The organism is Polynucleobacter difficilis, from assembly GCF_003065365.1.
Classification (GTDB): domain Bacteria; phylum Pseudomonadota; class Gammaproteobacteria; order Burkholderiales; family Burkholderiaceae; genus Polynucleobacter; species Polynucleobacter difficilis.
Genome location: NZ_CP023276.1, coordinates 1885958 through 1943628 on the forward strand (window position 1 = coordinate 1885958; position 57671 = coordinate 1943628).

The 57671-nt window shown below is 50.4% G+C and carries 56 protein-coding genes and 1 riboswitch (2 of these 57 running past the window's edge); of the genes, 21 read left to right on the top strand and 35 right to left on the bottom strand.

Annotated elements, in window-relative coordinates; genetic code table 11:
* Positions 1–1487: the 5' portion of a cryptochrome/photolyase family protein gene (locus AOC34_RS09620; RefSeq protein WP_108469849.1), read on the bottom strand. 97 nt of this gene lie to the left of the window's left edge; only the first 1487 of its 1584 coding nucleotides appear in the window; its start codon is at positions 1485–1487; its stop codon lies beyond the left edge, outside the window.
* A gap of 61 nt (positions 1488–1548) precedes the next feature.
* Here AOC34_RS09620 and AOC34_RS09625 point away from each other — a divergent pair, with 61 nt between their 5' ends.
* Genes AOC34_RS09625 through AOC34_RS09645 form a run of 5 tightly spaced genes read left to right on the top strand, consistent with a single transcriptional unit; the run spans position 1549 to position 6334 of the window.
* Positions 1549–2118 (top strand): glutathione peroxidase, encoded by a 570-nt coding sequence (locus AOC34_RS09625; protein ID WP_108469850.1) that lies wholly within the window; start codon positions 1549–1551, stop codon positions 2116–2118.
* Entirely contained in the window at positions 2118–3512 is a 1395-nt protein-coding gene (locus AOC34_RS09630; protein WP_108469851.1) for an NAD(P)/FAD-dependent oxidoreductase, read from the top strand. The genes AOC34_RS09625 and AOC34_RS09630 overlap by 1 nt, the downstream gene beginning before the upstream one ends.
* Positions 3499–4296, top strand: a complete 798-nt coding sequence (locus tag AOC34_RS09635) for a DUF1365 domain-containing protein (RefSeq protein ID WP_108469852.1) — start codon at positions 3499–3501, stop codon at positions 4294–4296. The genes AOC34_RS09630 and AOC34_RS09635 overlap by 14 nt, the downstream gene beginning before the upstream one ends.
* A complete protein-coding gene (locus tag AOC34_RS09640) occupies positions 4293–5561 on the top strand; it encodes an SAM-dependent methyltransferase (RefSeq protein WP_108469853.1) in 1269 nt (422 codons plus the stop codon). Before AOC34_RS09635 ends, AOC34_RS09640 begins: the two co-directional genes overlap by 4 nt.
* A complete protein-coding gene (locus AOC34_RS09645; RefSeq protein WP_108469854.1) occupies positions 5558–6334 on the top strand; it encodes an SDR family NAD(P)-dependent oxidoreductase in 777 nt (258 codons plus the stop codon). The genes AOC34_RS09640 and AOC34_RS09645 overlap by 4 nt, the downstream gene beginning before the upstream one ends.
* A gap of 23 nt (positions 6335–6357) precedes the next feature.
* Here AOC34_RS09645 and AOC34_RS09650 read toward each other — a convergent pair whose 3' ends face one another.
* Genes AOC34_RS09650 through argS form a run of 3 tightly spaced genes read right to left on the bottom strand, consistent with a single transcriptional unit; the run spans position 6358 to position 9387 of the window.
* A complete protein-coding gene (locus AOC34_RS09650; protein ID WP_108470160.1) occupies positions 6358–7002 on the bottom strand; it encodes a thiol:disulfide interchange protein DsbA/DsbL in 645 nt (214 codons plus the stop codon).
* An 11-nt stretch (positions 7003–7013) separates the two neighbouring features.
* Positions 7014–7643, bottom strand: a complete 630-nt coding sequence (locus AOC34_RS09655; protein WP_108469855.1) for an SPOR domain-containing protein — start codon at positions 7641–7643, stop codon at positions 7014–7016.
* A 10-nt stretch (positions 7644–7653) separates the two neighbouring features.
* Complete coding sequence (gene argS / locus AOC34_RS09660; RefSeq protein ID WP_108469856.1) at positions 7654–9387, bottom strand: arginine--tRNA ligase; 1734 nt, start codon at positions 9385–9387, stop codon at positions 7654–7656.
* Between the two features lie 69 nt (positions 9388–9456).
* Between argS and AOC34_RS09665 the strand changes: the two genes are divergently transcribed.
* Entirely contained in the window at positions 9457–9774 is a 318-nt protein-coding gene (locus tag AOC34_RS09665) for a DUF1840 domain-containing protein (RefSeq protein WP_108469857.1), read from the top strand.
* Positions 9775–9805: 31 nt separating this feature from the next.
* On the opposite strand, the gene metH is transcribed toward AOC34_RS09665, so the two are convergent.
* Complete coding sequence (metH, locus tag AOC34_RS09670) at positions 9806–12547, bottom strand: methionine synthase (protein ID WP_108469858.1); 2742 nt, start codon at positions 12545–12547, stop codon at positions 9806–9808.
* A complete protein-coding gene (locus AOC34_RS09675) occupies positions 12544–13611 on the bottom strand; it encodes a homocysteine S-methyltransferase family protein (protein WP_108469859.1) in 1068 nt (355 codons plus the stop codon). The genes metH and AOC34_RS09675 overlap by 4 nt, the downstream gene beginning before the upstream one ends.
* Positions 13612–13688: 77 nt before the next feature.
* Between AOC34_RS09675 and AOC34_RS09680 the strand changes: the two genes are divergently transcribed.
* Positions 13689–14117: a PhaM family polyhydroxyalkanoate granule multifunctional regulatory protein gene (locus AOC34_RS09680; RefSeq protein ID WP_108469860.1), complete on the top strand. Its 429-nt coding sequence runs from the start codon at positions 13689–13691 to the stop codon at positions 14115–14117.
* Here AOC34_RS09680 and AOC34_RS09685 read toward each other — a convergent pair.
* Positions 14041–15132 (bottom strand): MBL fold metallo-hydrolase, encoded by a 1092-nt coding sequence (locus AOC34_RS09685; RefSeq protein WP_108469861.1) that lies wholly within the window; start codon positions 15130–15132, stop codon positions 14041–14043. The two genes, AOC34_RS09680 and AOC34_RS09685, sit on opposite strands and share 77 nt — an antisense overlap.
* Positions 15133–15163: 31 nt before the next feature.
* Between AOC34_RS09685 and AOC34_RS09690 the strand changes: the two genes are divergently transcribed.
* Positions 15164–15358 (top strand): DUF1289 domain-containing protein, encoded by a 195-nt coding sequence (locus AOC34_RS09690; RefSeq protein WP_234408101.1) that lies wholly within the window; start codon positions 15164–15166, stop codon positions 15356–15358.
* Here the strand turns inward: AOC34_RS09690 and acuI are convergent.
* On the bottom strand, positions 15355–16338 hold the full coding sequence (gene acuI / locus AOC34_RS09695) for an acrylyl-CoA reductase (NADPH) (RefSeq protein WP_108469863.1): 984 nt from the start codon (positions 16336–16338) through the stop codon (positions 15355–15357). The two genes, AOC34_RS09690 and acuI, sit on opposite strands and share 4 nt — an antisense overlap.
* A 94-nt stretch (positions 16339–16432) precedes the next feature.
* On the opposite strand from acuI, the gene AOC34_RS09700 reads away from it, so the two are divergent.
* The 3 genes from AOC34_RS09700 to AOC34_RS09710 are packed head-to-tail and all read left to right on the top strand — an operon-like array spanning position 16433 to position 17887.
* The gene (locus AOC34_RS09700; protein ID WP_108469864.1) at positions 16433–16714 is read left to right on the top strand and encodes a hypothetical protein; all 282 of its coding nucleotides are present in this window, start codon (positions 16433–16435) and stop codon (positions 16712–16714) included.
* A 20-nt stretch (positions 16715–16734) separates the two neighbouring features.
* On the top strand, positions 16735–17238 hold the full coding sequence (locus AOC34_RS09705) for a flavin reductase family protein (RefSeq protein ID WP_108469865.1): 504 nt from the start codon (positions 16735–16737) through the stop codon (positions 17236–17238).
* Between the two features lie 10 nt (positions 17239–17248).
* Positions 17249–17887 carry a glutathione S-transferase family protein gene (locus AOC34_RS09710; protein ID WP_108469866.1) on the top strand — a complete coding sequence of 213 codons (639 nt, stop codon included), beginning with the start codon at positions 17249–17251 and terminating at the stop codon, positions 17885–17887.
* 21 nt (positions 17888–17908) lie between these two features.
* Here the strand turns inward: AOC34_RS09710 and AOC34_RS09715 are convergent, their stop codons facing one another.
* From AOC34_RS09715 to AOC34_RS09750, 8 genes are all read right to left on the bottom strand, one after another.
* Positions 17909–20944: an efflux RND transporter permease subunit gene (locus AOC34_RS09715; RefSeq protein ID WP_108469867.1), complete on the bottom strand. Its 3036-nt coding sequence runs from the start codon at positions 20942–20944 to the stop codon at positions 17909–17911.
* A 21-nt stretch (positions 20945–20965) separates the two neighbouring features.
* Positions 20966–22108 (bottom strand): efflux RND transporter periplasmic adaptor subunit, encoded by a 1143-nt coding sequence (locus AOC34_RS09720; RefSeq protein ID WP_108470161.1) that lies wholly within the window; start codon positions 22106–22108, stop codon positions 20966–20968.
* Between the two features lie 173 nt (positions 22109–22281).
* The gene (locus AOC34_RS09725; protein WP_108469868.1) at positions 22282–23820 is read right to left on the bottom strand and encodes an efflux transporter outer membrane subunit; all 1539 of its coding nucleotides are present in this window, start codon (positions 23818–23820) and stop codon (positions 22282–22284) included.
* Between the two features lie 119 nt (positions 23821–23939).
* The gene (gene glmS / locus AOC34_RS09730; protein WP_108469869.1) at positions 23940–25772 is read right to left on the bottom strand and encodes a glutamine--fructose-6-phosphate transaminase (isomerizing); all 1833 of its coding nucleotides are present in this window, start codon (positions 25770–25772) and stop codon (positions 23940–23942) included.
* Positions 25772–27244 (bottom strand): bifunctional UDP-N-acetylglucosamine diphosphorylase/glucosamine-1-phosphate N-acetyltransferase GlmU, encoded by a 1473-nt coding sequence (gene glmU / locus AOC34_RS09735; protein ID WP_108469870.1) that lies wholly within the window; start codon positions 27242–27244, stop codon positions 25772–25774. The genes glmS and glmU overlap by 1 nt, the downstream gene beginning before the upstream one ends.
* Before the next feature lie 4 nt (positions 27245–27248).
* Positions 27249–28160 carry a tRNA 2-thiocytidine(32) synthetase TtcA gene (gene ttcA, locus AOC34_RS09740; RefSeq protein ID WP_108469871.1) on the bottom strand — a complete coding sequence of 304 codons (912 nt, stop codon included), beginning with the start codon at positions 28158–28160 and terminating at the stop codon, positions 27249–27251.
* A gap of 9 nt (positions 28161–28169) precedes the next feature.
* Positions 28170–28571: a dihydroneopterin aldolase gene (locus AOC34_RS09745; RefSeq protein WP_108469872.1), complete on the bottom strand. Its 402-nt coding sequence runs from the start codon at positions 28569–28571 to the stop codon at positions 28170–28172.
* Positions 28572–28581: 10 nt separating this feature from the next.
* Positions 28582–29403 carry an SDR family oxidoreductase gene (locus AOC34_RS09750; RefSeq protein WP_108469873.1) on the bottom strand — a complete coding sequence of 274 codons (822 nt, stop codon included), beginning with the start codon at positions 29401–29403 and terminating at the stop codon, positions 28582–28584.
* 24 nt (positions 29404–29427) lie between these two features.
* Between AOC34_RS09750 and AOC34_RS09755 the strand changes: the two genes are divergently transcribed.
* Positions 29428–30612, top strand: a complete 1185-nt coding sequence (locus AOC34_RS09755) for a class I SAM-dependent methyltransferase (protein WP_108469874.1) — start codon at positions 29428–29430, stop codon at positions 30610–30612.
* Here the strand turns inward: AOC34_RS09755 and AOC34_RS09760 are convergent.
* From AOC34_RS09760 to AOC34_RS09770, 3 genes are read right to left on the bottom strand one after another with little or no spacing between them, the layout of a single operon-like run.
* Positions 30580–31713, bottom strand: coding sequence for a polynucleotide adenylyltransferase (locus AOC34_RS09760; protein WP_108469875.1), 1134 nt, complete (start codon positions 31711–31713; stop codon positions 30580–30582). The two genes, AOC34_RS09755 and AOC34_RS09760, sit on opposite strands and share 33 nt — an antisense overlap.
* Positions 31710–32621, bottom strand: a complete 912-nt coding sequence (locus AOC34_RS09765) for a complex I NDUFA9 subunit family protein (RefSeq protein WP_108469876.1) — start codon at positions 32619–32621, stop codon at positions 31710–31712. The genes AOC34_RS09760 and AOC34_RS09765 overlap by 4 nt, the downstream gene beginning before the upstream one ends.
* A complete protein-coding gene (locus AOC34_RS09770; protein ID WP_108470162.1) occupies positions 32618–34522 on the bottom strand; it encodes a lytic transglycosylase domain-containing protein in 1905 nt (634 codons plus the stop codon). The genes AOC34_RS09765 and AOC34_RS09770 overlap by 4 nt, the downstream gene beginning before the upstream one ends.
* Before the next feature lie 128 nt (positions 34523–34650).
* On the opposite strand from AOC34_RS09770, the gene AOC34_RS09775 reads away from it, so the two are divergent.
* Positions 34651–35289 carry a 5-formyltetrahydrofolate cyclo-ligase gene (locus AOC34_RS09775; protein WP_108469877.1) on the top strand — a complete coding sequence of 213 codons (639 nt, stop codon included), beginning with the start codon at positions 34651–34653 and terminating at the stop codon, positions 35287–35289.
* On the opposite strand, the gene metF is transcribed toward AOC34_RS09775, so the two are convergent.
* From metF to metK, 3 genes are all read right to left on the bottom strand, one after another.
* A complete protein-coding gene (gene metF, locus AOC34_RS09780; protein ID WP_108469878.1) occupies positions 35286–36119 on the bottom strand; it encodes a methylenetetrahydrofolate reductase [NAD(P)H] in 834 nt (277 codons plus the stop codon). The two genes, AOC34_RS09775 and metF, sit on opposite strands and share 4 nt — an antisense overlap.
* A gap of 29 nt (positions 36120–36148) precedes the next feature.
* Positions 36149–37600 carry an adenosylhomocysteinase gene (gene ahcY / locus AOC34_RS09785; protein WP_108469879.1) on the bottom strand — a complete coding sequence of 484 codons (1452 nt, stop codon included), beginning with the start codon at positions 37598–37600 and terminating at the stop codon, positions 36149–36151.
* A gap of 63 nt (positions 37601–37663) precedes the next feature.
* Positions 37664–37768: riboswitch (S-adenosyl-L-homocysteine riboswitch) on the bottom strand.
* Positions 37769–37835: 67 nt separating this feature from the next.
* The gene (gene metK / locus AOC34_RS09790) at positions 37836–39002 is read right to left on the bottom strand and encodes a methionine adenosyltransferase (RefSeq protein ID WP_108469880.1); all 1167 of its coding nucleotides are present in this window, start codon (positions 39000–39002) and stop codon (positions 37836–37838) included.
* Positions 39003–39201: 199 nt separating this feature from the next.
* Here metK and AOC34_RS09795 point away from each other — a divergent pair, with 199 nt between their 5' ends.
* From AOC34_RS09795 to dapF, 3 genes are all read left to right on the top strand, one after another.
* On the top strand, positions 39202–40059 hold the full coding sequence (locus AOC34_RS09795; RefSeq protein ID WP_108469881.1) for a lysophospholipid acyltransferase family protein: 858 nt from the start codon (positions 39202–39204) through the stop codon (positions 40057–40059).
* 12 nt (positions 40060–40071) lie between these two features.
* Entirely contained in the window at positions 40072–40968 is an 897-nt protein-coding gene (locus AOC34_RS09800; protein WP_108469882.1) for an LpxL/LpxP family acyltransferase, read from the top strand.
* A gap of 64 nt (positions 40969–41032) precedes the next feature.
* Positions 41033–41893 carry a diaminopimelate epimerase gene (gene dapF / locus AOC34_RS09805; protein ID WP_108470163.1) on the top strand — a complete coding sequence of 287 codons (861 nt, stop codon included), beginning with the start codon at positions 41033–41035 and terminating at the stop codon, positions 41891–41893.
* Here dapF and pyrE read toward each other — a convergent pair.
* On the bottom strand, positions 41880–42557 hold the full coding sequence (gene pyrE / locus AOC34_RS09810) for an orotate phosphoribosyltransferase (RefSeq protein ID WP_108469883.1): 678 nt from the start codon (positions 42555–42557) through the stop codon (positions 41880–41882). The two genes, dapF and pyrE, sit on opposite strands and share 14 nt — an antisense overlap.
* A gap of 8 nt (positions 42558–42565) precedes the next feature.
* Between pyrE and AOC34_RS09815 the strand changes: the two genes are divergently transcribed.
* Positions 42566–43348 carry an exodeoxyribonuclease III gene (locus AOC34_RS09815; RefSeq protein WP_108469884.1) on the top strand — a complete coding sequence of 261 codons (783 nt, stop codon included), beginning with the start codon at positions 42566–42568 and terminating at the stop codon, positions 43346–43348.
* On the opposite strand, the gene AOC34_RS09820 is transcribed toward AOC34_RS09815, so the two are convergent.
* The 12 genes from AOC34_RS09820 to gatC all read right to left on the bottom strand — a co-directional run bounded on the left by AOC34_RS09820 (position 43345) and on the right by gatC (position 54700).
* Complete coding sequence (locus AOC34_RS09820; protein ID WP_407675578.1) at positions 43345–44694, bottom strand: AmpG family muropeptide MFS transporter; 1350 nt, start codon at positions 44692–44694, stop codon at positions 43345–43347. The two genes, AOC34_RS09815 and AOC34_RS09820, sit on opposite strands and share 4 nt — an antisense overlap.
* A complete protein-coding gene (gene metW, locus AOC34_RS09825; protein ID WP_108469886.1) occupies positions 44675–45256 on the bottom strand; it encodes a methionine biosynthesis protein MetW in 582 nt (193 codons plus the stop codon). The genes AOC34_RS09820 and metW overlap by 20 nt, the downstream gene beginning before the upstream one ends.
* Positions 45253–46392, bottom strand: a complete 1140-nt coding sequence (gene metX / locus AOC34_RS09830) for a homoserine O-succinyltransferase MetX (RefSeq protein WP_108469887.1) — start codon at positions 46390–46392, stop codon at positions 45253–45255. Before metX ends, metW begins: the two co-directional genes overlap by 4 nt.
* Positions 46389–47039, bottom strand: coding sequence for a nucleoid occlusion factor SlmA (gene slmA / locus AOC34_RS09835; RefSeq protein WP_108469888.1), 651 nt, complete (start codon positions 47037–47039; stop codon positions 46389–46391). The genes metX and slmA overlap by 4 nt, the downstream gene beginning before the upstream one ends.
* 18 nt (positions 47040–47057) lie before the next feature.
* Complete coding sequence (gene argB, locus AOC34_RS09840) at positions 47058–47960, bottom strand: acetylglutamate kinase (protein ID WP_108469889.1); 903 nt, start codon at positions 47958–47960, stop codon at positions 47058–47060.
* Between the two features lie 34 nt (positions 47961–47994).
* Complete coding sequence (gene dksA, locus AOC34_RS09845) at positions 47995–48495, bottom strand: RNA polymerase-binding protein DksA (protein WP_108470164.1); 501 nt, start codon at positions 48493–48495, stop codon at positions 47995–47997.
* Positions 48496–48628: 133 nt separating this feature from the next.
* Positions 48629–49699 (bottom strand): CobW family GTP-binding protein, encoded by a 1071-nt coding sequence (locus AOC34_RS09850; protein WP_199908368.1) that lies wholly within the window; start codon positions 49697–49699, stop codon positions 48629–48631.
* Positions 49700–49806: 107 nt separating this feature from the next.
* Positions 49807–50784 (bottom strand): tyrosine recombinase XerC, encoded by a 978-nt coding sequence (locus AOC34_RS09855; protein ID WP_108469891.1) that lies wholly within the window; start codon positions 50782–50784, stop codon positions 49807–49809.
* Positions 50765–51424, bottom strand: coding sequence for a DUF484 family protein (locus tag AOC34_RS09860; protein ID WP_108469892.1), 660 nt, complete (start codon positions 51422–51424; stop codon positions 50765–50767). The genes AOC34_RS09855 and AOC34_RS09860 overlap by 20 nt, the downstream gene beginning before the upstream one ends.
* An 8-nt stretch (positions 51425–51432) precedes the next feature.
* Positions 51433–52899, bottom strand: coding sequence for an Asp-tRNA(Asn)/Glu-tRNA(Gln) amidotransferase subunit GatB (gene gatB, locus AOC34_RS09865; protein WP_108470165.1), 1467 nt, complete (start codon positions 52897–52899; stop codon positions 51433–51435).
* The gene (gene gatA, locus AOC34_RS09870) at positions 52899–54410 is read right to left on the bottom strand and encodes an Asp-tRNA(Asn)/Glu-tRNA(Gln) amidotransferase subunit GatA (protein ID WP_108469893.1); all 1512 of its coding nucleotides are present in this window, start codon (positions 54408–54410) and stop codon (positions 52899–52901) included. The genes gatB and gatA overlap by 1 nt, the downstream gene beginning before the upstream one ends.
* Positions 54407–54700 (bottom strand): Asp-tRNA(Asn)/Glu-tRNA(Gln) amidotransferase subunit GatC, encoded by a 294-nt coding sequence (gene gatC / locus AOC34_RS09875; RefSeq protein ID WP_108469894.1) that lies wholly within the window; start codon positions 54698–54700, stop codon positions 54407–54409. The genes gatA and gatC overlap by 4 nt, the downstream gene beginning before the upstream one ends.
* Before the next feature lie 61 nt (positions 54701–54761).
* Here gatC and AOC34_RS09880 point away from each other — a divergent pair, with 61 nt between their 5' ends.
* The 4 genes in view from AOC34_RS09880 to mrdA are tightly spaced (at most 23 nt apart) and all read left to right on the top strand, a layout consistent with a single transcriptional unit that may run on beyond the window.
* Positions 54762–55805, top strand: coding sequence for a rod shape-determining protein (locus AOC34_RS09880; protein ID WP_108469895.1), 1044 nt, complete (start codon positions 54762–54764; stop codon positions 55803–55805).
* A 23-nt stretch (positions 55806–55828) separates the two neighbouring features.
* Positions 55829–56740 carry a rod shape-determining protein MreC gene (mreC, locus tag AOC34_RS09885; protein WP_108469896.1) on the top strand — a complete coding sequence of 304 codons (912 nt, stop codon included), beginning with the start codon at positions 55829–55831 and terminating at the stop codon, positions 56738–56740.
* Positions 56737–57261, top strand: coding sequence for a rod shape-determining protein MreD (gene mreD / locus AOC34_RS09890; RefSeq protein WP_108469897.1), 525 nt, complete (start codon positions 56737–56739; stop codon positions 57259–57261). The genes mreC and mreD overlap by 4 nt, the downstream gene beginning before the upstream one ends.
* A gap of 17 nt (positions 57262–57278) precedes the next feature.
* On the top strand, positions 57279–57671 hold the beginning of the coding sequence (gene mrdA, locus AOC34_RS09895; RefSeq protein ID WP_108469898.1) for a penicillin-binding protein 2. The gene runs 1518 nt beyond the window's last position; 393 of the gene's 1911 nt are visible here — the first part of the coding sequence; the start codon lies at positions 57279–57281; its stop codon lies off the right edge, out of view.

Genomic DNA, 57671 nt, shown 5'->3' on the forward strand with positions numbered 1-57671 from the left:
CGCGTGCGTGGATTTTTTTCAAACTCAGACTGGTGATTCATTAAAAAATTCCAATACAAGGTGGTAAACGGACATGCATTCTCACCCACACGTACATCCGGCTTATATGGGCAATGGCTACAGTAATTACTCATGCGCTTAATGTAGGCACCACTGGAAATATACGGCTTACTGGTGAAGCGCCCGCCATTAGCAAATAGAGCCATACCAGCAACGTTGGGTAATTCAGCCCACTCTACGGCATCCACATAGACTGCCAAAAACCAGCTACTCACCGCCTGAGGGGAAAGACCGGCCAAGAGGGAAAAGTTTCCCGTTACCATCAGTCGCTGAATGTGATGGGCATAGCCGTATTCCAGTGTTTGTCCAAGCACATCGGCCATGCACACCATTTTTGTTTTTCCGGTCCAGTACCACGCTGGCAGTTCCCGTTGATAGCCAAAGTAATTGGCAGTGCCCATCTTGGGCATATCGAGCCAATAGACCCCGCGGATAAATTCGCGCCAACCCAGAATTTGCCGAATCAAGCCTTCTGCTGCCTCGAGACTGGCATCGCCTGCACGCCATGCCGCCTCTACGCGCCCAATAACCTCTCGTGGATTAATTAGCTTTAGATTGAGGCTAGAGGATAAGACCGAATGCCAGCCAAACGGGGTATCGGTCCACATCGCATCTTCGTATTGACCAAAATGCACCAGCCGGGCATCAATGAAACGGTCCAAGGCTAACAAGGCTTGCTCGCGGGTAACGGGCCACAAAAAGTGCTGGAGACTGCCAGGGTGGTCTTTAAAGCGCTCCTGCACCAAGGCCAGCACCTCCTTCGTGATGGCATCGGGCTCAAAAAACTCCGGAGGATCAATTAAGCCGGGGCCTTTTTTGGGATAGCTGGAGCGGTTTGCCGCATCGTAATTCCATTGACCGCCCTCCGGCTCACCTGCCTTGTCCAGCAGAACGCCGTGCTTTTTTCGCATCTGGCGATAAAAGAACTCCATCCGCAATTCTTTCTTTGCGCCTGCCCACTGCTTGAACTCCTCTAAATCGCATAGAAAGTGCGTATCGCTTGTAATGTGCAAGGGGACATCCATCGCAGTACATGCCGCTGTAATGTCGCCCCAAACGCGCCATTCACCAGGCTCAACGCAATGGACTGAGGCGGGCTTATATTCCTCGATGGCCTCTTTTAAAGCATCCCCCAGCTCAGTGGCCGGACTGCCCTCCATGGATTGATAGTGAACGCGCGCGCCCAACTTGCTTAAGGCAGCAGCAAAGTGGCGCATCGCGGATAAAAACAGGGCAATGCGTGCCTTGTGGCTCCAAACCCAGGTAGCCTCCCCAGCAGACTCAATCATCAATACCGCGTCCTGCTGCCAATCGGCGTTTTGCAAAACTGGACTATCCAGGTCTAGCTGATCACCCAAAACCAAGATGAGATTACGGGTCGTTTGACTGCCCTTTGCACTTTTAGCCGTTGGGGATTTTTTGCTCATAAAACATCTTAACTGGAATGACTTAGACTGGAGTCCTGTTCTTTTTTTGCTTGATGAATTTATGCGGCATTTCTTCGTTGTAGCAGCCTGTTGGCTGGGGCTCTCTTTGAGTAGCCCCGCATTTGCTCAGACTGCGGCCCCCACCTGTAGCCCCCTACTTTCCCATACTTTTTTGCGCCTGCAAGATGAGGCCCCCCAAAACTTATGCCAGTACCAAGGGAAAGTGATTATGGTGGTCAATACTGCCAGCTACTGTGGCTTTACCGGACAATACGACGACCTTGAAAAAATATACTCCAAGTACCAACAAAAAGGCTTTGTCGTTTTAGGCTTTCCATCGAATGACTTTGGTCAGCAAGAGCCCGGCACGAATAAGCAAATTGCGGACTTTTGTAAAAACACCTATGACGTCAAATTCCCGATGTTTGCCAAATCGAGTGTCTCCGGGAAAAATCCAAATCCCTTATTCAAAATGTTGATTGAAAAAACCGGCACCACACCGAAGTGGAATTTTTATAAATACCTGATTGATCGCAACGGCAATGTAGTGGAGGCCTATGGCAGCCTCTCGAACCCCAGCGGTAAAACCATAACGTCCCACATTGAAAAATTACTGCAAGGAAAGCAGTGATGGCTAAAAAGCGCATTGCCATTATTGGCGCCGGCATCTCAGGCTTAGGCTGTGCTTACCGCCTACGTCAGCATCCTGATTTTGAGATCACGATTTACGAAGCAGGAAATCACATTGGTGGTCACAGCAATACCGTTGATATCAGCGTTGATACACCAAGCGGACCTATTCAGCATGGCGTCGACACTGGGTTCTTGGTCTTTAATCGCCGTACCTATCCTCGCCTCGTTCGCCTATTTGAAGAATTGGCTGTGCCTATTTTTCCTTCAGAGATGTCTTTTTCCGTAAAGCTTGAATCGATTGCTCCACTGGAGTGGGCTGGAAATGATCTCAACTCTTTTTTTGGTCAACGGCGCAATTTACTCCGCCCTTCTTTTTGGAAAATGGCGCGTGACATCATGCGCTTTAACGCGCTTGCTACTGCGCTGGCTTTAAGTCAGGAGTCAAGCGATACGCACTCAAGTAAAGTATTAGCCCAAGAAGAAAGCATTGCCGATTTTCTAGATCGCCATGCCTTTAGTAAACCTTTTCGGGATTGGTATTTCTTGCCCATGATTGGCGCGATTTGGTCATGCTCTGTCGATCAAATGCTGGAGTTTCCGATTCAAACAATGGCGCGTTTTTGCCATAACCATGGGCTCTTAAAAATACAAGATCGACCAAAGTGGCTTACCGTACAAGGCGGCTCACGCGAATACGTGAAACGCTTAGTTAGCGCCCTTGATCAGTGCGGCGTGCACTGGGTGCGCGAAGCAGTAACGTCGGTTAATGTCCCTACTGATAGCAAACAACATGCGATTGAGGTTACTAGCGCCAGTGGGTCTGCGCAGTTTGATGAGATTGTGATGGCTTGCCACAGCGATCAAAGCCTTCAACTGCTGCGTGGTATTAATACAGCGACTCAATCCATTCTGAGCGCAATTCCGTATCAGGCCAACCGGGCCATCTTGCATACCGATGCCTCTTTTTTGCCAGAGCGTAAACGCTGCTGGGCAGCCTGGAATTACACGGCGCAAGCGAAGAGTAATGACGTGGCTGAAGATACAGTTAGCGTTAGTTATCTGATCAATCTCCTTCAGCCCCTTCCTCCAGCACTGAAAGACATTCCGATTATTGTCACCCTCAATCCACTGCGTGAGCCCGACCATAGTAAAGTATTCCAAGAGATTCGGTATGCACACCCTGTATTTGATATGCGCGCTACCGATGCACAAGCGGCTTTGCCCCTGATCCAAGGCAAGTCATCGGTTTGGTATTGTGGCGCATGGACCGGGTATGGATTTCATGAGGATGGTTTGCGCTCAGGCGAGACGGTCGCAGAGGCAATTCTAGAGCGCAGTAAGCAATCCACCAGCCTCCATACTTCTGCAGCAGAGGTCAATGTTGCCAACTGATTTAACGCCGAAACTCAATTTCGGAGTCGTTCAACACCGCCGCTTCCGCCCTGCCAAAAATGCATTCGCGTATTCCGTGTTTACGATCAGCATTCCCATGCGAGAGCGACGGCGCAATCCAGATTTACTTCGCCAGCATGGTCTGGGCGACAATCGATTTCGCTTCTTTTCATTTTTTGATAAAGACCATGGCCGCGGTGACCTAGACAGCCTAGCTTGGGCCGAACAAATCTTAGATTCGTATGGCATTGCGCATCCCGATGGCGAAATCTGGTTACAAACCTTTCCACGGGTTTTGGCGTATGTCTTTAATCCAGTGAGTTTTTGGATTTGCACCAAACCAAACGGGCAAGTGCGCGCTGTCATTGCCGAGGTAAACAATACCTTTGGAGAGCGTCACTGCTACCTGTTAAGTAAGGATTCGGGCGAGCCGCTGCGCTCTGGAGAAACCCTTACAACTAACAAGGTCTTTCATGTATCTCCTTTTTGCGATGTCAGCGGTGAATACCGCTTTCGCTTCCTCTTTCCCCAAGAAAGCCAATCCGGACGGAACACCGTCAACCGCATTGAGCTGCATGAGGATGGGGAGGCCTTGATTCATACCAGCATTAGCGGTGAAGCGCGCCCATTGACACGTGCCTCCCTGTATTTTTCGATATTGCGATATCCTCTTATGAGCATTGGAGTGATCGGACGAATTCATTGGCAAGCACTGAAGCTTTGGGCCAAAGGCGTCCCGTTCCACTCCAAACCCAAACCGCCCGACTTTGAAGTTAGTAGATGAATCGACCTGGACAATCCCTGCTATCGCGCTTAAGTTTTTCACGCTCTGCCGATCGACATTCATCCCACTCGGTTCCGCTGGCGGCACGAACCTTTCTGGCCTTACTGAGCAATGTTAAATCTGGGCATTTGGCACTCACCTTGCCAGACGGCAGAACAGAATATTTTGGTACTACCAGTGATGACTTGCATGCTGATTTGCATATCCTTGATTGGGATGTGTTTAAAGATGTTCTGAAGCATGGGGACATTGGTTTTGCCGAGAGCTATATCCGTGGCCAATGGAATACATCCAACTTAAAAGCCATATTAGAAATAGCGATTCGAAATCGGACCCTCCTTGAAAAAGCAATCTACGGCAGTTGGTTTGGCTCCTTGTTCTACCGCCTCAAACATCGGATGCGCAATAACTCCAAATCAGGTAGTCGCAAAAATATTCATGCGCACTATGACCTAGGCAATCCCTTTTATTCTTTATGGCTTGATCCCAGCATGACCTATTCCAGCGCCTGGTTTAGTGGCGATCTTCAGCTCCCATTGGCTCAGGCCCAATCCAATAAGTACCGCCGTATTTTGTCTTCCATTGATGCCTCTCCGGAAAAACGAATACTGGAGATTGGCTGTGGCTGGGGCGGCTTTATTGAAGAAGCAGCGCTAGCTGGTTGTCATGTAACTGGCCTTACTTTATCCCGAGAGCAACAGAAGTTTGCTGAAGCACGCCTTGCACAGCAAGGCCTTGTTTCTGAAATTCGGTTTCAGGACTACCGCGATTGCAAAGAACAATTTGATGGCATTGCCTCCATCGAAATGTTTGAGGCGGTGGGTGAAAACCATTGGGAACAATATTTCAAGACGATTGCATCCTCGCTCAAGCCCGGTGGAAAAGCCTGCATTCAAACCATTGTGATTGCAGAAGAATTGTTTGAGCGCTATCGCAGTAGTACGGACTTTATTCAGCAATACGTTTTCCCAGGCGGTATGTTGCCATCCAAGTCGGCTTTTAAAGAGTATGCGGCCAGGGCCGGTTTGCGGGTTGATGACGAATTTGCATTTGGAACCGACTATGCAAAAACACTGTGCATTTGGTATGAGTCGTTTAATGGGCAACTGGGCCAAGTTAGCCAACTGGGGTTTGATGAAGCTTTCATTCGGCTTTGGAATTTTTACCTCATGTACTGTGCAGCCGGCTTTTCAGAGCGCAACATCGATGTGGTGCAATTTACCCTGGTTCACGATCACGCTAGCGGAGATAGCTTACGCCCATGAAACAAATTGGTATGCAGGACTTCGCCGGAAAGCGCGTATGGGTGATCGGCGCCAGTAGCGGAATTGGCGAAGCCTGCGCAATCGCGCTATTCGCAGCCGGCGCGTCAGTCGCGCTCTCTGGCCGTCGCCTGCAAAATCTTCAAACAGTCGCGCAGCATGCCAAGCCGAATCAAAGTCTGATATTGCCCTTGGATGTGACTGAGCCCAAGGCAATTCAAGAGGCCTACCAAAAACTCATGCAGGAATGGGGGCAGCTCGATCTGCTGTTGTTTGTTTCTGGGATTTACATACCATTGCGTGCCGATAACTTTGAGATGGAGTCAGCCGAGAAAACCATCAATGCCAATGTATTAGGACCGATGCGTGCGGTTGCTGCGGTCTTGCCTAATATGCTAGAGCGGCACAGCGGCCATATCGCTATTGTAGGAAGCGTGGCCGGCTACAGCGGCCTACCGAAAGCGTTAGCTTATGGCCCGAGTAAAGCAGCCATGATTAACTTTTGCGAAACCCTCTTTTATGATTTGCAGCCTAAAGGCATTGGGGTGCACATGATTTCCCCAGGCTTTGTAAAGACCGAGGCTACTGCGCAAAATGACTTTGAAATGCCCGCCTTAATTAGCTCTGAAGAGGCAGCCAAACATATTTTGGATGGCATACGTGAGGGTGAGTTTGATATCCATTTTCCAAAACGGTTTTCTGGATTCTTGAAGTTTTTGCGTTTACTGCCTTATCCAGTTTACTTTTGGATCTTACGGCGTTTCGTCAAAATTTAAGGCCGCAGGCAGTACTGCCTCACTTACTTGTAATTCTCTTTTCTGACTTTGTCGACCAAGTGATCCATCACTGCGATGGCTTTTGCACGGGTACCGGCAATCGAAGGTGAAGTAATGTACTTTCCTTGAATCGCGACAGTCGGAACGCCGTCAATGCGGTATGCGTCGCCCAGCTGCCGCGCGGCTCTTGCTTTTGAAACAACCGCAAATGAACGGTATGCAGCTAAGAATGCATTGCGATCCACGCCCTGACTTGCAACCCAATCTGCGATGTCATTCTCATTAAGAAGGCGTTTATTTTCCCTGTGCATGGCAAACATCACCTTGGAATTGAGATTGCTCTTGCCTAAAGCCTCAAGCGCATAAAACAATTGGCTGTGGGGCATCAGCTCCTCACGAAAGGCAATCGGCACTTGACGAAATACCACGTCTTTTGCTTGGCGCTTTTCCCATGCCATGATTTCGGGATCAAAATCAAAACAATGCGGGCAGCCGTACCAAAAGAATTCAATGACTTCCACTTTGCCTTTGGTGTCGAGCGGCTGAGCGACCGGCAGGACGCGGTAATCAAATCCAGGCTCTATTTTTGCTGGGCCTTGAGCATGAGAAATGGGTACGAAAAAACTCAGGGCAATTACAGCGCCTAGCCCAAGTTGCAGTAATCGCATAAATGGTTTCATTATTTATTGACCTTAATGACGGCTGGCTTAATGCCCATGCCGGTTAACTTGCTGCGCACGATGCCGCTGTCATCGACATTGGCAAAGGGGCCAATACGAACCCGCCAAACGGCTTTGCCATCGACCAAACCTTCACTAATTTGGGATTGCATTCCTTGCATGGCTAAACTGGCTTTCTGTCCATCCGCTTCGGATTGACTTGCAAAAGCGCCAGTTTGAACAAAAAAGACGACCTCTGTTTTGGCATCTGCCTTTGCACTCGCCGCGGCATCTGCAGCTGCCTTGCCGGTCGCAATATCGGCAATGGGATCAGCGCTACTGCTGGGGACTGCCGGGGATTTGCCCTGCAGCGGCCTATTTAAATCAATTTGCGTTGCTGGCTTTTCTTCTTCACTTACCACCGCTTCCGCTGGTGCGGCTGGTTTAATGGATAAAGGAAGATTGGGGGCCTTCACTCCAGGCCGCTCTTGCGGTGGTGTTTTAGAAATATAGAAAGCCACCGCCAAGGCGAGGCTAAGGCCGATAACCAAACCAATCACTAAGCCCAAGATGGTGCCGCCAAATTCCCTATCGCTTTGAGCAATAGGCTGTGCTGGCGGTACGGAGGGTCGATTGGCTTTTTTCATCATTTCCCTTATCTTACATTTTTCTGGGCGCCGATACACCCAATAAAGCCAAGCCATTTTCAATCACTTGCCGGGTTGCCGACAATAAAGCCAGCCTGGCCAATTTTAACTTTGCATCGTCTACCAAAACCCGGTCTGCATTGTAAAAAGTATGGAAATCCCCCGCCAAATCACGCAGATAAAACGCTACTGCGTGTGGGGATAACTCTGCTGCCGCAGTCGTTAGCATCTCCGGATATTCCGCAAGGCGGCGCAGCAAATGATCAGAGGCCTTGCTATCCAAAAGAGAAAGGTCGGCATTCAGTAGGTCTGCTTCAGTACCGTTCCATTGCTGCAAGATGGAGCAAATACGCGCATGGGCGTATTGCACATAGAACACCGGGTTCTCATCATTCTGTTGCAGTGCCAAATCCACATCAAACACAAATTCCGTATCGGCTTTACGAGAAATTAAGAAGAAGCGCACTGCATCACGCCCCCGCTGCAAGGCCAATTCGCGCTCTTGGGCATTCATCAACTCAGTAACGCCGCCAGACCATTCCACCAAATCGCGCACAGTTACATAAGACCCCGCCCGTTTTGAAATCTTGACCTCTTGCCCATGCCGCATCACCGTCACCATCTTATGCAGAACATAGTCAGGGTAGTCAGTCGGAATAACCCAGCCGCGTTTTTGCGCAACGCCTTGCAAACCAGAGCGCACCCGAGCGATGGTGCCATGGTGATCGCTGCCTTGGACATTGATCACTTTAGTAAAACCACGCTGCCACTTACTTGCATGGTAAGCCACGTCAGGCACAAAGTAGGTGTATGTGCCATCGGACTTGCGCATGACGCGATCCTTATCATCGCCATCCTCTGTGGTTCTGAGCCACAATGCACCATCGGCTTCATATGTTTTACCTACCGACCCCAGGTCAGCAACGATCTGGGCAACACTGCCATCGGTATACAAAGAGGATTCGAGGTAGTAGCAATCAAACTGAACGCCAAACGTACGTAAATCAATATCCTGCTCATTGCGCAGGTAAGCAACCGCAAACTGCTGAATCGCCGCCAAGTCATCCATACCATTGCATTCAGGAGAGGCCTTATATGCCTCTGCAATTTCAGCAATGTAATCGCCGTTGTAAGCCTGCTCTGGCCAACTTGCATCGCCAGGCTTGAGTCCGCTCAAACGTGCATGCACAGATGCCGCTAAATTCGTAATCTGCACTCCAGCATCGTTGTAATAAAACTCGCGGTGCACGGCAACCCCTTGGGTACTCAGCAGATTGGCGATGGCATCGCCGAGCGCTGCTTGCCGGCCATGGCCAACGTGCAAGGGGCCGGTTGGATTGGCAGAAACAAACTCCACCATTGCCCGTGATGCTCCATCGATGGCACGCTTACCGAATGTTTTTTTCTGATCAAGTACTGCTGTTACTACTTCGGTTTTGGCTTTATTACTTAAGCGGAAATTGATGAATCCAGGCCCTGCAATCTCACTCGATGCAATCAATTCGGCATAACTGGGATCCGAACCCAAAGAATCGACAATGGCTTGGGCCAGCTCACGGGGATTCATCTTCCATGCTTTGGCGATTTGCAATGCAATGTTGCAAGCGACATCGCCATGGTCCACCGATTTTGGACGCTCTAGCCTTGGCTCTATTGGCGAATCTACTGCAATACCGCGACCATCGGCAACGGCCTTTAAGGCAGCGCCTAAAGATGCAATTAATTGGTTTTTATGATTTAACAGCATAGAAGGTGAGTTTATCAGGCGTAGTGGCCGATTATGAATAGGGGCTTCTTAAAGGTGGTAAGCTAAATTATGATCTATCAATTTCACTCTAAAGCAGGTCCCGATGTCATCATGCTCTCGGATTTGAGCCAACGCATTTTTGACATCCTTGAGCATCCCCTAGAGAAACGGGGCATTTTGGTCGCAGAGCTTTTGCCCGAGTTTATTGCTCGCCTTGAATCCGCCATTACGGCTGATGCAGCCTCCAACAGTAGCGCGCCCGATACACCCTCAGACTCCGACCAAGAAAAACCGACTGCCGATCGTCTAGGGCAGCGCGCCTTCCCCTTTCTGGAGCTCCTCAAACAAGCTAGGGCTGCAAATGAGCCCATTGTGTGGGGCGTCTAACGACAAGCCTTTGCTGAGCAAAGGAAGGGGATTACTCCAACGAGCTCGATAGGGACCGGCGCACCGTTTCAATCGATTCATCGCGGCGCTTGGCCAAATCCTCGACTTGATCGGCCGCCACTTTACCCACGTTGAAATACTGCGCATTGGGGTGTGCCAAATAAAATCCGCTCACACTGGACGCAGGGTCCATTGCAAAGGACTCGGTTAGGGTCATACCAATGTCTTCAGCGCCAACGATGCGCAACATATCGCGCTTGACCTCATGGGCCGGGCAGGCTGGATAACCGGGCGCTGGTCGAATCCCGCGATATTGCTCATCGATCATGGCCTCATTCGTCAAAGCCTCGTCGCTCGCATAACCCCACAAATCAGTACGCACGCGGTGATGCATGAGTTCAGCAAATGCTTCCGCTAAACGATCTGCTAAGGCCTTGAGCATAATGGCGTTGTAGTCGTCGTTTTTTGCCTGAAATTCAGCGACTTTCTTTTCAACGCCGTGTCCGGTAGTGACGGCAAAACAGCCGACGTAATCTGCCACTCCAGAATCCCGGGGAGCAACGTAGTCTGCAAGGCAGCGATTGGGGCGCTTTACTCCGTCGACAACTGGCCGCTCTGACTGCTGGCGTAGGTTATGCCAGACAAATAGGGGATGCTCACGCGTTTCATCGCTATACAAAACAATGTCATCGCCAAGGGCGTTAGCAGGATAAAACGCAACTACGCCATCCGCCTGAAGCCACTGTCCTTTGACGATTTTCTCCAATAGGGCCTGAGCATCAGCGAATACTTTTTTCGCCTCAACGCCAACTACCTCATCCTCGAGGATGGCTGGGAACTTGCCCGCCAAATCCCAGGTTTGAAAAAACGGGGTCCAGTCAATGAACTTGGCAATTTCACTGAGGGCAAAGTTTTTGAAGATGCGGCGGCCAATGAATTTCGGCTTCTCGGGTGTATAGCTGCTCCAATCGATTTTCTCTCGATTTTGGCGTGCCGCTTCCAGCGAAATCGTTGGCACTACTTTGCGATTAGCATGCTGTACGCGTATGCGCTCATAGTCATCGCGCAAATCTTGAATAAATTTGCTGGCGCTTTCATCCGATAGCAAGCTGGATGCAACTGAGACGGAACGGGATGCATCAGGAACATACACCACCGGACCGTCATAATGCGGCGCAATCTTAACTGCAGTATGAACACGGGACGTAGTCGCCCCACCAATCATCAAAGGCAATTGCTGGTCACGGAAATAGGGATCGCGCTGCATTTCTTGGGCAACGTAGGTCATCTCTTCGAGCGACGGGGTAATTAAGCCAGATAGCCCGACAATATCGGCCTTCTCTTCTTTAGCTACCTTCAGAATCTCCGCGCAAGGCACCATCACGCCCATATTGACTACTTCAAAGTTATTGCATTGGAGAACAACGGTCACAATGTTTTTGCCAATGTCGTGCACGTCGCCTTTAACGGTTGCCATCACAATCTTACCCTTGGCTTTGGCTTCGCCTCCTGCGGCAACGTGCAAGCGTTTTTCTTCTTCAATATAGGGAATGAGGTGCGCTACTGCCTGCTTCATTACGCGCGCACTTTTTACGACCTGCGGCAAAAACATTTTGCCTTCACCAAACAAATCGCCGACCACGTTCATGCCATCCATGAGGGGGCCCTCAATCACTTCAATCGGACGGCCACCGGAACCCATGATGTCCGCGCGCAACTCTTCGGTGTCGTCCAAAATAAAGTTGGTAATGCCGTGCACCAAGGCGTGCGTTAAGCGATCCCGCACCGGCGCTTCACGCCATACGAGATTCTCGACTTGCTTGATGCCATCGCCTTTAAATTGATCTGCGATTGCCAATAAACGCTCGGTTGGAGTTTGGCCATCCTTTTCTCTAAAGCGATTAAGCACGATGTCTTCCACCCGCTCACGCAACTCTGGGTCTAAATCCGCATAGACCCCAAGCTGGCCAGCGTTGACGATGCCCATGTCCATGCCGGCCTGAATCGCGTGATACAAAAAGACCGTATGAATGGCTTCACGTACACGGTCGTTGCCGCGGAATGAGAAGCTCACATTGGAAACGCCGCCACTGACTTTCGCGCCCGGTAGATTTTCTTTAATCCAACGCGTTGCATTAATAAAATCGACCGCGTAGTTATCGTGCTCTTCAATCCCGGTTGCAATTGCAAAAATATTGGGGTCAAAAATAATGTCTTCTGGAGGGAATCCAATTTCCTCAACCAAGATTTGATACGAGCGCTGGCAAATTTCTGTTTTACGTTGATACGTATCAGCCTGCCCTTTTTCATCAAACGCCATGACTACCGTGGCAGCCCCATAACGACGAATCAGCTTGGCTTGATGGCGAAATGCATCTTCACCTTCTTTTAAAGAAATCGAATTGACGATGGGCTTGCCTTGGACGCACTTCAATCCCGCTTCGATGATGCTCCACTTGGAGGAGTCGATCATGATGGGCACGCGAGCAATATCCGGCTCAGACGCAATCAGATTCAGAAAGCGCACCATGGCTGCCTCCGAATCGAGCATGGCCTCATCCATATTGATATCAATAATCTGCGCGCCACTTTCAACCTGCTGCCGTGCTACGGCCAAGGCTTCATCAAATTGATTATTCAAAATCATGCGCGAGAAGGCTTTTGATCCCGTCACATTGGTGCGCTCACCAATATTGACGAAGCCAACCACTGGACTGACGTTGTACGACTCGAGGCCAGACAAACGCATTGGGGCAATCACGCGCTTGCTCATTCGGCCACCTCTGCTTGGGGCTCACGGTAAAAGACCCTGGGCCTCCGCTTCGCAACTGCATTGGCAATCGCACGGATGTGATCTGGAGTGGTTCCGCAGCAGCCACCCACCAAATTGACTAAGCCGTCTTTAGCAAAGCCGTCGACCAGCGCAGAAGTAATTTCTGGCGTCTCATCAAAGCCGGTATCGCTCATGGGGTTTGGCAGACCTGCATTGGGATAACACGAGACCGCGGTATTGCAGATGCGGGCCAGCTCAGCAATGTAGGGGCGCATTAAAGCTGCTCCGAGCGCGCAATTTAAACCAAATGTGAGTGGCTTGATGTGGCGCAAGCTATTCCAAAACGCTTCGACGGTTTGCCCAGACAAAATGCGTCCCGATGCATCGGTCACTGTTCCAGAAACCATGACCGGTAACTTCACACCAGTGTCCTCAAAAAATTCATCGAGGGCAAACATCGCTGCTTTGGCATTTAGGGTATCAAAAATGGTTTCGACTAAAAAAAGATCGACGCCACCGGCATACAAGCCTTCAATTTGCTCGCGGTAGGTATCGCGCAAGGCATCAAAGCTAATGTTGCGCGCGCCTGGATCGTTGACGTCTGGCGAGATGCTGGCAGTCTTTGGCGTAGGCCCAATTGCGCCAGCCACAAAACGGGGCTTTTCAGATGTGCTGAATTTGGCACAAGCATCATGCGCTAAACGTGCAGCCGCCTCATTCATCTCGCGCGCCAAACCTGGCATTTTGTAGTCCTCTTGCGCCACCGAAGTCGCACCAAAGGTATTGGTTTCTATGATGTCCGCGCCGGCATCCAAATAGTCCTCATGGATTTTTTGGATGATGTGGGGCTGCGTCAACACTAAAAGCTCATTGTTCCCCTTTAGATCGCCGGGATGATCGGCAAAGCGGGTATTGCCTGGCAGACCACGGTAATCGGCTTCGCTTAACTTGTATTGCTGAATCATGGTTCCCATGGCGCCGTCCAAGATCAGGATGCGGTCGTTTAGCAGCGCTGGTAATTCGCCGCCCCGGGTAAATACCAAATTGGAACCGTTTGATTGCATTGTTTAAATAGAGGGGTTAATCTTAATAAGCCACTATTCTAATGACTTTATCGGCATCAAGCCGACTTGGAGGCCGTATGTTTGGAACCATTCCTGAATTCAATCAAAGCATGGAAATGCTCAAGACCATGTGGGGTCAAGGGGTTGCTGCTGGACAAAATGCCGGGCAATTTCCGTTTGCAGCCGACCCATCAAAAGGCCCTGCTGGATTTGCTGGCTTTCCAGGGGTGGATATTGATGAACTTGAAAAGCGGATTAAGGACTTAAAAAGCGTTGAAAACTGGCTCTCAATGAACCACAACATCCTCAAAACGACGATTCAGGGTCTCGAGGTACAGCATGCAACCCTCTTGGCACTAAAGTCCTTTGGAGAGGCCATGACGCCCAAGTCCGACGAAAGCACTGACTCTAGTAAAAAAAGTAGTGCCGCTAAACCGCGCAAAACATCCACACCCCGTCGGAAGAAAGCTCGCGGCGCAACTTTCCTTGACGCCACAGGTGATTGAGGTGCGCAATCGCCTCGCCCATTGCAAAACTCATTTGGTGGGTATCTAGACTACGCTTAAATAGCACTGGAACAATATCGCGGGCGTGGTGCGGAACGCTGCATGCACCCAAGGTATCAGCCAGGCGGTCGACATGGTGATCTTGTAGCTGCTTAATGCGGTAGTGCAAGCCCTTAAAGGGCTTGCCATGCGAAGGCAGTACTACGGTATCTTTTGGCAGCGCTGTGTACTTCAATAATGAATCCAAATACAGACCGAGCGGATCAGCATCCGGCTCAGCATCGTAGACGCTCACATTGGTCGAGATGCGCGGCAGCACCATGTCCCCTGAAATGAAACAGCCTAATGCCGCACAGTAAAGACTGGCATGTTCGGGCGCATGGCCATAGCCCATGATGACCTGCCATTGATGCCCGCCCATCTCAATCTGCTCGCCCTGCATGATGCGGCGGTAGCGCTTTGGCATACCAGGCACCATGCGCCTGTAGTAGTCTGCTCGGCCACGAAGCTTCTCTAAATCCTCGCTGCTGGAAAGGCCATGCCGTTGAAAATGATCTGCAGCACCGCCGCTTCCAGGAGTAGCGCCAATGGCAGCCCCACCTTGATCATGACTGAGCCACTGTGCAGTGAGGTAATCGGACATCGACATCCACAAAGGCACTTGCCAGCGCTCACAAAGCCATTGCGCTAGGCCAACGTGATCGGGGTGCATGTGGGTCACAATCACCCGTAACACCGGCAACCCATCCAACTGGGTTCGCTCAATTTCTTCCCAAATAGCGCGGGTCTCGTCATTCGCAATACCGCAGTCAATAATGGTCCAGCCCTCCCTGCCATTGAAGTCATCCCGAATTAACCAGAGATTGATATGATCCAAAGCGAAGGGAAGGGGCATTCTGATCCAGCGCACTCCCGGCAGAAGTTCCAATAAAACGGCCTTCTCAGGCAACTGATCGCCCCAGGGGTATTGAATTGAATTAAGATCAGTTGCGTTAGTAGTGGGTGGCGTTTTCATCGCTTACTTGGTTTTATAAAAGGATAGTTCCGTGGCTAAATCGCCTTGCGTCAATTGGTGTGAAATGCATCCGCAAACCGGTTATTGCCTGGGTTGCTTTCGCACGCTGGATGAAATCGCACGCTGGTCCTCTTTATCCGACGACGAACAATGTGCGATTAATCTTCAGCTCCCGCTACGTAAAACATCGCAAGGCAATGATCCATCGTCAAGCCTATTGGCTTAACGATTCACGTCCACAATCACCCGACCACGCACATTGCCTTTCATTAAGGCGTCGGCATACTGAATTGCTTCTCCCAAACTAATTTCATGGGAAATGGCATCCAATGTTTTGAGATCCACCAAGGCGCTTAGCTGTTCATACGCCGCAATGCGCTTGGCTTTGGGCACGGTCACGCTATTGATGCCATATAGGGTAACGCCACGCAAGATGAAGGGTGCTACGGTGCCTGGAAAATCCATGCCTTGCGCAAGGCCACAGGCGGCTACTGCGCCTTCGCTCTTCGTTGCTGCGCAAGCATTGACTAAAGTATGACTACCCACGCTATCCACCACGGCAGCCCAGCGCTCGCGCGCCAATGGTTTACCTGGCTCCGATAAGCTACTCCGATCAATGACTTCAGCTGCGCCCAAAGACCGAAGATACTCAGCCTCTTGGGGACGTCCGCTACTGGCAACTACTGTAAAACCGAGCTTACTCAGCAGGGCAATTGCAAAACTACCAACACCGCCAGCAGCGCCAGTAACCAGCACTTCACCATCGGCTGGCTTGACGCCATGCTTTTGCAATGCCATGACACACAGCATGGCGGTATATCCAGCGGTTCCAATCGCTAAGGCCTGTTTGGCAGTAAAGCCCTTTGGCAGTGGAATCAGCCAATCCGCCTTAACCCTTGCCTGCTGGGCTAAACCACCCCAGTGGCCCTCGCCTACACCCCAACCATTGAGCAAAACGGCATCGCCCACCTTAAACTCAGGCGATGTGCTTTCCAGCACTTCCCCTGCAAAATCAATCCCAGGAACCATTGGAAAGCTTCTAACCACAGGGCCTTTGCCTGTGATTGCCAACCCATCTTTGTAATTGAGGGTGGAATACTGCACTCGAACACGCACATCTCCCGCTGGGAGCGCTGATTCCTCAAGCTGGTCCAGTTCCGCACGGTAGCCTTTGTCGTCTTTATTTATAACAATTGCCTTAAACATCGTTTTCCTTTCAATACAGAGCCATACCGCTAATTTTCACCCGCTGACCGTAAACCGTTTATCCTAACAAGCATTACGAATTATGGAGTGTTCCATGAAAAAAATTCTACTCTCTCTTGGGCTGGTTACCTTAGTTGTGACCGGCTGCTCTTCCACTGACATCAAAATGTCGATGGGAAATATGCGCCTAATCCAGTCTTCTGCGGCGCCACAAGATGTGATGAATTTTGCTATGAAGGCCTGTCAGTCTGACTTTTACATGGGTGCTAGCTTCATCTCAAAAGCATCAAACGAATATCGCTTCAAGTGCGTTCGTGCAGAAGAAAATGAAATATTGACACCCATTCCAGGCACCAGCATTACGCCAGCCAAATAAGTTTAAAGATAAAGCCCTTCATGAGTTCAGCTTCACCCACCGAATTACGCAAGGCATTTTCGAGTTTCGCTACGGGCGTAACGGTCATCACCGGCATCGGCAACAATAGTCAAGCGGTTGGGGTAACGATTAGCTCATTCAATACAGTTTCCTTGGATCCGCCCCTCGTGCTTTGGAGTCTGTCTGAGCGTTCCGTATTCATGGATGCCTTTACGGTTGGAAAAAAACAGTTGATTCATGTTTTAGAGCGATCACAAGAAGACATTGCCATGCGTTTTGCCAAAAGCACTGGCGATCAATTTGCGGGGGCCGATCTGGTCACCACCCCCTCTGGCCTTGCAATGCTGCCGGATTGTGTCGCCTACTTTGAATGCGAAACCATTGCCGTTCATCCGGGCGGCGATCACCGCATTATTGTTGCGCGCATCGTGAACATGCAACACCATGAAGCGCGTGATCCACTGGTATTTTCACGCAGTCAATTTATGGGCCTCCGCTTACCTGAGCGCGCCCCAATCGAGTAAAGGATTTTTTATGATGCGTCTTTGGGGTAGAACCACTTCAATCAATGTCCAAAAAATTCTATGGTGCCTGCATGAGCTTGGGCTTAAAGAAGGCACAGACTATGAACGCATCGATGCTGGTCTGCAATTTGGTGTAGTCAACACCCCTGAATTCTTAGCATTAAACCCCAATGGTTTAGTGCCAACACTGCAAGATGAGTCCTTCGTACTGTGGGAGTCCAATGCCATCCTGCGCTACCTCGCTCGCAAGTATGACCAGAACGGACGCTACCCGGCCGACATCAATAGCCAGGCCTCCGCTGATAAGTGGATGGATTGGCAGCTCACTACTTTCTGGCCTACCATGCGCTCAGCATTTTTAGGTCTAACGCGAACCCCTGAAAATGAACGCAACTACGATTTGATTCGCAAAGACTATGAAACGGCCAGCGGCCATCTGAAGATCCTTAATCAAGCCCTGGAATCGCATTTGTATTGTGCTGGCAATCGCTTTAGCCTGGCTGATATTGCCTTGGGGCTCTGCGTTAATCGCTGGATCATGCTAGCTGAGAAGTTTCCTGAGCGAGTGGGTCAGCGCATCTCCTATCCAGGTATTGAAGCGTGGATGAAGCGCTTAGAAAGCGAAACCGCTTACCTCACTGTAGCGTAAGTAGGTAAGGGCGGTATGCCCTTACGCCTGCTTAAACTTCTTGGCTTGGTGATCGGCGCCAATAAAAAGATACATCGCCGGCACCACAAACAGGGTAAATAGAGTACCAATCGAGAGGCCGGTAAAGATCACGATGCCCATGGATTGACGGCCTGCAGCACCAGCGCCAGACGCAATCACTAATGGGATCACGCCCAACACCATCGCTGCCGTAGTCATGAGAATGGGGCGCAAACGAACACTACTGGCTTCGACAATGGCATCGAGCTTACTGCGCCCTGCTGCCTGCAACTCGTTAGCGAACTCCACAATCAAAATGCCGTGCTTACTAATAAGCCCCATCAGCGTCACAAGGCCAACCTGGGTATAAACGTTGAGCGTGGTAAAGCCGAGATTAATAAATATCAGCGCGCCAAACAAAGCCAGCGGCACCGAAACCAAAATCACAATCGGATCACGGAAACTTTCAAACTGAGCGGCTAACACTAAGAAGACAATCAAAATCGCAAAGAACATGGTGACCAGGAAACCGCCCGACTCATTCATAAACTGCCGTGATGGCCCGGCGTAATCAATGGAGTAGCCATTGGGTGCCACTTCTTTCAATGACTGCCCAATAAACTTGAGCACCTCTTCCTGGGATACAAATGGCGTACTGACACCAATAATCGTCGCAGAGTTCAGCTGCTGAAAGTGATTAATGGACTGCGGAACGACGCGCTGCTTAATGCTGGCAATGGTACGCGCCTGAATCATCTCACCGCTGGGTGTACGAATGTAGTAATCCAATATTTGATCTGGATTGAGTCGATCGACTTGCTTCACCTGCGGAATCACCCGATACGATCTACCGGAAACCGAAAAGTAATTAACAAAGCCCCCGCCAAGGGCAGCTGAGAGTGCATTACCCACGTCACGCTGGGTCATGCCTAATGCGGCGACTTTTTCGCGGTCAATCTCTAAGACGTTTTGTGGTTTATCAATTTTTAAATCGCTATCCACAAAGAAAAACATGCCGCTCTTACGCGCTTTGTCGAGTACAGCCTGAGATACCTCATTGAGGTTCTCGTATGACTCGGTGGTATTAATAACCACCTGTACTGGCAAACCTTGGGCGCCCGGCAAAGCGGGAAATTGGAACGCAGCAACCCGCACGCCGGCAATGCTATTCCACTTATTCTGCATGTCTTGCTGAAAAGCGGAAGCGCTACGGCTACGCTCATTCCAATCCTTCATCAATACGCCACCAAAACTGCTGGTCGCACTAGTAATCTGGAACATCTGTAAATACTCCGGCTCCGCTGCCGCAATCTTTTGAATCTGATCGGCATAGGTTTGCATTTGATTGACCGTGGCATTAGGCGGCCCAGAAGCCTGCATCAGCACAATGCCTTGATCTTCAATCGGTGCCAGCTCCGAATGGGCTGTTGCATACAGATAGGCAACACCGCCCAATAAAAATACGCCCATCACAATAATGACCTGCCAGGTACTCAAGAGGTCGCGTAGGAGGGTTTGATAGCGATGATGTACGCGATCAAAAATTGCATCGATCTTTTTCACAAAGGGGGTGGTCTCTTGCCCTTCGGTAAAAATGCGGGAACACATCATAGGGGACAGTGTTAATGCCACCACACCAGAAACCGCTACCGCACTGGCTAAGGTAAACGCAAACTCGGTGAATAGTGCCCCGGTAAGGCCGCCCTGAAAGCCAATGGGGATATAAACAGCAATGAGCACTACCGTCATTGCCAGAATCGGATTGCCGAGTTCCCGCGCTGCAATCAACGATGCCTCGAGCGGTGATTTACCTTCTTTCATGTGGCGGTCGACGTTCTCCACCACGATGATGGCGTCATCTACGACCAAGCCGATCGCCAAAACCAAGGCAAGCAGGGTGAGCAAATTGATGGAATAACCCAAAACCTGCATTAAGAAGAAGGTGCCGATGAGCGACAGTGGCATCGCAATGACAGGCACTGCAACTGCGCGGAAGCTTCCCAAGAACAAGAAGATAACGACGGTCACAATGAGGAGCGCCTCAAGTAAGGTGGCTACCACCTCGTCAATGGAGGTAGTAATGAATTTAGTGGAGTCATAGACAATGTTGCCAACTAAGCCAGTGGGTAATTGCCTCTGAATATCGGGCAAGACTGCGCGCACCCGTTCTGCAACATCAAGCAAATTTGCATCTGGGGCTACTTTGATACCAATAAAAACCGACTGCTTACCGCTAAATGCCACGTTGGTATTGTAGTCATCCGATCCCAGACTCACTGTTGCTACTTGATCTAAGTAAACAATGTCCGCGCCATTGCGCTTGACTACCAATTTACGGAATTCATCCAGGGTGTGTAGATCGGTACCCGCCACTAAATCCACGGCTACCATTTCACCCTTTGTGCTGCCAACGGCAGAGAGATAATTATTGGCGGCGAGTGCGTTATAGACATCATCCGCCCCCACTCCTACACCAGCCATGCGATCGCGATCCAGCCAAGCTCGCAGCGCAAACTTGCGACCGCCTAAGATCTCGGCATTTTGAACACCAGCGACCGAGTCAAGCTTTGGCTTTACTACGCGCAACAGGTAATCGGTTGTGCTGTTGTTGGGAATAACGTCACTGTAAAAACCTAGATACATTGCAGCAGTGGATTGACCAACCTGAACGGTTAGAACAGGTTGCTGGGCCTGCGGTGGCAATTGATTACGAACGGAGCTGATTTGCGTATTGATTTGCGTCAGCGCTTTATTGGCATCGTAATTCAGCTGCAAGGTTGCAATAATGGTGGAGATGCCGCTAATGCTGGTCGACGAGAGGTAATCAATTCCTTGGGCTTGCGCAATCGCCGCCTCTAATGGCTGGGTAATGAAGCCAGCAATCGTTTCAGGGTCCGCACCAAAATACGCCGTAGTGATGGTCACAATGGCGTTTTGAGTTTGTGGGTACTGATTGACCGGTAAGGTACTGGCGGACTTGAGGCCAAACACCAGAATGAGCGCACTTACAACCAGCGCCAAGACGGGTCTGCGAATAAATAGATCAGTCCACTTCATAAATTAGTCAATTCGCTCGATTTATTGTTCTTGTGGCTTTGGGTTGGGATTAAAGCCGGGCTGGACTTTATTATTAATAATCAATGGCGTGCCATTTTTTAATTTAAGTTGTCCGCTAGTGACCACCATCACGCCTGGCTCAAGGCCTTTGACAATTGCGACTTGATCACCACGGGTGAGGCCTGTTGTGACAAACACTTGCTCAGCCTCAATCAGCGGCTTACCTTGCTTATCCATGCGATCGGTTTTACGAGCGATAAATACCGTACTGCCGTAGGGATTGTAGGTAATCGCCGTTTGGGGCAGGGTTAGGTATTTAACGCGATCACCCAAGTTGATGGTGACGTTGGCAAACATCCCTGGCAATACTTTTTTATCGGGATTGCTTACCATTGCTTCAATTTGCATATTGCGCGTATTGAGCTCAACCTTTGGGCTTACTGCTGTAATCTTGCCTTTGAAGCCGGCATCTTTAAATGCGTCGGTCTTCATTTCAATCTCTTGTCCTACTTGAATCATGCCCGCAGTACTCTGTGGCAAGGTGAAATCCACAAAAATCGGATCCAAGGTTTGCAAAGTCAACATCTTATCGCCTGCATTGACGTATTGACCTGGGTTAATCGCAATGATGCCGACGCGGCCACTAAACGGTGCATGCATACTCTTTTTTGCAACCAGCGCAGCCTGCTGCTCAACCTGAGCCGCTTTTGATTTAGCATCCGCCGCACTGGTATCAAAAACGTTTTTACTAATGGCCTGAATCGCGAGCTGCTGTTTATCGCGCTCATTAATCACCTTAGCCAAATCAGCCATTGCTTTAAAGGAGTTGAGTTGAGCAATATCCGCTGCATCATTGAGCTGAATTAACAAATCGCCTTTCTTCACATCCATTCCGGATTTAACGAATACATTTAAAACTGCACCGCCAGTCTCGGCACTTAAATCAACCCCACGAAACGCGCGAATATTACCGACACTACTTAAGGTCGGCTGCCATTCATCTTCCTCTGCCACCATTGTCGATACCGTTGCAGGCGGCAAGCCCATGCTAGAGATAAAGTAGGTGATTAATGCAGTTTTAAGAGTGTTGAAACCAACCAACAGTCCAAGCAAGATGAAAACCGAAATCATCATAACGGTCATGCGGCGACGCAACGGCGTCATCGCCATGAGCTTGGCATAGGCTTTTGTGTTCTTGAATCGTGCACGCAGACGGAGCGTATTGCCAATGCGACTAAATACCTGACTTATTGCATTCCATGCTTTGCTGACGTATTCCATTAGTTTCCACTCATGTACTTTGGACTTCAGTGTTTGAATTAATTCCTGCAATGATTTCATTGCGCATTCCTTGCAACATTTGATTGATATGCTGGACCATCTCGGTTCCACCAGCCTCCGCCCAGAGCGGCGAACAGTGCTGCCGTATCTGCAAAGCGTACTGCCTGCGCCTGTACAAACTTGACCTTGGCTTGCTGATATAGATTTTGGTAATAGAGCACGGCTAAGTAACTACTGGTTCCTAGCTTGTATTGTTCTTGTACTAAATCTAAGGTTTCTTTAGAGAAGCGCTCGGCATCGGCAGCGGCCTTTAATGACTGAGCGCCAGTCTCTAGCGCACGCAAAGCATCGGCCACCTCTTGGAAGGCAGTGAGAACGGTTGCTTGGTACTGAAATACCGCCTGTTCGTAACCCGCAATCGCACCACGCCGCTGGGCTAGCAGTTGTCCGCCCTGAAACAAGGGCTGAAAGACGCCGCCAGCAACACTCCAAATTGCCGCCGAGGGTCCGAATAAAGCACCGGAGGAGAGCGCTACTGAACCGACGCTGGCACTCAGATTAATTTGTGGCAACAGATTGGCAGTAGCTACGCCCACCAAGGCATTGGTTGACTTTAGTAAGGCCTCGGCTGCGCGAATATCTGGGCGCTGCCGCACTAAGTTCGATGGCAGAGATAGCGGGAGCTTATCGGGTAAATGTAAATTGGCTAACTCGAATTCAGCGATCTGTGCATTGCTAGGAAATGCGCCGGTATAGACGGCAAGCTGATTGCGTGCAAAAGCAAGATTACGCTCGTAAGCCAATAAATCGACCTGAGAGTTCGCCACTAAGGTTTGCTGCGATGTCAGGTCTACCCGCGATACAGTGCCGATGGCAAGCTGACGCTCCGTTACATCTGCAAAATTCTGTTGGGCTTTTAGAATCTCCGATGTGGCCGCGTATTGGGCACGCAGTGCCGCTTCACGAACCGCCGCAGTTACGATATTTGCCGTTAAAGCAAGGTATGCACCCTCTAACTGAAATTGACTAATCTCTGCTTGTGCGCGGGCGCTCTCCACGGCTCGTCTCGCAGCGCCAAATACATCTACACGATATCCTAAATTAATCGAGGTGTTGTATACGTTATAAATATTCTGCCCGGGTAGGCCAAACATCGCATTGGATTGCTGTTGACGCGTTGCGCTTCCACCCAATCCAATGCTTGGAAAATACTGGCCACCAATTTGCGCATTCACATTTTCTTGTGCCACACGCAACGCTGCATCCGCAGCAGCCAAATTGGGATTTTGTGCCAAGGCTGTTTTGATTAACTTATCAAGCTCAGGTGATTTAAACAAGGTCCACCACTCCGCCGGAATATCCGTATCTGGAATGATCTGCTGCTCTGTGCCCCCAGCCACATTGGGCGCAGTCGCTAATGTCGTGGCAGTCGGCTTTTCAGTAAAGCGAGCTACTTTTGGGGCATCCGGCTGCTTGAAGTCGGGGCCTGCTGCACATGCGACTAGGCTAGCCGCCAAGAGGACAACTACAGCACGCTGAGCTAAGTGCACGCGTCTTTGAATACAGGGTGATGGGCTAAGTATTGATTCGCTCATGGCAACCCTTATTTGAACACAGATAAGAGGCTTTATTCGGTGCTCTAGGTCTCGCTGAAGCCATTACAGCTCGAATGGTAAGGGCCAAGAGGTAATCCAACTGCGCCAAGCGTAGGGACTTATTCGACAGTCACACTTTTTGCTAAATTTCTTGGTTTATCCACATCGGTTTCGCGAGCGCATGCCGTGTGATAAGCCAGCAATTGCAGTGGCACCACATGCAAAATGGGCGATAAATCCCCGTAGTATTCAGGCAAACGAATTACAGCAATGCCATCGCTACTGACGATTTCAGTATCTTGGTCTGCAAATACGTACAAACGACCGCCACGGGCCTTCACTTCTTGCATATTGGATTTGAGTTTTTCAAGCAGCGCATCGTTTGGAGCCACCGTCACCACAGGCATTTTTTCTGTGACCAATGCCAATGGGCCATGCTTTAACTCACCAGCAGGGTAGGCTTCTGCATGAATATAAGAAATCTCTTTGAGCTTTAAGGCACCTTCAAGGGCAATCGGATAATGCAGACCCCGGCCCAAGAAAAGGGCATTTTCACATTGCGCAAATGCTGCACTCCAAGCGATGATTTGCGGCTCTAGGGCCAACACGGCAATCAAGGCCTTGGGTAAGTGCCGTAATGCCTTTAGTGCGTCCTTTTCTTCTGCATCACTAATCCGACCCTGGCGCTTGGCAATCGACATGGTCAATAGGTAGAGTGCAAGCAATTGGGTAGTAAACGCTTTGGTTGAGGCAACCCCAATTTCAGTTCCTGCTTTGGTTAGAAAGCGCCAATTCGTTTCACGAATCATCGCACTGCTTGCCACATTGCATATTGCCAAGGTCATCGTATGGCCGAGTTCTTTGGCATGGCGCAGCGCGGCTAAGGTATCCGCCGTCTCGCCCGATTGCGATACCACCACAATCAGTGTCTTGGGATTGGGCACGGAAGTGCGATAACGGTATTCGCTGGCAATTTCCACCTGCGTCGGCATTCCTGCAATCGATTCAAGCCAATACTTCGCAACGCAAGCCGAGTAGTAGCTGGTGCCGCACGCCAAAATCAAAACCTGATCAAACTCCCGCCATGCCTGTGGATCCGCATTAAAAAGATCAGGCCCAAAATGCGTGATGTTGGCAAGCGTATTGGCAATTGCTGTGGGCTGCTCAAAAATTTCTTTTTGCATGTAATGCTGATATGGGCCCAAATCAACGGAGTCAGCCTGTGCTGGCATGGGTTTTTGCGCGCGCTGAACGAATTGACCATTGCCATCGGTAATACTGACCTGGTCGGCTTTTAAAACTGCAACATCCCCTTCTTCTAAATACAGCATGGTCTTTGCATGGCCTGCCAGCGCTAAGGCATCGGATGCAATAAAGTTTTCATGGTCACCAAAGGCAACAACCAGTGGAGAACCAACACGCGCGCCAATTAAAGTATCAGGGCAATCTTGCGCAATGACGCCAATGGCATAGGCACCATGCAGACGCGGCAATACCGCACGCACAGCCAGCGCAATGTTGCGACTGGGTTGCGCAATATAGGTTTGATGAATTAAATGAGCTATCACTTCAGTGTCGGTCTCCGACTCAAATACATAGCCTGCAGTAATTAGCTCGGTGCGCAGTACATCGTAGTTTTCAATGATTCCGTTGTGCACCACTGCAATTAACTGATTGGATATGTGGGGATGGGCATTGTGGGTGTCGGGCTTGCCGTGGGTTGCCCAGCGGGTATGGGCTATACCCAATGTGCCCTGAAACTGATTGCCTTGCTCAGCCAACTCAGAAACCCGTGCGGTTGTCCGCGCCCGCTCAATCGGGTGCTTTGCATTTGCCGCATCAATCACAGCAAATCCACAGGAGTCATAGCCACGGTACTCGAGACGACGCAATCCTTCAATTAGGATAGGAACGATATTCTTGCGTGATGCCGCGCCAACAATGCCACACATTATTTTTTGGCCTTTGCCGTTTTTTTGGCGGCTATTTTTTTGGTAGCCGTTTTTTTGCTGGCCACTGTCTTTTCTTGCTTCACCGGGCGCTGCCACTGGATCGATAATTGCTTGGCGCGCGATACCGTTAACTGATTAGCAGGCGCGTCTTTGGTCAAGGTTGTACCTGCACCTAAAGTTGCTCCACGCCCAACTCGTACCGGGGCAACAAGCTGTGTATCGGAGCCAATAAAGACATCGTCCTCAATAATGGTTTGGTGTTTATTAACGCCATCGTAGTTGCAGGTAATGGTGCCCGCACCGATATTAACGCGTGCACCCACAATCGAATCACCAACATACGCCAAATGATTTGCTTTGCTATTGGAATCAATCTTGCTGTTCTTAACTTCAACAAAATTGCCAATGTGCACGTCATTCGCTAAATCAGCGCCAGGACGTAAGCGAGCATAGGGCCCAATAATCGAATTGACTCCAACCACGGCGCCGTCTAAATGGCTAAATGCCTGGATCGTAACCTGCTTGCCAATTGTGCTATTACGGACGATGCAATAGGGGCCGACGCGTGTGCCGGAGTCCAGACTGACATTGCCCTCAAAAACACATCCCACATCGATGACCACATCCGAACCGCAGCTTAACTTACCGCGCACATCGATCCGTGCTGGATCAAGCAGAGTGACGCCTGTCTCCATTAATTGCATCGCAATCACATGCTGATGGGTGCGCTCTAACGCTGCCAATTGATCGCGGCTATTCACACCAACGGTCTCCCACTCAAAGTCTACTTGAGCTGTGCGAATGGGAACATTGTCTCGCGCAGCCATTGCAATCACATCCGTTAAGTAATACTCGCCTTGTGCATTGCTCGCCCGCAATGATTTCAGCCATTTCTTCAAGCGACCACTTGGCAACACCATGATGCCGGTATTAATTTCAGAAATATTCTTTTGTTGGCGATCCGCATCCTTTTCCTCAACGATACCCGTGACAGCACCTTCAGTGTCACGCAGGATACGGCCATACCCTGTTGGGTTATCCATTTGCTGCGTCAGTAAAGCAAGGGCGGAATCACTTCCGCGCTTACCGTCGGCTAACTTTACTAAACGCATCAAGGTTTTTTTGGAAATTAAGGGAACATCGCCATAAAGCACCAAGGTGGGCTCATCTAAATCGAGCTTAGGCAGCGCTTGCAACAGCGCATGGCCGGTGCCTTTTTGCTCCTTTTGCATCACCGTCACTGCGTTAGCAAGCCCTGGATGGTCTTTTAGAATCTGCTCTAAGTAAGCAGTGATGGCACTTGCGCCATGGCCAATCACAACGATTGGTTTTGTTTTAGCCTTACCGACGAGCTGATTGGCAGTGACGAGAACATGCTCTAGTAAGGGTTTACCGGCCAAAGTTTGCAAGACCTTCGGCAAAGCCGATTTCATCCGCTTTCCCTGCCCTGCAGCCAGTATGACAATATTCATGCGATTAATTATAAACGCCGCGTATCAGGGTTCCGCAGGCTAATTCATCGAGTTCAGCCTCATCAATTCCACGATCGCCCGAGGATCTAGCCCCTAAATTACCAAGGGCTCCACCAATACTGCCATCGACCTCTAAATTGGTGAAATCAAATGCCTCGCGGTCCATTAAATGGGACGGCACGATGTGGTGCATCGCCCGAAAGAGGTTTTCTACTCGGCCTGGGTGTTTCTTTTCCCAGTCGCGGAGCATTTGCTTCATCGCACCGCGCTGCAGATTAGGCTGGCTGCCACACAAATCGCATGGAATGATAGGGAACTGCATATCTTCAGCGTACCGCTCGAGTAGTTTTTCTGGAACATAAGCGAGCGGCCGAATCACGATGTGCTTTCCGTCGTCGGATCGCAGCTTGGGCGGCATGCCCTTCAATTTGCCGGCATAAAATAGATTGAGCAATAGGGTTTCGAGAATATCGTCGCGGTGATGGCCAAGGGCAATCTTCGTTGCGCCCAATTCATCGGCAACCCGGTACAAAATGCCGCGACGTAAACGGGAGCATAAACCGCAGGTTGTCTTACCCTCCGGGATCACGCGCTTCACAATACTGTAGGTGTCTTGCTCTTCAATGTGAAAGGGCACACCTAAGTTAGTTAAATAATTTGGTAGTGTTTCTGCTGGAAAATTTGGTTGCTTCTGATCTAAATTCACCGCAACGATTTCAAACTGAATTGGCGCCCGCTCGCGCAGCTTGAGCAGAATATCGAGCATGGCGTAGCTGTCTTTACCGCCAGAGACACAGACCATGACTTTGTCACCATCCTCGATCATGCCAAAATCACCAATCGCCTGACCAACTAAGCGAGACAGTTTTTTCTCGAGTTTGTTTTCTTCAAACGCTACTTTGCGAGGATCGTTCACTGGCTTACCTTACCGTAACGAATCTTTGATGCGAAACACCTCAACGCCCACCGAGTGACAGTCGGAATAGACGTCTGGCTTTGCAGTGGAAACGCGGGCCGCTTTCACATTGGGGTGAGCCAGCATGGCAGCAACAATGTCGTCGCAGAGCGTTTCTTGTAAATGAATATGGCCTTTCTGGGCTCGGGTCCGAATGGTCTCGCGCATGAAGTCGTAATCGAGCACTTCATCCAAGGTATCTTTTGTTGGTGTGTTGAGCGTAAACGGAATGTACAGATCAATATTTAGAATGACGCGTTGCTCTGCTTTTTTCTCAAAGTCATGCACACCGATATTGATGTAAATCTCATAATCCCGCAGAAACAAACGGCGGCAATCGAGTAAGGAGGGGTGCTGCATCGCATCTAGCATTCTGTAAAGCCTATTTAGTTTTAAACATAACATCGCGTGATGATGGCATTAAATGCTGGCCTCCATCGACGTAAATCGTTGTACCCGTAATCGCATTTGACTCTGCAATAAAAACAGCCGTCTTTGCAATATCGATTGGAGTGGATGAGCGCTTTAATGGCGTCATTGTATGGGCAGCTTTAAAGCCCTCCTCAGACTGCGGCCCCGATGGCAAGGAAATGCCGGGCGCCAATCCAACAACACGCAGATGGGGGGCAAAATCCATCGCCATCATCTGGCTCGCACATTCCAGCGCGCTCTTCGATACGGTGTATGAAAAATAATCGGGATTGAGATTAATGAGCTTCTGATCGAGCAGCTGGATCACTGCCGGAATATCACCACCAGACGTAGAATCGACTGCCTTGGATTTTTGCTGTCCGTAGAGCAACTGCGCCAAGAGGACTGGCGCCAAGACATTCACTTGCATCATCTTCTGAAAAAAGGCCGCGTTAATCAGCTGTGGCTCTGCACTAGCTCGGTCGTACTCAAACTGTGAGGCGCTATTGACGATGCAATCCAGCGCGCCCATATTGGTTGTAACGGCATAAAATAGGGTAGTAATTTCTGACTCGCTGGCTAAATCGGTCTGAAATGCCATTGCCCTTGAGCCTAATTTCTGAATCGCAGCAACCGTTTCATCGGCTTCTGCTTTTGACTTCCCATAATGAACGGCCACATCCCAGCCTTGTTCTGCAAAATGAATAGCAATAGCCTGCCCCACGCGCTTTGCAGCGCCGGTGACCAAAACGCATTTTTTGGCCTTGGGTGAGGTGGAAGAGCTTGAATTCACGTTTTTCTCTTAGACTAGCGAGTTATGGATATTACCTTGACCGACACCGAAAAAGCGCATAGCGCGCGCTTAAGCGCGGAAATTGCCCTGGAAGTTGCATCGCATGGGGGTTACTTGCCCTTTTCGCGCTACATGGAGATGGCTTTATACCAAGCTAGTAGCGGCTACTATAGCGCCGGTGCGCATAAACTGGGGAGTGGCGGGGACTTCACTACCGCCCCAGAGATTAGCCCTTTTTTTGGCATGGCCCTGACCAACGCCATCCTGCCGGTCTTAGAGACCTACCGCTCTCAAGGCAAACCCACCCGCATTCTTGAGTTTGGTGCTGGAACCGGTAAGTTAGCTGCGTCCATCCTTGGTCGCCTAAGGGAGCTCGATTTTCCCTTAGATCACTATGGCATTCTCGAAATCGCCCCCGATTTAGCGCAGCGTCAGCGTACCTTGTTAGAAGAATCAAAAAACGAACTGCAGTATTCAACCGCAATCGAGTGGCTCAGCACGCTGCCAAGCCAGTTTGAGGGGGTCATCATTGCAAATGAAGTGCTCGATGCGATGCCGTGTGAACGCATTGTTTACCAAAATGGAGAATGGCACCAGCAAGGGGTAGTCATTCAGAATGGCTCCCTTGCTTTAGAGAGCGGACCAGTTGTCGATCGGCAACTATTACCAGACTATCTTCTGACCCACTCCTTTTCAGAAGGCTACACCACCGAAATCAATCCACAAAGTGAAGCATGGATGACGGCTGTAACTCAGGCGCTAACGAGCGGTCTTTTTATTACGCTGGATTATGGATTTCCGGCGAGCGAGTTTTTTCACCCACAGCGTGAGCAAGGGACATTGATGGCTCACCATCGCCACCATACCATTACAGATCCACTCTATCTGCCGGGCCTGTGCGATCTAACAAGCCATGTGGAGTGGTCATCCATTTCGAGCGCATCCCTTACTGGTGGAGCGGACGAAATCTATTTCAATAACCAAGGCAACTTCTTATTAGAAGCAGGTATTGGTGATTTGGTTTTGGAGAAAATGGATCCGGCTAACGCGACTGCTTTTTTACCGGTCTCCAATGCCTTACAAAAATTGTTATCAGAAGCCGAGATGGGAGAGCTTTTTAAGGTCTTTGCATTCAAAAAGAATCTGCCCGGACTCTCACTAGACATGCTTCCAGGCTTAGGCGGCCGTAACCGACTCCACAGCCTGTAATCGCGCAGCATCGATTGCGGAGCGAATGCATTCGCCCTGCTGTTGCTCTGCTGCCGAAAGACGCTGAATAATAGCCTGACTATCGATGGCCAAAGCTGCTACTAGGCCAGCGCTGATCCGCCGTACCTGAAAACCCAAAACACTGGCCAGCGCGATTAGTTTTTCTGCGCGCTCGGGCTTACGCCACGCATCGGCTCGGTTAAACCAGGCCAAAATGTCACCTGCGCTATAGCCTTGCTTTGTCACGCGTTTTTTTAGCGCTGAGAATAGTTCTGCAAAATCCCGGGTACCATGTGGCATGCGGGTTGTTTCGGACCATTGCCGAATAGCGTCTTTACTGAGATCAGCCAATAGCACTGCACAAACGGAATCAACGTCTGCTGCTTTGTTTGCTGCTAACAAATCAAGGTCACTGGCCAATTGTTTTTTGAGTTGCGGATTCCTGCAAATTGCAATCAATTGCTGGGGTAGGAATTGATCTGCAGCGCCAGTCTCCAAAAGAACTTCAAGCATGCGCAGCGGATCAGCTGAACGCATACCGCGATCAAGCTCTTGCCATACGCGCTCAAGGGATAGCGCCGACAACTCACCCGACTGCACAATGGCGCGCAGCGCCTCTTGTGTTTCAGCTGCAATCGTAAAGTTTGGAAAGCGCGCAGCAAACCGAGCAATGCGCAATAAACGCAAAGGGTCTTCTGCAAATGCGGCGGAAACATGCCGAAATACTTTTGCTTGAATGTCGTTTTGCCCGCCATACGGATCAATGATGGGACCGACTCGCGCGCCAGTGTCATCGACGCGCTGGGCCATGGCATTGATGGTGAGGTCGCGCCGTTGTAAATCCTGTTCTAAGGTGACCGATGGGTCGGCATAAAAATGAAATCCCTGGTAACCGATGCCTGTCTTTCGTTCGGTCCGAGCTAAAGCGTATTCGGCATGGGTTTGGGGATGTAAAAAGACTGGAAAGTCTTTACCAACCGGCTGGTAACCCAGCGCAATCATTTCCTCTGCACTACTTCCAACTACGACGTAATCAATATCGTTCACCGGGATACCCATTACCGCATCCCGTATTGCTCCGCCAACGGCGTATATGTTCAAGCCAACAGACTCCGAATGGATTGACGCGATATGCCGAAGGTGGTGATCAGATCATCTGCTGCTGTCGGCGGCAATACATTGGGTAACTGCATGGATGCAATGTTGTCACGCGACATCAAGGTGGGCACCGGCAGGAATTCAAACATCAATGCTTGTAGGTAACCGACGACGGCCGGCATTGGAATAACCCGCGTCGTGGTTTGCGCCTTTAAGGCCGCAAAACGTACCAGCTCTGCCATGCTGAGCACTTCAGGCCCAACCAAAGAATAGGTTTGGTGGATGGTTTGCTTCATCGTGATGGAGGCAACAAAGGCAGCAGCCACATCATTGACGCTCACTGGCTGAAAGAGCGCCTGCGAATTTGCCAAGGGAATGACTGGGAAAACTTTTGCTAGGTTAGCAAACAGATTAATGAATTGATCCTCTTGCCCAAAAATGACGGAAGGTCTAAAGATAGTCCAATCCAATCCGCTGGCCCGGACTGCAGCTTCACCATCGCCTTTGCTCCGTTGGTACATCGATGGGCCATGTGAGTCCGCGCCCAATGCGCTCATATGCAAATAGCGCTTGATGCCATTGGCTTTCATTGCAGCTATACAACTCTTTGGGAGCAACACATGGGCGCGCTCAAATACTTTGCCATACGGTGTGGCTGGACGATCATGCAAAACACCAACTAAGTTAATCACGGTACCGCTTGGCTTAACCTGGCTACATAAGTCATTTAAGGTGGTCTGATCATTGACGTCGGCTTGAATCAGATGAACGCTGGGCAGCAAACGAAAATCCCGCGCCGCCGCCAAATGGCGCGTTGGCAATAAAACCGAATAGCCCTCGCGTTGCAGTCTGCGCAACAGCACACTGCCCACAAATCCATTACCACCAATGACTAGGACATCGTATTTCATGGCAACTCACTTTGAATTGCAGCCTTGGGGGTAATAGTTCCAAGGCGCTGTTTTAAAGAAATAGTTTGGCCAGACATCACGCCTGAGTAATAGCTGGCATTGGACATTACATTTTTTACGTAGACTCTTGTTTCATGAAAGGGTATTGTCTCTGCAAAAATTGCGCCCTCAACGGGAGCATTTAAGCGCTCGCGCCATAACTTAGAACGGGACGGGCCGGCATTGTAGGCTGCCGATGCCAATACCCACGATCCATCTAAATCCGTCAACACCATATTGAGGTAATTACTTCCCAAAGTTAAATTGGTGTTCGTGTCTTTTAACTTTTCTTGCGTATATGAGGTCATGCCAATTTTCTTGGCAACGTATTTAGCTGTATTCGGCATGACTTGCATTAAACCCGAGGCACCTACGGAAGAAGTGGCATTCATAATGAAGCGCGACTCCTGCCGAATTAATCCATAAGCCCACGCTAAATTGAGATCAATTTGGCGGGCAATGGGAGTTAGCTCATCGCGGTAGGGGGTTGGAAAGCGCAAGGTGAAGTCATGCTCCATCTTAGTTCGATCTGCCGTATTGACGGTCCGATCATAGAGCTGGATGCGTTTGGCGTATTCGGCAGCAGCTAAGAGCTCTTTATCGCTCATGCCGCGCAACTCCCAATTCCATTCGCGATTGCCCTCAAAGCGTAAATTCATGGCATAGAAACGCTCACCACGAATAAAGCCTTTGCGCTCTGCCATGGGCTTGATCTCTTGATCGGTTACCCGAACTCGCGTTGGAATTTGGGTTTTCTTGCCAAGCTCTTCGCGCGCCAATTGCCCATAAAAATTAAATTGGTCATGAATAAGCTCATACTGCTCTTTGCCCTTGGCAGCTTGCCCAGTAGCCTCGAGTGCGCGCCCATACCAATACGTCCAGGCAGGATCTTTTGACCGCACTGCAGGATTCATGGTTTCAATCGCATCCCGTACCAAGGGCCAATCCTGGGCACGCAGTGCTGCTCGCACTTTCCACTCTTGGCTCTCGGTCGAGAGCAGTTCACTAAAACCTAGGTCGTGCTGCATCCGGAAAACATCATCTGCCCTGAGGTCTTGGCGCTTGGCCAAAAACTGGCCAATGACACCCCACCCTGCTGCTTGGTTTTCTTTGCTGTAACGTGCAGCACTTTGCGAAAAATCGCGATAGGCTTTTACTGGGTCTGCTCGTGCTGCCTTCACAATCTCGCCAATCGGATCTTCTCCCGCCATTTTGCGGCCCATGGTCTCAAGTCCCATTTCGGCAGCACTACGGCCATAAGCCTTTGCTTCGGCTGGCGTAATGGCTCCGGCATTCAATAACAAGGGCACCAACTCCTGACAACCTTGACCATAAAACTTAGGATCTAACATGACGAGTCGTGCGTCGTGCGCGGTCTTTGCTGCAATTTCACCCTGGGCCAAACGGGATTGCAGGGCGTAGCATTTCACTGAAGTGTCATCGTCTAATACAAATTTTGGGTATTCCGCATCAAACGCACGCCAGTCTTTGCGCTTTCCCAGTACCAGCAACCAGTCATTGCGCATACGGTCCGCTAAGGCAGTCCCCTCATGCTTACTCAAAAATCCCAACACCTGGCTGTCCGCGTTTGTCTCGGCGCGCGCCATACCGCCCGCATCAAAGAGTTGAGGCTTAATCTTGAAGTACTCGACGTAATCGCCCATGGTGTAATTGGGCAAAATAGCAGCAAGCTGCTGAGCACGCGGAGCATCGTTTTTACGGGCAGCCTCCCGCAACTCAATGAATGTTCTGTCTGCCTCAGTCAACTCCAGTGGAGCATTGGCTGGTTTCGTCGGTTTTTTAGCCTGCACACTCTGCTGAGCAATGAAAAGCCCGCAACAGATCAAAATGGCTGTTAGCATCCACCTGAGGGAGGGGATGAGGGGCAGTGCTGCAAAAAGTCGATCAGTGCAAATAAATGGCTTCATCCCTATAGTCTAACTTTTATTTGTTTTTTCATTCATAGCACGCTTGCTTGATACTATTTCGTATGCCGAACCCTGATTTAAAAACCCTTCGAAATCGACTGTTACTTGAACGTACTGCGTACGCGCAAGACCCCAACACCTCTTCTACAAGCCAAGCAGTGGTGGCAGCGTTAAACCACGCACTCACAACAGAACTGCAGTCGCTGGGATCGATTGCACTCTATTGGCCAATTCAGCAAGAAATTGATTTACGCCCATGCTTAATCAGCTGGGTCAAAGCAAAGCACGGCAGGCAGTTAGCCTTACCTGTTATGCGCGCTGACATGCAACTGGATTTTTATTCCTGGCAGGATGGAGATGCATTGATACGCCAGCAACACGGGATTTCAGAACCTAATCCAAATGACCCCAAGATTAAGTCCATAGAGCCCGATTGCATTTTGATCCCCTGCGTGGGTTGGTCTTGGGCTAGCATTACCCACAGAGATTCCCTGCAAATGCACTATTGGCGACTGGGCTATGGTGGCGGCTATTTTGACCGCACACTAGCTCGCGTACGCGTTACAAAGCCAAACATAGCCTGTATTGGGGTTGGGTATGACTGGCAGCAATTAAACCCAAATCAGTGGCAAGCAGAGGCCCATGATGAGCCGCTCGATGCCATGCTGACCGAATCTGGATTGCGCTTTAAGGGCGACTAGTTTGAGCCTAGGTTGAGGTTCTCGGCAATCGCCAATACCGCGTCGGCTTGGTTCAGCGAGTAAAAATGTAAACCGGGTGCGCCCGTAACCAGTAACTGATCACACAAATCGGTTACGACGTCCTCACCAAACGATTTGATGGATGCCGTATCGTCGCCAAAGGACTGCAAGCGTAAGCGAATCCACCGAGGCACTTCCGCGCCACACGCATCCGAAAAGCGTAATAACTGACTGCAATTGGTAATCGGCATAATCCCCGCAATAATCGGCTGGGTAACGCCTAAGTCATAGGCGTCCTCTACAAATCGAAAGTAGGCGTCAGAGTTAAAGAAGTATTGGGTAACCGCTGAATTAGCACCGGCCTTCATTTTCTCTACAAAAAACTGCAGATCCGTCGCAGGCGACTTTGCCTGTGGATGAGTCTCTGGGTAAGCCGCGACATCGATATGGAACCAATCGCCAGTCTCTGCCCGAATGAACTCAACCAATTGATTGGCATGCGAGAACTCACCATACTGCCCCATGCCGGATGGCAAGTCGCCCCGCAAGGCAACGATGCGGCGAATCCCTAATTCACGATACTGATTAAGCATCACGCGCACACTGTCGCGCGAACTGCCAACGCAGGATAAATGGGGCGCCACAGACTCACCCGCTGCATGAATCTCACTAACTACCTGCAAAGTACCAGACTGGGTTGAGCCACCAGCACCAAATGTAACGGAATAGAACGCCGGCTTTAGCGATTCACTAAAGCGCTCACGCACCAGACGGAGTTTGTTTTCTCCCTCCGGTGTTTTTGGTGGAAAAAATTCGACGCTCAATTCCATTGCATTTGACCTATCTAGTACTGCTGCGATTAATAACGGTAGTGCTCTGGCTTATACGGGCCTTGCTTTGTCACTCCAATGTAGCTGGCCTGTTGATCGCTCAACTCGGTCAGTTGCGCATTCAGTTTCTTCAGCTGCAAGCGCGCTACTTTTTCATCTAAGTGTTTTGGCAAGGTATAAACGCCGACGGGGTATTTCTTCGTGCCGACTGCGCCCCACAACTCAATTTGCGCAATCACTTGGTTCGCAAAAGAAGAACTCATCACATAAGATGGGTGACCAGTACCGCAACCCAAGTTAACCAAACGGCCTTTAGCCAAAATGATGATGCGCTTTTCAGGCATGCCATTCATGGCAGGGAAAATGACGTGATCGACTTGGGGTTTAATTTCTTCCCAGCGGTATTTTTCAATGCCCGCAATATCAATCTCATTATCAAAGTGGCCGATGTTACAAACAATGGCCTGGTCTTTCATGCGCGCCATGTGGTCATGCGTGATCACATGGTAATTGCCGGTTGCCGATACAAAGATATCGGCTTTGTCTGCTGCGTAGTCCATCGTCACAACGCGATAGCCTTCCATTGCTGCCTGCAATGCGCAGATTGGATCGACTTCCGTTACCCAAACCTGAGCGGACAGGGCGCGCAAGGCTTGTGCTGAACCCTTACCAACGTCACCATAACCAGCAACCACGGCAACTTTTCCAGCAATCATCACATCGGTAGCACGCTTAATCGCGTCAACCAACGACTCGCGGCAGCCATACAAATTATCAAACTTGCTCTTGGTAACCGAATCGTTCACGTTAATTGCAGGGAAAGCCAATTCGCCTTTAGCAAACATTTGATACAGGCGATGCACGCCGGTTGTTGTCTCTTCCGTAACGCCTTCAACCTTGGCTAAGCGAGTCGAGTACCAGGTTGGATCAATCGCTAGCTTGCTCTTAATGGTCGAAAACAAAATGGTTTCTTCTTCGCTACTGGGGTTACTCAAGACTGCTTGGTCTTTTTCTGCCTTTGTGCCCAAGTGCAGCAGTAATGTTGCATCACCGCCGTCATCCAAAATCATATTGGTAAAGCCACCATCTGCCCACTCAAAAATGCGGTGGGTGTAATCCCAATACTGCTCTAAGGTCTCGCCCTTAATCGCGAATACGGGAGTGCCATTCGCAGCAATCGCTGCGGCGGCATGGTCTTGCGTTGAAAAAATATTGCACGACGCCCACTGCACTTTCGCGCCCAATGCTTCAAGCGTCTCAATCAGCACTGCGGTTTGAATGGTCATGTGCAGTGAACCCGTAATGCGGGCGCCGCGCAGAGGCTGGGTTGCCGCGAACTCATCGCGAATCGCAACCAGTCCTGGCATTTCAGTTTCGGCAATGGCAATTTCTTTACGGCCAAAATCAGCCAAGGTGATGTCGGCGATTGCGCAATGTTTTGCTACAAAATCATTTAAGTTGAAATCAGATGCGGTATTCATTCATGCTCCAGCTAAGGACGGATCAATGCTGGGGCAAGAAAACTCGCCAACCATTGAGCCATGGGTTAGCGAGCGCAGTTGCAAAAAGCAAATTCCTGTTCGGATCTTGCCCCCTCAAGCCTGGGGAATCATTGGTTCGCAATGTTCCTTGCAACGCTCCTTGAGAGTATGGCGAAATTGTAATCAATTTCGCCAAATACAGCTTAACAACGACTACCTAGGGGGTAGAAAGCCTTTACAGGCCTGCTGCTGCACGTAAGGCTGGCGCCTTATCGCACTGCTCCCAGGTAAATTCTGGCTCTTCACGACCAAAGTGACCATACGCTGCGGTTTTACGGTAAATCGGGCGCAGTAAGTCAAGCATCTTGACAATGCCCTTCGGACGCAGGTCAAAGTGCTCTGCAACTAAAGCGGCAATCTTTTCGTCGGCAATCTTGCCGGTACCAAAGGTGCTGACCATGACGGATGTTGGCTTTGCTACACCAATCGCATAGGAGATCTGAATCAAGCAACGCGTTGCTAACCCAGCTGCAACCACGTTCTTCGCTACGTAGCGACCGGCATAGGCTGCAGAGCGGTCTACCTTCGATGGATCCTTGCCCGAGAATGCGCCGCCGCCGTGGGGCGCTGCACCGCCGTAGGTATCCACAATAATTTTGCGTCCGGTTAATCCGCAATCGCCCTGCGGTCCACCAATCACAAAGCGACCGGTGGGGTTTACCAAATACTTAATGTCGCCCTTGATGAGATGGGCTGGCAAAACAGGCTTAATGATTTCTTCAATCACTGCTTCGCGTAATTTCTCGAGGGAAATATCTTCATCGTGCTGTGTTGACAACACCACGGTGTCGATTGAGTCAGGCTTACCGTTTACATAACGCAGAGTGACTTGGGACTTTGCATCCGGACGCAACCACGTTAAGCGGCCGTCGCGGCGCAGCTGAGACTGGCGCTCAACCAAACGGTGCGATAGGTGAATCGGCAAAGGCATGAGCTCTGCCGTTTCATCGCAGGCATAACCAAACATCAAGCCTTGATCACCCGCGCCCTGATCTAAACCGTCGTCATGCGCCTTGTCTACGCCCTGTGCAATGTCTGGACTTTGCTTGTCGTAGGCCACCAAGACTGCGCAGCCCTTGTAGTCAATACCGTAAGCAGTGTTGTCATAGCCGATTTCACGCAAGGTATTGCGTGCGACTTGGATGTAATCCACGTTCGCGTGGGTTGTAATCTCACCCGCAAGAACAACCAAGCCCGTGTTGCAAAGTGTTTCTGCTGCAACTCGAGCCTTGGGATCTTGGGCCAAAATGGCGTCCAAAATCGCATCGGAGATTTGGTCTGCAACTTTATCGGGGTGACCTTCGGAAACTGATTCTGAGGTGAAGAAATAATCATTTGCCATTGCGTTTTCCTTTAAAAATTAACACGATCAGTAGGACAACTCGACGTGCCAGGAACCTCAACGGCGACGCTTTAGCAGAATTTTTAATCGCCCCGCAAGTTGTCTTAACTCGGCGATGGAAGGATTCTATCCGAACTTCGTGAATTGGGCAAAATTCACAATTAGCCTAATCCCTTAAGGGATTGAATATGATGATGGGGTGCGTACCCTACTATTTAAGCTCATGCTCCACACCATTGCAGCGATGCCGCTTGGCTTTGCACAGGCTATTGGGGGTGGGCTCGGTTTGCTGGCATTTATTGGGTCTCGGCACTATCGCAGCCTTTTTAAGCAGCATTACCTTTCTGCTGCGACGCAAAATCACTTCCCGGCTCGCATTTGGTCGGCAGCCTGCGCCTCCGGAATGCTGTTTTCAGATAGCCTATGGATTTGGCGCAATCCCAGCAAAGCCCTGTCGTTTACTGAAATTAACAACTGGGAGGTAGTAGAGGGGGCCATCAATGAGGGGCATGGTTTAGTTATGCTCACGCCCCACTTAGGGGGCTTTGAAATTATTCCTCGCGTACTCGCACAGCATTTTCCAGCCACCATCTTGTATCGGCCGGCCCGACAAGATTGGCTTAATGCCGTCATCGAAGACGGCAGAGCCTATCCTAATATGCATTTTGTACCGACGAATCTGCATGGTGTACGTCAAATGACCCGCGCACTTACGCGAGGTGAGGCCATTGGCATTCTTCCGGATCAAGTACCCAGCGGTGGCGATGGCATTTGGGCTCCCTTTTTTGGTCGTCCAGCCTATACAACTACCCTGCCTGCACGCCTTGCCAATAGGCACCATACGCCTGTAGTGATGTTTACTGCCAAACGCAAAGGGCTTGGCCAAGGCTGGCTCATGCAAGCAACCCGCCTTAATGCATTTTCGGAAGATCCGGGTACATCTTGTAGCGAGCTGAACACAGCTATCGAGGCAGCAATCTTGATTGCACCAGAGCAGTTTATATGGGCCTACAACCGCTTTAAACACCCGCTTGGGGCAGAGCCACCACCACAATAAATTCAATTTAAGATGACCTGGTTCCAAACCATCTTTAATTTTTTAGCACTCAGCCTCTTGCGCTTGTTTGCCTTTTTGCCATACGCCATCATTGTTCCGATTGGCTATGGCTTGGGCTGGTTGGCGGCACACATCCCAAATGAGCGTGCGCACGTCGTCAAAACGAATCTACGACTTTGCTTTCCGTCTTTATCCGCATCTGAAATCGACGCCCTTGCATTAGAGCATTGGAAGCTATTTGGCCGCAGCGTCATTGAGCGTAGCCGGATCTGGCTCGGCACTGGCGCGCAAATTCAGGCAATGGTCGAAATTGAATCCGCAATCCCGCTCGGCGATCGTAAGCCAAGGCTGTTAATCAATCCGCATTTCGTTGGTTTAGAGGGTGGCTTCATGGCCCTCTCCGTCATGGCAAAAGAGCGGGGCTGGATGGGCGGTGCAGGGCTTTACCAAAAGATGAAGAACCCGTTTTTCAATCAAAAGATGATTGAGTGGCGCAATCGGTTTGGTGGCAAGTCGATTGAGCGGCAAAGTCGTCTGCGCGATCTGATTCGAGAAATTCAAACTGGGAATTTCATCTTTATTGCACCAGACATTGATCTGGGACCACGCGATTCGGTGTTTGTTCCTTTTTTTGGCATTCAGACCAGTACTATTACGTCGGTATCGCGCCTGGCCCAATTGAGTGGCGCAGAGGTCTGCTTGATGACGACCACCTTAAATGCGAATCGCAGCGGCTATGTTTGCCGCATTAGTGCGCCCCTGGAAAACTTCCCAAGCGACGATCCCAGCAACGATGCCGCTCATCTCAACCAATGCATCGAAGCGCTTGTTCGCGAAAGGCCTGCAGAGTACTATTGGGTACATAAACGCTTTAAGCATCGCCCGCCCGGCGAAGCCAGCTTGTATTAATTGACTATCCAGAACGGAACACTGCTTGAGTACTGACTTGAAACGCACACTGCGCTTTACCAAAATGCATGGGGCAGGCAATGACTTTATTGTGCTCAATGGCATCGATCAGGATTTGAGCGTCATTACTAAAGAGCAATGGCGTCAGCTAGCCCATCGCCAATTTGGCATTGGGGCAGATCAAATTTTGTTGATTGAAAAAGCAACTAGGTCTGATGCTGACTTTCGGTATCGCATCTTTAATTCGGATGGCGGCGAAGTCGAGCAATGCGGTAATGGTTCGCGCTGCTTTGTACGCTATGTATTGGATAAAAAACTATCCAGCAAAAATCCATTGCGGGTGGAAGTTGCACATACGGTCTTGACACTCCAGGCGCTGCCGGATGGTCAAGTACAGGTTGACATGGGTGCGCCCATCTTTGAACACGAACGCATTCCATTTCGAGCTGAAAATGTAGCGAGCAAAATCGAGTTTCATGAAACCCTCTATGCCCTACCCATTGGTTCAAATCCAGGCGGGCATGATGACTGGATTGGCGTGCTGTCGATGGGTAACCCCCATGCTATTCAAGTTGTCATTGATGTGGATAGCGCGCCCGTTGCCCATGAGGGGCCCCGCATTGAAAGTCACCCTGCTTTTCCAAAGCGCGTGAATGCCGGCTTCATGCAAGTACTGAATCGCAATGCCATCAAGCTGCGTGTATATGAACGTGGCGCAGGAGAAACCTTGGCATGCGGTACTGGCGCTTGCGCCGCAGTGGTGTCGGGTATTCGTAGAGGCCTACTTGACTCTCCGGTACGCGTTCAGACGCGCGGGGGAGAGCTAAGCATAGCGTGGCCCGGAGTTCGCGACGGCATCGCGCAATCGGTCATCATGACCGGGCCAGCCACCACCGTCTTTGAAGGCGAATTTACCCTGCCTTAATCCCGTATTGCTTACGGTAGGCCGTTACTGCTGGAAGGTATTGCTGCAAAGCGGGGTCTTTGGAGGCGTCGAGGTAATCCATCACATTGCTTAAGCTGGCAATCGCAATCACTGGGATGTCAAACTCCTGCTCAACACTCTGAACGGCAGAGTGGCTACCAATGTCGACTGCATTGCCTGAGCGCTCCATTCGGTCCAGAGCAATCAAAACAGCCGCGGGCTCTGCGCCGGCAGCCCGAATCAATTCGACTGACTCTCGCACGGATGTGCCTGCTGAAATCACATCATCAATAATGACTACCCTGCCCTTAACCGGCGCGCCGACTAAAGTGCCGCCCTCGCCATGGTCTTTTGCCTCTTTGCGGTTATAAGCAAACGGGACATTTTTATTTTGATGGGCTAAGGCAATTGCGGTTGCTGCAGCCAAGGTGATGCCTTTATAAGCAGGGCCATAAAGCATGTCGAATGCAACACCGGACTCGAGTAGTGCATTGGCGTAATACTTGCCCAAGGACCCGAGTAAAGCCCCGTCACTAAAACCGCCCGCGTTAAAAAAATAAGGGGATTGACGACCGGCTTTGGTTTTAAACTCACCAAACGATAAAACGTGCGCCTCTAGGGCAAAGCGGATAAAGTCGAATTGATTTACATTTTTAGAGTTCATAGGCCTCCATGTTACGCATCATTTCAGCGAACCTCAACGGTATCCGTTCTGCAGCCAAAAAAGGCTTTATTCCATGGGCGCTCCAGCAAAAAGCGGACTTTATTTGCATGCAAGAACTCAAGGCCCAAGAGACGGACCTGAATGAGACTATGATGCGCCCGGACGGATTACTTGGGTTTTTCCACTGCGCCGAAAAAAAAGGCTATAGCGGCTGCGGCATCTATACCCCGCACCAACCGGATGACATCATTTACGGTTTTGGTAACCCCGAGTTTGATGCCGAGGGACGTTACGTTGAGGCCCGTTTTAAGACCCTCTCGGTTATCTCGGTTTACATGCCCTCCGGCTCCAGCTCGCCTGAGCGCCAGGAAGCCAAGTTTCGTTACCTCGAGGCATTCATGCCCCACCTAATTGCACTCAAGCGCAGTGGCCGTGAAATCGTCCTATGCGGGGATGTCAATATCGCGCACCACGAAGTCGATTTAAAGAATTGGAAAGGCAATCTAAAGAATTCCGGATTTTTACCAGAAGAGCGCGCTTGGTTAACGCGCCTCTTTGGCGAAATTGGGTATGTCGACGTTTATCGTAAGCTCGAACCCGATACGACCGATGCCTGCTACACCTGGTGGAGTCAACGGGGTCAAGCCTACGCCAAGAATGTCGGCTGGCGCATTGATTACCAGATCGCGACTGCGCAGATTGCGGCCTCAGCTAAAACGACCTCCATCTATAAACAAGAGCGCTTCTCTGATCACGCACCCTTAATCGTGGACTATGGCTGGTCGATTTAGTCGACTGCGATTGTGGCCGACTCCGGTTTTTTCAATTGCACTAGGTTGAAATGAATCACCAGCCAGATTAGTAAAAGCACTGGCACGCCAATAATGGCGGTGCTAATAAAAAAGACCGGGTATCCAAAGGCATCCACAAATACCCCAGAAAATCCGGCTAACCACTTCGGCGCCAAGAGCATCATGGAGCTGAACAAGGCATATTGGGTCGCCGAATACTGAATGTTCGTTAATGAAGATAAAAAGGCAATAAAGGCTGCAGTTGCAATTCCGGAGCTGAGGTTGTCTGCAGAAATAACCCAAACCAATCCGGTCAAATCATGGCCTTGGGTTGCAAGCCAAGCAAATAGCAGATTGCTGACAGCAGATAAGACTGCCCCAAAAAATAAAATGCGCATCACCCCAAACCGCAGAGCCAACACGCCGCCAATAAAGGCACCGAGCAAGGTCATGATCACGCCAAACACTTTGCTCACTGCGGCCACTTCATCTTTGGTGTAACCCATATCGACATAAAATGGGTTTGCCATAATGCCCATCACAATGTCGCTAATCCGATAGATTGCGATTAGCCCCAAAATGGCAATCGCATGCCAACCGTAGCGAGTAATGAATTCAGAAAAAGGCTCAATGAGTGTTTGATGCAGCCATGCTTTTGCATTGCGAGCCTTAGCCAACTCAATGCGTGCGGGCTCCTTACTCAAGAGGGTTGTAATGACACCAACGGCAATCGAACAGGCCATGACTACATAAGCAAATTGCCACGCACTCGCATCGTAGCCCGCCCCTGTCTCAACTCGAGCTGCCAACCACAGCACCCCTGCGCCAGACCAAATCAAGGCAAGGCGATATCCCGTTTGATACGTTGCGGCTAATGCGGCTTGTCGATCACTGTCGGCGGACTCAATCCGGAATGCATCTAGCGCAATGTCTTGTGTCGCTGAGCCAAACGCCACCAGCAATGCAAACCACACCATTGGGGTAATCGCAACCTTAGGGTCTAGGCTGGCCATGCCCAATAAGCCAAGAACAATAATGGCTTGGGCACAAATCAACCAACTGCGACGACGCCCCAGCAATCGACCTAAAAACGGAATGGGTAGCCGATCCACTAAAGGCGCCCACAACCACTTGCCTGCGTAAATGAGACCAATCCAGGTGAGGTAACCAATGGTGCTGCGATCAATGCCGGCCTCCCGCAACCAAAAACTCAGGGTACCCAGAATGAGAAGAAGCGGCAGTCCTGCAGAAAAACCCAAGAACAACATCCGCAGGCAAGGCCATTCCAGGTAAACCCGAAAATCAGTTGCCCATGAACGGATTGAATTAAGTGCCACGAATACGATAAATAGCTAAGCTGCCCAGTAGATTAGCGGCCCAGGTAATTGGGCGGCCTTCGTGCAAAACAACGCGATCCAAGATATCTAATCCCAATCGGTGTGCCAGCCCTTCAAAATCAGCAATGGTTAAAACGCGCACATTAGGCGTATCAAACCAAGCATACGGTAACGACTTGGATACGGGCATGTGGCCCATTGCAACGGCAAGGCGATGTGACCAGTGACCAAAATTCGGGAAGGAGATGACGCACTCTTTTCCAACGCGAACAATTTCAGAAAGAATTTTCTCGGTCTGGTGAATCGTTTGTACGGTTTGCGACAACACAACCGTGTCAAAGCTTTTATCTTCAAAGAGGGCAAGGCCTCCTTCTAGATCCTGCTGAATCACATTGAGGCCTTTTTGTACGCAGGCCAATACCCTCTGATCATCAATCTCAACGCCGTAGGCATGCACTGGCTTTTGGGTTTGCAAAAAGGCCAGAAAGCTGCCGTCCCCACAACCCAAGTCCAGCACTTGGCTTTGCGGCGCAACCCAATTGGCAATCGCGGCAAAATCAGCGCGCATCATGGCAATACCTCAGCAATTTTTTTGAAATAAGCACGCACTAAATTATGGTACCGGGCATCATCCAACAAAAATGCATCGTGCCCATGTGGCGCATCAATCTCGGCATAGGATACCTCGCGCTTATTGCTGAGAAGGGCCTCAACAATTTCCCTGCTGCGATTGGGCGGAAAGCGCCAATCGGTTGAAAAACTAATAATCAAAAACTGAGCCTGCACTTCAGCCAGGGCACGACTCAAACTACCGCCATAGCGCCGAGCAGGATCAAAATAATCGAGAGCGCGCGTGATGAGAAGATAGGTGTTGGCATCAAAGTAGCTCGAAAACTTATCGCCTTGATACCGCAAGTAGCTCTCAACCTCAAACTCCACATCAAAACTAAAGCGGTACTCATCGGGCGCGCCGGCAGGGCGTTGCAACTCCCGTCCAAACTTTTCAGCCATGTCATCGTCTGACAGATACGTAATGTGGCCAACCATACGGGCCAAGCGCAAACCACTTTTGGGCACCACGCCATGGGCGTAGTAGTTACCGCCATGAAAGTCGGGGTCCGACAAAATGGCATTGCGGGCCACTTCATTAAACGCAATATTTTGGGCGCTCAACTTGGGTGTCGATGCAATCACGATGCAGTGCGCTAGGCGCTTGGGAAACTGAATCGCCCATGCCATTGCCTGCATACCACCCAAGCTGCCGCCCATGACAGCAGCAAAGCGGCGAATGCCTAATTTATCCGCCAGCCTGGCTTGGGTATTGACCCAATCCTCCACCGTCACTACCGGGAAATCTGCCCCATAGGGCTTATTGGTTTCGGGGTTCACGCTCATGGGTCCTGTAGAGCCGAAGCAGGAGCCCAAATTGTTAACGCCAATCACAAAAAAACGATTGGTGTCGATTGGCTTTCCTGGCCCAATCATGTTGTCCCACCAGCCGATGTCCGATGGATTCTCTGGGTCAGGTCCAGCTACGTGATGCGATGCATTGAGGGCATGGCAAATCAAAATGGCATTGCTCTTATCACTATTGAGCTTGCCGTAGGTTTCAATAACTAGGTTGTAATTACTGAGAACCGCTCCACTTTGTAAGGGTAGGGATTCTGCAAAATGGATAGTATTTCGTGAGAGATGGAGATCACTCATTCTGCAAGCAAGATATGAAGGCTAATCTCGGACGCCTCAGTCGGCAGCTTTTTAAAACCGCTTCGCGCAAAACGATGCCAGCGACCCAACACAAAGCTCATTAATAGAGCGGCACGTATTGCAACGTCGTCTTGGCTTGCGTTTCCAGGGGCGCCGCTTTGCGACTGGCCTATGCGCAAGGATTGCCTTAGGGATGCCTCAACTCGGTCTAATACTTGGGAGATGCGATCCTGCAGGCGATCATCTTCTTGGAGCAAGGCATCGCCTAGCAGCACCCGGGTCATTCCCGGGTTTTTTTCTGCAAACACCAAGAGCATTTGCAAAATGCCACGGGTCTGGGCCAAGCCCGACTCTTCTTTTTGATTGATCTGATTAATTAAACCAAAGACGGTCTGCTCGATAAAAGCGATGAGGCCCTCAAACATCTGCGCCTTGCTTGCAAAGTGGCGATACAGCGCAGCCTCAGAGACATCAATTTTTGCCGCCAATGCAGCAGTGGTTACACGCTCACCCCGCGGGTTTTGCAGCATCTCTGCCAGCACTTGCAAAATTTGCAAACGACGCTCGCCCGGACGCGGACGCTTGCGCATCTTTTCTTCTGCTGGCGCTTCTGCGCTCATATCGTCGTTGGGTGGTTTTGTGCTCATGACTATTTAATGTACCACTTACCGAGAACGAATCATCGTGCCGAACGCCTGCTCGGTCAGAATTTCCAACAGGAGCGAGTGCTCGATTCGGCCATCAATAATGTGCACTGAGTTCACGCCGCTCTTGGCGGCATCTAAAGCGGATGAAATCTTGGGCAGCATTCCGCCTGAAATGGTTCCATCGGCAAACAAGCCATCGATTTCGCGGGCAGTCAAATCAGTTAACAAATTACCGCTTTTATCCATGACGCCAGGAATATTGGTCATCATGACCAATTTTTCAGCACCCAGTATTTCAGCCATTTTGCCGGCTACTAGATCGGCATTGATATTGAATGCCTGACCCTGCGCACTAAAACCAATTGGTGATATCACTGGAATGAAGGCATCGTCTTGCAGGGCCTTTACAACTGCCGGATTAATGGCTTCGATTTCGCCCACAAAACCCAAATCGATGGTTGCGCCTGCCTTTTTTTCGTCCGCGACCAACATCTTGCGCGCATGAATCAAACCACCATCCTTACCGGTTAAGCCAACCGCTTGACCGCCAAAGTGATTAATCAACATCACAATATCTTGCTGCACTTCGCCGCCCAGAACCCACTCCACCACTTCCATGGTTTCTTCATCGGTTACGCGCATGCCTTGAATAAAGGTGCCCGTCTTACCAATCTTTTTAAGCGCCTCATCAATCTGCGGCCCACCGCCATGCACCACGACTGGGTTCATGCCAACGAGCTTGAGCAAGATAACGTCGCGCGCAAAACTTTCTTTCAGCCGCTCTTCCACCATTGCGTTACCGCCGTACTTAATCACGATGGTCTTGCCGTGGTATTGACGAATATACGGCAGCGCTTCTGCCAATATTTCCGCTTTCAATAAGGGGGAAATATCCGCAATGGTTGGCATTGGTTTAGTCATTCCGAAATGAGGGTACTAGTAGTGTTAGTAAAAGTTAATCGCCGAATAATTTTTGACGCAGCTCGCGGCGCTCTTGCGCTTCGAGCGATAAGTTGGCAGTAGGGCGCGCGATTAAGCGGGACAAGCCAATCGGCTCACCGGTCTCTTCGCACCAACCATATTCACCGGACTCAATACGAGCCAATGCTTGCTCGACTTTTTTGAGTAACTTGCGCTCACGATCGCGGGTGCGCAATTCGAGCGCATGCTCCTCTTCGATCGTCGCCCGATCGGCTGGATCTGGAACCAAAATGTTCTCACGCAAGTGCTCGGTTGTTTCCGAAGCGTTCTTGAGTAAATCCTCTTTCAAGGTCACCAACTTTAAGCGAAAGAATGCGAGCTGGGCCTTATTCATATAGTCTTTTTCAGACATTTTGAGTAATTCGGCGTCGGTTACTGGAACCGCTTTTGAGGATGCAGTCGATTTGCTAGCCGTTTTCGTGCTAGCGGCCGCCGCTGCCTTGGGGCTCTTCGAGCTGGGTGTTTTTACCGTCATGTCATTCTTTCCATGGATTTGGAGCATTATTGCCCCATTCTGCCAAAGTTTTGCTGCTGTTTGCTACTGTTCACTGCTGTTTTACTGCCAATCTGTTACATGAAGCGAATCATGCCTGTGGCGGCGGATTGTACTACGCTAAACACCCTTCTAGTCCAGCCATTAGGGTATCTTTGGGTAAATCAATGCCAATAAAGACCATCCGGGTTTGCTTGGGCTCCGCGCCCCAAAGACCCGCCATATCGCTACCCATCATTTGATGCACCCCCTGAAACACCACTTTTCGGTTGCTGCCTTTCACATAGAGCACCCCTTTATAGCGCAGCATCTTCTCACCAAAGACCTCCAAAATACCGCCCAAGAAGTCTTCTAACTTCTTGTGATCAAAGGGGCGATCACTCCTAAATACAAATGACTGAATGCGATCCGTATGGCCGTGATGCCCATGGTGTTGGTGTGCGTCGTGGCTGTGATCGTGCCCACAGGTGGCGTGATCATGGTCGTGACTATGGTCGTGTCCGCAATCGTCGTGATTGTGGTCTTCCTGTTCCAAAAAGTGTGGGTCAATGTCTAATTTCGCGTTGAGATTGAATCCCTTTAAATCGAGGACTTCATTCAGTGGCACCACCCCTTTGCTTATTGCCTTAATTGGTGCGCGGGGGTTCATGTGCATGAGTCGTGCGCGCAGTGCCGCGACCTCGGCATCCGTGACGAGATCGGTCTTGGTAATAAAAATTTGGTCTGCAAAGCCCACTTGGCGCTGCGCCTCCTCATGCTCGCTCAGCTGCTGCTGACCGTGCTTGGCATCCACCAGGGTCACAATCGCATCGAGCACATAGTGATCTGCGACGTCATCGTCCATAAAAAAGGTTTGGGCTACTGGGCCAGGATTGGCAACCCCGGTGGTTTCGATCACCACCCGCTCGAACTGAATTTTCTTATCGCGGCGTTGCTCCCACAGCTGGTTAAGGGCCTCCACTAAATCGCCCCGAATCGTGCAACAAATACAACCATTGCTCATTTGCACAATTTGTTCTTGGCTCTCTTGGACCAAAATATCGTTATCGATATTCTCTTCGCCAAACTCGTTCTCAATCACCGCAATTTTTTTGCCGTGCTGCTCGGTCAAGATGTGCTTTAAAAGCGTGGTTTTACCGCTTCCAAGGAAGCCAGTCAGAATGGTGACGGGAATTAATGCCATGATCGTGTTGCTTTCGCTATGTCGGATGCCGTTGTAAAAAGTCGATTTGCGTAAGTGAATGTTGACTAACCCATCATCTTACCGAGTTCCGCGTGCGTATTGGTCTGGATTTACTTTACCCGCCCCGCCTTCGCCCGAGGATGCGCTAAATCATAGGCTTGCGAGAGGTGCTGAAAATCCAAAGCGGTATAAATTTGGGTGCTGGCAATGCTGGCATGCCCCAACATTTCTTGAACCGCCCGCAGGTCATGGGATGACTGTAGGACGTGACTAGCAAAGCTATGTCGCATCATGTGTGGGTGAACATGGGTTGGTAAGCCGGCACGGATCGCTAAGCTGCGCAAGCGTGCCTGAACGGTTCTGGGCGATAAGCGCGTGTTGCTTGCACTCAAAAACAGTGCGGGCGTACCCTGTACAGGCTGCAGCTGCTGTCGTATCTCGAGCCATGCCCTAAGCGAGGTCATCGCAGCCGTTCCAACGGGAACACTCCTGCGCTTGCCCCCCTTGCCTAAGACCGTTACCTCCGCCGCATCCCAATCCAGCCAACCCGCAGACTCGTATGCGCGATCCTGACTGGGAGCCGCATCAATCCCCAAAAGCTCTGACAAGCGTAAGCCGGATGAATACAGCAGCTCAATGATGGCAGCATCGCGGACTGTTTCTAAGCCAGGATTGGCCTTGGCCTCTACGATCGCCTGATTGATCAAAGCCAATGCTTGCTCAACCGACAAGGCTTTGGGTAGAGCCCGCGCCCGCTTAGGCGCCTTTACATCGTCGACGGGATTTACTTTTAAAGTGGGCTGATCCTGCTTCTGGGATAGCCAGTCGTACCACCCTCGCCACGCTGACAAGGTACGCGCAATGGTTCTGGGTGATTTGCCCTTAGCATGCAACCGGCCTGCCCAGCGACGAATGTGGCCATTGGTAACCGCAGTTAAATCTAAACCGTCCTCCTGAGCCGACTGGTGCAGCTCAGATAAATCGGCCTGATAAGCCTTAATTGTGTGAGGAGAAAGTTGCCGCAATACATGCAGCTCGTGCAAATACGCTTGCACCTGGGGATGCAGCTCAGCCGACGGGGGCTTCATAGGCTCCAACTCGGTCTAGGGCGGCCGCAGTGAGCTGCGCAATCTGCTGCAGATAAAACGCACCCATGTCCACAGTAAAACGAGTGGCATCGTGACTTGCCAACAGCAGCACTGCAGGCGGATGACCCTGCAAGGGCAAGCCAATGGCTACCATGCTTTGCCATGCGGCATCCAATGGGAGGGACTGCGAGAGTAGATCGATATCCGCTTGGGGCAAGCTAGCAAGGGGGCCACACAATGGCCTTGCAACCCAAGGGGCATAGGCCGAATTAGGGCTCAGAATGCGTACCGCATCTACTTCAAATACCTCTGCAAGGCCGGCCGTAACAGCATGCTCTACATCGGCTTGACTGCTTGCTTTCATGAGCATCAGTAACCAAGCGACGAGGCCTTGTTGGGTTTTATCATTGCGGCTACCAAAATGCAGCATCTCGCTAAGGCGACGATTGAGTTCGGTATTTTGATTGCGCAACAGGGACATCTGACGCTCTTGTAACGAGATGGTGCGGTCTTCGTGTGGGTGCTTTAAACGGATGTCATTTAACAGCTCAGCATAGCGTTCAAAAAATCCTGGGGTTGCACGCAGCCATTCTGCTACGAGCGCTTCTTGCTCTGCTTGGGTTGAATCGATTTCACTCATGCTTATTCCTAGCTCAATTTTTTACGCAACAACGCATTCACTTGCTGGGGATTTGCCTTGCCTTGCGATGCCTTCATAACCTGCCCGACCAGCGCATTAAATGCTTTTTCTTTGCCCGCACGAAACTCGTCAACAAATGCGCTATTGGCCTGCATGACTTGGTCGATCAGAGTCTCGAGTTCGCCACTATCGCTAATTTGCTTTAAGCCCTTTGACTCAATAATCGAATCAACTGTGCTCGTGAGCTGACCCTCTAACGCCTCTTTCCATAAGTCGGCAAAAATATCTTTCGCAATCTTGTTAGAGATGGTTCCGTCGGCCACACGGCTGAGTAGTGGGGCCAGCTGCGTTGCATTTAAAGGCGAATCGGCTGCCGACATGCCAGCCCGATTTAAGGTCGACGCAAAGTCACCCGTCATCCAGTTAGCCACTGCCTTTGCCAAGGGCTTACCCAGCATGGCTAACAACTCTTCGAAGAGTGTTGCTGTGGCACGATCTTGCGTTAACAACTCGGCATCGTAGAGACTCAAACCAAATGCATCTTGCCACTGCTGCTTCAGCTGTGCTGGTAGGGCTGGCATAGTCGAGCGAATCGAATCAATCCAAGCGGCGTCAATTACCAGCGGCAATAAATCAGGGTCTGGGAAATAGCGGTAATCTTGCGCGTCCTCTTTGCTGCGCATGCTGCGTGTCTCTTGCTTGTCCGGATCATACAAACGCGTTTCTTGCACCACTGTGCCACCGTCTTCGATTAACTCAATCTGTCGACGGACTTCGTATTGAATCGCCTCTTCTAAAAAACGGAATGAGTTCAGATTCTTAATTTCACAGCGGGTACCAAAAGCCTCCTGCCCTAGGGGGCGCACCGATACGTTGGCATCACACCGAAAAGACCCCTCTTGCATATTGCCATCGCATACCCCAAGCCACACCACTAGGCTATGTAAGGTTTTTGCATATGCCACTGCCTCAGCAGCGCTGCGCATGACTGGCTCTGTCACAATTTCCAACAGCGGTGTGCCAGCGCGATTTAAATCAATGCCACTGGAGGGTTCGCCATGCGGACCAATAAAATCCTCGTGTACGGATTTACCAGCGTCTTCTTCTAAATGGGCGCGGGTTAACTCAATTACTTTGGTCGTATCGCCTACGACTATTTCTAAGTGACCGCCCAAAACGACTGGAATTTCATACTGGCTAATTTGATAGCCCTTCGGAAGATCAGGATAAAAATAATTTTTCCGCGCAAAGATACTGACCGGTGCAATTGCGGCATCGATTGCCAAACCAAAACGAATGGCATGCTCCACTGCTTGGCGATTTAAAACCGGCAGCACGCCCGGTAACGCTAAATCAACCGGGCAAGCTTGTGTATTAACGTCGGCACCAAACTGCGTGCTGGCACCACTGAAAATTTTGGATTCAGTACGCAGTTGGGTATGCGTCTCCAGACCAATCACGACCTCCCACTGCATTACAGCACCTCGCTGGGTTGGCGCAGGTGCCAATCGGTGGCCTGCTGAAATTGATGCGCCACCTGCAAGAGCCGCGCTTCTGAAAAATAATTACCAATCAGTTGCATGCCGATCGGCAAGTCTTGACTAAATCCACACGGCACACTCATCGCTGGCAAGCCCGCAAGGTTGGTAGACAAGGTATAAATATCGGCCAGGTACATTTGCAGCGGATCGTTTGATTTTTCACCAAACTTCCAAGCAACGTCTGGCGTGACCGGCCCCAGAATGAGGTCGCACTTGCCAAACGCAGTTTGAAAATCGGCAGCGATGATGCGGCGAATGCGCTGGGCTTGCAAATAATAGGCGTCGTAATAACCATGCGACAAAACATAACTGCCAATTAAGATGCGGCGCTTGACTTCCGTTCCAAATCCTTCGGTCCGTGATTTTTTATACATCTCGGATAAATCACGGTATTCATTTGTGCGATGGCCATAACGAACTCCATCGAAGCGACTTAAATTACTTGATGCCTCGGCCGGGGCAAGCACGTAATAAACCGGGATTGAGAGTTTTGTTTTCGGCAGACTAACTTCAACTAAGGTTGCGCCTAGGGCCTGCAATTGATTTGCACCCTCACGCACCGACTTTGCGACGCCATCTGCCAAGCCTTCGGAGAAGAATTCAACAGGTAGGCCCACGCGCAATCCCGTTAAAGGCTTTGCTGCTGCGGCGCTAGCGTCCCATGTTGTATTCAGATAGCGGCCATAGTCCTCGCCTGAATCGGCCAAAGATGTTGAATCCCGTGGATCATGGTGGGACATTGCGCTTAGCAATAGTGCGCAGTCTTCGGCAGTTTTACCAATGGGGCCCGCCTGATCTAAGGATGATGCATAGGCAATCATCCCGTAACGGGATACCCGCCCATAACTGGGCTTAATCCCGGTAAGGCCACACAGGGCAGCTGGCTGACGAATCGAGCCGCCCGTATCGGTACCGGTTGCAATCGGAGCTAAGCCAGCCGCGACTGCAGCGGCAGAACCGCCGGATGAGCCGCCAGCCACACATGCTGGATTCCAAGGATTAAGGACGGGACCAAAGGCAGAATTTTCATTGGAGGAGCCCATTGCAAACTCATCCATGTTGACTTTGCCCAAACAAACCATGCCTGCGCCGTCTGGATTTTGCTCGCTCGGCATGCCCAATCGCTCAACGACTGCCGCATCAAATGGGCTTTGGTAACCGAGGAGCATCTTTGAAGCAGCAGTTGACTTCCAACCGCGCGTGACAAAAACATCCTTATGTGCCAAGGGGATACCGGTTAACTTACCGGCCTTGCCAGCAGCCCGAATGCGGTCGGCGTTTGCAGCCTGTTCCATCGTTAACGCCGGGTTGACGTCCAAGAAGGCGTTCCAACGCCCGCCAGCCTGAATACGTGCGAGGAAATGGCTTGCCAACTCAGCACTCGAGACCGCTTTGGCTTCTAGCGCCTTTGCCAACATTGCAACGGAAGACAGGTGCCAGCTCATTCAATCACCCTCGGCACTAAAAAATAGCCATTTTGCTGGGCCGGGGCAGACTGCATGTTTTGCTCTCGATTGTCGGGCTCTGTAACCTGGTCTGGGCGAAGTGGCTGCGCTAAATCGCGCAAAAACAGAATCGGGTGCGCTAAAGGGGCGAAATTACTGGTATCGACCGCCTGCATCTCCTCCACTAAGGAAAAAATGGCCTGCAATTGGGGCAAAACAAGCTCTGCCTCTGCTTGGCTTAACTCCAGGCGGGAGAGGTGCGCTATGCGCTGAACATCATCAAGTTTCATGGGGCGCTAGGGTATCATTGGATTGTAAATTCATTAACTCTACTATTTTCCCACTTCCATTATGTTTGGTTTTTTTCGCAACTATTTTTCAAACGACCTAGCGATCGACCTAGGTACTGCCAACACCCTAATTTACATGCGTGATCGGGGTATTGTGCTTGATGAGCCATCGGTGGTTGCAATTCGTCAAGAAGGCGGCCCAAATGGCAAAAAGACTATTTTGGCTGTGGGCGCCGAAGCCAAAGCCATGCTTGGCCGTGTTCCGGGCAATATTGAAGCCATTCGCCCCATGAAAGATGGCGTTATTGCCGACTTCACGATTACCGAGCAGATGCTCAAGCAGTTCATCAAGATGGTGCATGAAAGCAAATTGCTGCGCCCAAGTCCGCGCATCATTATTTGCGTACCCTGTGGCTCAACCCAAGTCGAGCGTCGCGCGATTCGCGAATCTGCTCTAGGCGCAGGCGCGTCGCAAGTGTTTTTGATTGAAGAGCCAATGGCTGCAGCAATTGGCTCTGGACTTCCGGTGTCGGAAGCAGCTGGTTCAATGGTGGTGGATATTGGTGGTGGCACAACCGAAGTAGGCGTGATGTCTCTAGGTGGCACTGTGTACAAAGGCTCCGTCCGAGTCGGTGGCGACAAGTTTGACGAAGCGATTACCAATTACATTCGCCGCAACTACGGCATGCTGATTGGCGAGCAAACCGCAGAGCAGATTAAGAAAACCATCGGTTCTGCATTCCCTGGTGCTGAAGTGCGCGAGATGGAAGTCAAGGGCCGCAACTTAGCTGAAGGTATTCCGCGCAGTTTTACGGTAACCAGCAACGAAATCCTCGAGGCCCTTACCGATCCCCTCAACCAAATCGTAACGGCCGTCAAAGCTGCTTTAGAGCAAACACCGCCTGAGCTGGCCTCTGATATTGCTGAGCGCGGTGTCATGCTCACCGGCGGCGGCGCACTCCTGCGCGACCTCGATCGCCTTCTAATGGAAGAGACAGGCCTGCCCATTCATGTGGCCGAGGATCCATTAACGTGCGTTGCTCGTGGTTGTGGCATCGCCTTAGAACGCATGGACAAGCTAAGTGGAGTCTTCTCGCAAGAGTAAGTCGACCTTAGTCAGATAAGGTCTTGCAACACAGCGCCCCACCCCTTTTTAAACAGGGCATACCTGCCCTGGTCAAACTCATTGTGTGCCTGTCCATCAGTGCTGCCTTGATGTTGATTGATTTCCGGTTTAAGGCAATTGATCTCGTGCGTGATTCCATCAATCTGGGCTTGCGCCCATTGGAGCATGTCATGCAGTTGCCACGCAACCTGCTCACCGCAAGTGACACCTACTTCACTACACGATCAACCTTGGCTGATGAGAATGTCGAGTTAAAGCAACGTCAGATGGAGTTGACGCTGCTTGCGAATCAATCCGAATTACTGCGTGTAGAAAACCAAAACTTACGTCAACTTTTAGACCTACAAAAAGAAGTTGCTTATAAAACGATTCCGGTTGAAATCCTCTACAACCCAAGCAATCCAATTTCACAGCGGGTGGTCATTGATCGCGGATCGGAAGATGGGTTGAGGCTGGGCAATCCGATTGCTAGCGACTCGGGCATTCTAGGTCAGGTTGTACGACTGTATGCCGGCTCTGCCGAAGTTTCTTTGCTGGAAGATAGGGATTTTGCTGTGCCCGTCCAGATCGCGCGCAATGGTCTGCGTGCGGCCGTGTTTGGAACTGGGCGCGGAAATTTATTAGAGCTGCGCTACCTGCCAGTTGCAAGTGATTTAGAGGTGGGCGACGTGCTACTAACATCGGGGATAGATGGAACCTATCCACCCGGTTTTGCCGTTGCCATGATTACGCGGATCGAACGCAATATTGATAAAAATACAGCGAATGTCTTTTGTGCTCCGGTGGCAAGAATTAATGCACACCGTCAAGCACTGGCTCTTTTGTATGACCCCCAATGGGATGCCAAGCCTAGCGCAGGCGACTCAGAAAATGCGCCGGGTCGACGCAAAACGCGCACGCGGGGTATGCCATGATTGATTTTCAAAGCGGCTACATCCTGCGCCCAGTCAATCCGCTCTTTATCTTCTTCAGCCTGTTTTGCGCCCTGCTTCTCAATTTATTGCCCCTCGGTAATCACGCATGGGTTCCAGATTGGCTGATTATTTGCATTGTGTTTTGGAATATCCATCAGCACCGCTACGTTGGCGTGGTGTGGGCATCGCTACTCGGGCTGGTAATGGACGTTCATAACTCTGACTTACTAGGATTACATGCCTTCAGCTATGCCTTGGTCGCCTATCTTGCTGTTGCATGGCATCGCCGCATTAGTTCACTTCAAATTTATACCCAAGCCTTGCATGTGTTACCTATTTTTATGTTGGTTTCTGTTTTTCCAGTATTAGTTCATTGGTTGTTAACAGGATCAATGTATTGGTGGGGTTTAGGGAGTGTTCTGCAGGGCATCATTGAGGCCGCATTGTGGCCAGCAGCAACGAAACTATTACTTGCTCCACAAAGGCGTCCGATTGACGTTGATCACAATCGTCCGCTCTAGTATCTAGGTTAACTGAAATGGCATCATTCAAAAAATCAGACCTATCCTCCTTTCAGGCTCGCACGCGAATTGCCGTCATTTTTGTCACCGTTTGTTTTGTCATCTTATTAAGTCGGCTGGTTTGGCTCCAACTCATCAGTCATAGCAAATACTCCACCTTAGCCGAGAATAATCGCATTGCGATTGTGCCTGCGCCAGCGATGCGAGGCCTGTTGATTGACCGGAACGGCATTGTGATTGGGCGAAATTATTCTGCCTTGACCTTAGATGTCAACGTCAGTGAAATTTCAAGCAGTGTAGATGTGTTGATTGATGACCTTTCGGAAATCATTTCCATCAGCCCACGTGATCGCCGTAACTTTAAGCGCTCCCTAGAAGATGCTCGCAATATGGGCACCTTCCCATTGCGA

Bases quoted from the DNA above. Each gene is read 5' to 3' on its own strand.
- AOC34_RS09755 (WP_108469874.1), top strand. From the start codon at position 29,428: ATGGATATTACCTTGACCGACACCGAAAAAGCGCATAGCGCGCGCTTA.
- AOC34_RS09685 (WP_108469861.1), bottom strand. From the start codon at position 15,132: ATGAAAACGCCACCCACTACTAACGCAACTGATCTTAATTCAATTCAA.
- mreD (WP_108469897.1), top strand. From the start codon at position 56,737: ATGATTGATTTTCAAAGCGGCTACATCCTGCGCCCAGTCAATCCGCTC.
- dksA (WP_108470164.1), bottom strand. From the start codon at position 48,495: ATGACGGTAAAAACACCCAGCTCGAAGAGCCCCAAGGCAGCGGCGGCC.
- metK (WP_108469880.1), bottom strand. From the start codon at position 39,002: ATGGCAAATGATTATTTCTTCACCTCAGAATCAGTTTCCGAAGGTCAC.
- metW (WP_108469886.1), bottom strand. From the start codon at position 45,256: ATGATGCGCGCTGATTTTGCCGCGATTGCCAATTGGGTTGCGCCGCAA.
- AOC34_RS09855 (WP_108469891.1), bottom strand. From the start codon at position 50,784: ATGAAGCCCCCGTCGGCTGAGCTGCATCCCCAGGTGCAAGCGTATTTG.
- AOC34_RS09705 (WP_108469865.1), top strand. From the start codon at position 16,735: ATGAGTTCAGCTTCACCCACCGAATTACGCAAGGCATTTTCGAGTTTC.
- AOC34_RS09720 (WP_108470161.1), bottom strand. From the start codon at position 22,108: ATGACGCCGTTGCGTCGCCGCATGACCGTTATGATGATTTCGGTTTTC.
- glmS (WP_108469869.1), bottom strand. From the start codon at position 25,772: ATGTGTGGCATTGTTGGCGCGGCATCACGCAAGAATATCGTTCCTATC.
- AOC34_RS09650 (WP_108470160.1), bottom strand. From the start codon at position 7,002: ATGCGATTACTGCAACTTGGGCTAGGCGCTGTAATTGCCCTGAGTTTT.
- glmU (WP_108469870.1), bottom strand. From the start codon at position 27,244: ATGAATATTGTCATACTGGCTGCAGGGCAGGGAAAGCGGATGAAATCG.
- metH (WP_108469858.1), bottom strand. From the start codon at position 12,547: ATGAGCAAGCGCGTGATTGCCCCAATGCGTTTGTCTGGCCTCGAGTCG.
- gatC (WP_108469894.1), bottom strand. From the start codon at position 54,700: ATGAAACTTGATGATGTTCAGCGCATAGCGCACCTCTCCCGCCTGGAG.
- AOC34_RS09635 (WP_108469852.1), top strand. From the start codon at position 3,499: ATGTTGCCAACTGATTTAACGCCGAAACTCAATTTCGGAGTCGTTCAA.
- acuI (WP_108469863.1), bottom strand. From the start codon at position 16,338: ATGTTTAAGGCAATTGTTATAAATAAAGACGACAAAGGCTACCGTGCG.
- AOC34_RS09815 (WP_108469884.1), top strand. From the start codon at position 42,566: ATGTTACGCATCATTTCAGCGAACCTCAACGGTATCCGTTCTGCAGCC.
- AOC34_RS09725 (WP_108469868.1), bottom strand. From the start codon at position 23,820: ATGAGCGAATCAATACTTAGCCCATCACCCTGTATTCAAAGACGCGTG.
- AOC34_RS09665 (WP_108469857.1), top strand. From the start codon at position 9,457: ATGATCTATCAATTTCACTCTAAAGCAGGTCCCGATGTCATCATGCTC.
- AOC34_RS09800 (WP_108469882.1), top strand. From the start codon at position 40,072: ATGACCTGGTTCCAAACCATCTTTAATTTTTTAGCACTCAGCCTCTTG.
- AOC34_RS09770 (WP_108470162.1), bottom strand. From the start codon at position 34,522: ATGCTAACAGCCATTTTGATCTGTTGCGGGCTTTTCATTGCTCAGCAG.
- AOC34_RS09775 (WP_108469877.1), top strand. From the start codon at position 34,651: ATGCCGAACCCTGATTTAAAAACCCTTCGAAATCGACTGTTACTTGAA.
- AOC34_RS09625 (WP_108469850.1), top strand. From the start codon at position 1,549: ATGCGGCATTTCTTCGTTGTAGCAGCCTGTTGGCTGGGGCTCTCTTTG.
- pyrE (WP_108469883.1), bottom strand. From the start codon at position 42,557: ATGAACTCTAAAAATGTAAATCAATTCGACTTTATCCGCTTTGCCCTA.
- AOC34_RS09715 (WP_108469867.1), bottom strand. From the start codon at position 20,944: ATGAAGTGGACTGATCTATTTATTCGCAGACCCGTCTTGGCGCTGGTT.
- AOC34_RS09860 (WP_108469892.1), bottom strand. From the start codon at position 51,424: ATGAGTGAAATCGATTCAACCCAAGCAGAGCAAGAAGCGCTCGTAGCA.
- AOC34_RS09675 (WP_108469859.1), bottom strand. From the start codon at position 13,611: ATGCAATCAAACGGTTCCAATTTGGTATTTACCCGGGGCGGCGAATTA.
- AOC34_RS09765 (WP_108469876.1), bottom strand. From the start codon at position 32,621: ATGAAATACGATGTCCTAGTCATTGGTGGTAATGGATTTGTGGGCAGT.
- metF (WP_108469878.1), bottom strand. From the start codon at position 36,119: ATGGAATTGAGCGTCGAATTTTTTCCACCAAAAACACCGGAGGGAGAA.
- gatA (WP_108469893.1), bottom strand. From the start codon at position 54,410: ATGAGCTGGCACCTGTCTTCCGTTGCAATGTTGGCAAAGGCGCTAGAA.
- AOC34_RS09645 (WP_108469854.1), top strand. From the start codon at position 5,558: ATGAAACAAATTGGTATGCAGGACTTCGCCGGAAAGCGCGTATGGGTG.
- slmA (WP_108469888.1), bottom strand. From the start codon at position 47,039: ATGAGCACAAAACCACCCAACGACGATATGAGCGCAGAAGCGCCAGCA.
- metX (WP_108469887.1), bottom strand. From the start codon at position 46,392: ATGAGTGATCTCCATCTCTCACGAAATACTATCCATTTTGCAGAATCC.
- AOC34_RS09640 (WP_108469853.1), top strand. From the start codon at position 4,293: ATGAATCGACCTGGACAATCCCTGCTATCGCGCTTAAGTTTTTCACGC.
- AOC34_RS09880 (WP_108469895.1), top strand. From the start codon at position 54,762: ATGTTTGGTTTTTTTCGCAACTATTTTTCAAACGACCTAGCGATCGAC.
- AOC34_RS09680 (WP_108469860.1), top strand. From the start codon at position 13,689: ATGTTTGGAACCATTCCTGAATTCAATCAAAGCATGGAAATGCTCAAG.
- argB (WP_108469889.1), bottom strand. From the start codon at position 47,960: ATGACTAAACCAATGCCAACCATTGCGGATATTTCCCCCTTATTGAAA.
- AOC34_RS09655 (WP_108469855.1), bottom strand. From the start codon at position 7,643: ATGATGAAAAAAGCCAATCGACCCTCCGTACCGCCAGCACAGCCTATT.
- AOC34_RS09745 (WP_108469872.1), bottom strand. From the start codon at position 28,571: ATGCTAGATGCGATGCAGCACCCCTCCTTACTCGATTGCCGCCGTTTG.
- dapF (WP_108470163.1), top strand. From the start codon at position 41,033: ATGCATGGGGCAGGCAATGACTTTATTGTGCTCAATGGCATCGATCAG.
- gatB (WP_108470165.1), bottom strand. From the start codon at position 52,899: ATGCAGTGGGAGGTCGTGATTGGTCTGGAGACGCATACCCAACTGCGT.
- ahcY (WP_108469879.1), bottom strand. From the start codon at position 37,600: ATGAATACCGCATCTGATTTCAACTTAAATGATTTTGTAGCAAAACAT.
- argS (WP_108469856.1), bottom strand. From the start codon at position 9,387: ATGCTGTTAAATCATAAAAACCAATTAATTGCATCTTTAGGCGCTGCC.
- AOC34_RS09700 (WP_108469864.1), top strand. From the start codon at position 16,433: ATGAAAAAAATTCTACTCTCTCTTGGGCTGGTTACCTTAGTTGTGACC.
- AOC34_RS09710 (WP_108469866.1), top strand. From the start codon at position 17,249: ATGATGCGTCTTTGGGGTAGAACCACTTCAATCAATGTCCAAAAAATT.
- AOC34_RS09630 (WP_108469851.1), top strand. From the start codon at position 2,118: ATGGCTAAAAAGCGCATTGCCATTATTGGCGCCGGCATCTCAGGCTTA.